Annotated in this window: 53 protein-coding genes and 2 tRNA genes (2 of these 55 cut by a window edge); 24 read left to right on the forward strand and 31 right to left on the reverse strand. The window is 46.6% G+C overall.

Annotated features, from left to right (window positions below; all coding sequences use genetic code 11):
• A protein-coding gene (lnt, locus tag RHEIN_RS17645; RefSeq protein ID WP_008900343.1) for an apolipoprotein N-acyltransferase crosses the window boundary here: on the forward strand, positions 1–1425 show its 3' portion. 99 nt of this gene lie to the left of the window's left edge; 1425 of the gene's 1524 nt are visible here — the last part of the coding sequence; its start codon lies off the left edge, out of view; the stop codon is at positions 1423–1425.
• Between the two features lie 20 nt (positions 1426–1445).
• Here the strand turns inward: lnt and RHEIN_RS17650 are convergent, their stop codons facing one another.
• Positions 1446–3146 (reverse strand): alkaline phosphatase D family protein, encoded by a 1701-nt coding sequence (locus RHEIN_RS17650; protein ID WP_008900344.1) that lies wholly within the window; start codon positions 3144–3146, stop codon positions 1446–1448.
• Between the two features lie 250 nt (positions 3147–3396).
• Between RHEIN_RS17650 and RHEIN_RS17655 the strand changes: the two genes are divergently transcribed.
• Positions 3397–4884, forward strand: coding sequence for a methyl-accepting chemotaxis protein (locus RHEIN_RS17655; protein WP_008900345.1), 1488 nt, complete (start codon positions 3397–3399; stop codon positions 4882–4884).
• Positions 4881–5414 carry a DUF6436 domain-containing protein gene (locus RHEIN_RS17660; protein ID WP_008900346.1) on the forward strand — a complete coding sequence of 178 codons (534 nt, stop codon included), beginning with the start codon at positions 4881–4883 and terminating at the stop codon, positions 5412–5414. Before RHEIN_RS17655 ends, RHEIN_RS17660 begins: the two co-directional genes overlap by 4 nt.
• On the opposite strand, the gene RHEIN_RS17665 is transcribed toward RHEIN_RS17660, so the two are convergent.
• From RHEIN_RS17665 to nagZ, 3 genes are read right to left on the reverse strand one after another with little or no spacing between them, the layout of a single operon-like run.
• On the reverse strand, positions 5411–5797 hold the full coding sequence (locus RHEIN_RS17665) for a DoxX family protein (protein WP_008900347.1): 387 nt from the start codon (positions 5795–5797) through the stop codon (positions 5411–5413). The two genes, RHEIN_RS17660 and RHEIN_RS17665, sit on opposite strands and share 4 nt — an antisense overlap.
• Before the next feature lie 13 nt (positions 5798–5810).
• Complete coding sequence (locus RHEIN_RS17670; protein ID WP_008900348.1) at positions 5811–6221, reverse strand: ACT domain-containing protein; 411 nt, start codon at positions 6219–6221, stop codon at positions 5811–5813.
• 27 nt (positions 6222–6248) lie between these two features.
• On the reverse strand, positions 6249–8063 hold the full coding sequence (gene nagZ, locus RHEIN_RS17675; RefSeq protein WP_008900349.1) for a beta-N-acetylhexosaminidase: 1815 nt from the start codon (positions 8061–8063) through the stop codon (positions 6249–6251).
• A gap of 261 nt (positions 8064–8324) precedes the next feature.
• Between nagZ and RHEIN_RS17680 the strand changes: the two genes are divergently transcribed.
• From RHEIN_RS17680 to RHEIN_RS17690, 3 genes are all read left to right on the forward strand, one after another.
• A complete protein-coding gene (locus RHEIN_RS17680; RefSeq protein WP_008900350.1) occupies positions 8325–9593 on the forward strand; it encodes a cyanophycinase in 1269 nt (422 codons plus the stop codon).
• 155 nt (positions 9594–9748) lie between these two features.
• Complete coding sequence (locus RHEIN_RS17685) at positions 9749–10225, forward strand: hypothetical protein (protein ID WP_008900351.1); 477 nt, start codon at positions 9749–9751, stop codon at positions 10223–10225.
• Between the two features lie 65 nt (positions 10226–10290).
• A complete protein-coding gene (locus RHEIN_RS17690) occupies positions 10291–11043 on the forward strand; it encodes a substrate-binding periplasmic protein (protein ID WP_008900352.1) in 753 nt (250 codons plus the stop codon).
• Here RHEIN_RS17690 and RHEIN_RS17695 read toward each other — a convergent pair.
• Positions 11015–11659: a DUF2959 domain-containing protein gene (locus RHEIN_RS17695; RefSeq protein ID WP_008900353.1), complete on the reverse strand. Its 645-nt coding sequence runs from the start codon at positions 11657–11659 to the stop codon at positions 11015–11017. The genes RHEIN_RS17690 and RHEIN_RS17695 overlap by 29 nt on opposite strands.
• 215 nt (positions 11660–11874) lie before the next feature.
• Between RHEIN_RS17695 and RHEIN_RS17700 the strand changes: the two genes are divergently transcribed.
• Both RHEIN_RS17700 and RHEIN_RS17705 read left to right on the forward strand, forming a co-directional pair.
• Positions 11875–13785 carry a methyl-accepting chemotaxis protein gene (locus RHEIN_RS17700; protein ID WP_008900354.1) on the forward strand — a complete coding sequence of 637 codons (1911 nt, stop codon included), beginning with the start codon at positions 11875–11877 and terminating at the stop codon, positions 13783–13785.
• A gap of 170 nt (positions 13786–13955) precedes the next feature.
• Positions 13956–14231: a hypothetical protein gene (locus RHEIN_RS17705; RefSeq protein ID WP_008900355.1), complete on the forward strand. Its 276-nt coding sequence runs from the start codon at positions 13956–13958 to the stop codon at positions 14229–14231.
• Positions 14232–14246: 15 nt separating this feature from the next.
• Here the strand turns inward: RHEIN_RS17705 and yjjG are convergent, their stop codons facing one another.
• The 3 genes from yjjG to RHEIN_RS17720 all read right to left on the reverse strand — a co-directional run bounded on the left by yjjG (position 14247) and on the right by RHEIN_RS17720 (position 17874).
• Positions 14247–14930 carry a pyrimidine 5'-nucleotidase gene (gene yjjG, locus RHEIN_RS17710; RefSeq protein ID WP_008900356.1) on the reverse strand — a complete coding sequence of 228 codons (684 nt, stop codon included), beginning with the start codon at positions 14928–14930 and terminating at the stop codon, positions 14247–14249.
• Positions 14931–14953: 23 nt separating this feature from the next.
• Complete coding sequence (locus RHEIN_RS17715) at positions 14954–17344, reverse strand: Lon protease family protein (protein WP_008900357.1); 2391 nt, start codon at positions 17342–17344, stop codon at positions 14954–14956.
• 74 nt (positions 17345–17418) lie between these two features.
• Positions 17419–17874, reverse strand: coding sequence for a zinc ribbon-containing protein (locus RHEIN_RS17720; protein WP_008900358.1), 456 nt, complete (start codon positions 17872–17874; stop codon positions 17419–17421).
• A gap of 149 nt (positions 17875–18023) precedes the next feature.
• Here RHEIN_RS17720 and RHEIN_RS17725 point away from each other — a divergent pair, with 149 nt between their 5' ends.
• The 15 genes from RHEIN_RS17725 (at position 18024) to RHEIN_RS17795 (ending at position 33122) form a co-directional block, all read left to right on the forward strand.
• Entirely contained in the window at positions 18024–19193 is a 1170-nt protein-coding gene (locus RHEIN_RS17725; protein ID WP_008900359.1) for a serine hydrolase domain-containing protein, read from the forward strand.
• Between the two features lie 143 nt (positions 19194–19336).
• Entirely contained in the window at positions 19337–21925 is a 2589-nt protein-coding gene (leuS, locus tag RHEIN_RS17730) for a leucine--tRNA ligase (RefSeq protein WP_008900360.1), read from the forward strand.
• A gap of 1 nt (position 21926) precedes the next feature.
• A complete protein-coding gene (locus RHEIN_RS17735; protein WP_008900361.1) occupies positions 21927–22412 on the forward strand; it encodes an LPS-assembly lipoprotein LptE in 486 nt (161 codons plus the stop codon).
• Complete coding sequence (gene holA, locus RHEIN_RS17740; RefSeq protein ID WP_008900362.1) at positions 22412–23464, forward strand: DNA polymerase III subunit delta; 1053 nt, start codon at positions 22412–22414, stop codon at positions 23462–23464. Before RHEIN_RS17735 ends, holA begins: the two co-directional genes overlap by 1 nt.
• Entirely contained in the window at positions 23445–24107 is a 663-nt protein-coding gene (gene nadD / locus RHEIN_RS17745; protein WP_008900363.1) for a nicotinate-nucleotide adenylyltransferase, read from the forward strand. Before holA ends, nadD begins: the two co-directional genes overlap by 20 nt.
• Positions 24108–24160: 53 nt before the next feature.
• Positions 24161–24481, forward strand: coding sequence for a ribosome silencing factor (rsfS, locus tag RHEIN_RS17750; protein WP_008900364.1), 321 nt, complete (start codon positions 24161–24163; stop codon positions 24479–24481).
• 4 nt (positions 24482–24485) lie between these two features.
• The gene (rlmH, locus tag RHEIN_RS17755) at positions 24486–24956 is read left to right on the forward strand and encodes a 23S rRNA (pseudouridine(1915)-N(3))-methyltransferase RlmH (protein ID WP_008900365.1); all 471 of its coding nucleotides are present in this window, start codon (positions 24486–24488) and stop codon (positions 24954–24956) included.
• Positions 24957–25091: 135 nt separating this feature from the next.
• Positions 25092–26966 (forward strand): penicillin-binding protein 2, encoded by a 1875-nt coding sequence (gene mrdA, locus RHEIN_RS17760; protein WP_008900366.1) that lies wholly within the window; start codon positions 25092–25094, stop codon positions 26964–26966.
• Complete coding sequence (gene rodA / locus RHEIN_RS17765) at positions 26963–28078, forward strand: rod shape-determining protein RodA (RefSeq protein WP_008900367.1); 1116 nt, start codon at positions 26963–26965, stop codon at positions 28076–28078. Before mrdA ends, rodA begins: the two co-directional genes overlap by 4 nt.
• Before the next feature lie 15 nt (positions 28079–28093).
• Positions 28094–29095, forward strand: a complete 1002-nt coding sequence (locus RHEIN_RS21385) for a septal ring lytic transglycosylase RlpA family protein (RefSeq protein ID WP_202797839.1) — start codon at positions 28094–28096, stop codon at positions 29093–29095.
• 57 nt (positions 29096–29152) lie between these two features.
• Complete coding sequence (locus RHEIN_RS17775) at positions 29153–30325, forward strand: D-alanyl-D-alanine carboxypeptidase family protein (protein ID WP_008900369.1); 1173 nt, start codon at positions 29153–29155, stop codon at positions 30323–30325.
• Between the two features lie 105 nt (positions 30326–30430).
• Complete coding sequence (gene ybeD, locus RHEIN_RS17780; protein ID WP_008900370.1) at positions 30431–30712, forward strand: DUF493 family protein YbeD; 282 nt, start codon at positions 30431–30433, stop codon at positions 30710–30712.
• Positions 30713–31046: 334 nt separating this feature from the next.
• Positions 31047–31700, forward strand: coding sequence for a lipoyl(octanoyl) transferase LipB (gene lipB / locus RHEIN_RS17785; protein ID WP_008900371.1), 654 nt, complete (start codon positions 31047–31049; stop codon positions 31698–31700).
• 1 nt (position 31701) lies between these two features.
• Positions 31702–32670, forward strand: a complete 969-nt coding sequence (gene lipA, locus RHEIN_RS17790) for a lipoyl synthase (protein ID WP_008900372.1) — start codon at positions 31702–31704, stop codon at positions 32668–32670.
• A 98-nt stretch (positions 32671–32768) separates the two neighbouring features.
• A complete protein-coding gene (locus tag RHEIN_RS17795) occupies positions 32769–33122 on the forward strand; it encodes a PilZ domain-containing protein (protein WP_008900373.1) in 354 nt (117 codons plus the stop codon).
• Here RHEIN_RS17795 and RHEIN_RS17800 read toward each other — a convergent pair.
• The 17 genes from RHEIN_RS17800 to rlmE form a co-directional block, all read right to left on the reverse strand.
• Entirely contained in the window at positions 33103–34320 is a 1218-nt protein-coding gene (locus RHEIN_RS17800) for a hypothetical protein (RefSeq protein ID WP_139056503.1), read from the reverse strand. The two genes, RHEIN_RS17795 and RHEIN_RS17800, sit on opposite strands and share 20 nt — an antisense overlap.
• Before the next feature lie 7 nt (positions 34321–34327).
• Complete coding sequence (gene nlpI, locus RHEIN_RS17805; protein WP_008900375.1) at positions 34328–35245, reverse strand: lipoprotein NlpI; 918 nt, start codon at positions 35243–35245, stop codon at positions 34328–34330.
• Positions 35226–37358, reverse strand: a complete 2133-nt coding sequence (pnp, locus tag RHEIN_RS17810; protein WP_008900376.1) for a polyribonucleotide nucleotidyltransferase — start codon at positions 37356–37358, stop codon at positions 35226–35228. Before pnp ends, nlpI begins: the two co-directional genes overlap by 20 nt.
• A gap of 324 nt (positions 37359–37682) precedes the next feature.
• Positions 37683–37952, reverse strand: coding sequence for a 30S ribosomal protein S15 (rpsO, locus tag RHEIN_RS17815; protein ID WP_008900377.1), 270 nt, complete (start codon positions 37950–37952; stop codon positions 37683–37685).
• 105 nt (positions 37953–38057) lie between these two features.
• A complete protein-coding gene (gene truB / locus RHEIN_RS17820) occupies positions 38058–38996 on the reverse strand; it encodes a tRNA pseudouridine(55) synthase TruB (RefSeq protein ID WP_008900378.1) in 939 nt (312 codons plus the stop codon).
• Positions 38996–39424, reverse strand: coding sequence for a 30S ribosome-binding factor RbfA (gene rbfA / locus RHEIN_RS17825; RefSeq protein ID WP_008900379.1), 429 nt, complete (start codon positions 39422–39424; stop codon positions 38996–38998). The genes truB and rbfA overlap by 1 nt, the downstream gene beginning before the upstream one ends.
• 89 nt (positions 39425–39513) lie before the next feature.
• A complete protein-coding gene (gene infB, locus RHEIN_RS17830) occupies positions 39514–42195 on the reverse strand; it encodes a translation initiation factor IF-2 (RefSeq protein ID WP_008900380.1) in 2682 nt (893 codons plus the stop codon).
• Between the two features lie 26 nt (positions 42196–42221).
• Positions 42222–43718 (reverse strand): transcription termination factor NusA, encoded by a 1497-nt coding sequence (gene nusA, locus RHEIN_RS17835; RefSeq protein WP_008900381.1) that lies wholly within the window; start codon positions 43716–43718, stop codon positions 42222–42224.
• A 28-nt stretch (positions 43719–43746) separates the two neighbouring features.
• Positions 43747–44202, reverse strand: a complete 456-nt coding sequence (gene rimP, locus RHEIN_RS17840; protein WP_008900382.1) for a ribosome maturation factor RimP — start codon at positions 44200–44202, stop codon at positions 43747–43749.
• A 258-nt stretch (positions 44203–44460) separates the two neighbouring features.
• Positions 44461–44537: transfer RNA gene (locus tag RHEIN_RS17845), tRNA-Met, on the reverse strand.
• Positions 44538–44621: 84 nt separating this feature from the next.
• A tRNA-Leu gene (locus RHEIN_RS17850) sits at positions 44622–44706 on the reverse strand.
• A gap of 19 nt (positions 44707–44725) precedes the next feature.
• The gene (gene secG, locus RHEIN_RS17855; RefSeq protein WP_008900383.1) at positions 44726–45064 is read right to left on the reverse strand and encodes a preprotein translocase subunit SecG; all 339 of its coding nucleotides are present in this window, start codon (positions 45062–45064) and stop codon (positions 44726–44728) included.
• Entirely contained in the window at positions 45064–45810 is a 747-nt protein-coding gene (gene tpiA, locus RHEIN_RS17860; protein WP_008900384.1) for a triose-phosphate isomerase, read from the reverse strand. Before tpiA ends, secG begins: the two co-directional genes overlap by 1 nt.
• Positions 45811–45893: 83 nt before the next feature.
• On the reverse strand, positions 45894–47228 hold the full coding sequence (gene glmM / locus RHEIN_RS17865; RefSeq protein WP_008900385.1) for a phosphoglucosamine mutase: 1335 nt from the start codon (positions 47226–47228) through the stop codon (positions 45894–45896).
• Positions 47221–48063 carry a dihydropteroate synthase gene (folP, locus tag RHEIN_RS17870; protein WP_008900386.1) on the reverse strand — a complete coding sequence of 281 codons (843 nt, stop codon included), beginning with the start codon at positions 48061–48063 and terminating at the stop codon, positions 47221–47223. Before folP ends, glmM begins: the two co-directional genes overlap by 8 nt.
• Positions 48064–48214: 151 nt before the next feature.
• Positions 48215–50125 carry an ATP-dependent zinc metalloprotease FtsH gene (gene ftsH, locus RHEIN_RS17875; protein ID WP_040555383.1) on the reverse strand — a complete coding sequence of 637 codons (1911 nt, stop codon included), beginning with the start codon at positions 50123–50125 and terminating at the stop codon, positions 48215–48217.
• 81 nt (positions 50126–50206) lie between these two features.
• On the reverse strand, positions 50207–50836 hold the full coding sequence (gene rlmE / locus RHEIN_RS17880; protein WP_008900388.1) for a 23S rRNA (uridine(2552)-2'-O)-methyltransferase RlmE: 630 nt from the start codon (positions 50834–50836) through the stop codon (positions 50207–50209).
• A gap of 84 nt (positions 50837–50920) precedes the next feature.
• Between rlmE and yhbY the strand changes: the two genes are divergently transcribed.
• On the forward strand, positions 50921–51217 hold the full coding sequence (gene yhbY / locus RHEIN_RS17885; protein WP_008900389.1) for a ribosome assembly RNA-binding protein YhbY: 297 nt from the start codon (positions 50921–50923) through the stop codon (positions 51215–51217).
• Here yhbY and RHEIN_RS17890 read toward each other — a convergent pair.
• The 6 genes from RHEIN_RS17890 to RHEIN_RS17915 form a co-directional block, all read right to left on the reverse strand.
• On the reverse strand, positions 51214–51624 hold the full coding sequence (locus RHEIN_RS17890; protein WP_008900390.1) for a hypothetical protein: 411 nt from the start codon (positions 51622–51624) through the stop codon (positions 51214–51216). The genes yhbY and RHEIN_RS17890 overlap by 4 nt on opposite strands.
• 65 nt (positions 51625–51689) lie before the next feature.
• On the reverse strand, positions 51690–52166 hold the full coding sequence (greA, locus tag RHEIN_RS17895) for a transcription elongation factor GreA (RefSeq protein ID WP_008900391.1): 477 nt from the start codon (positions 52164–52166) through the stop codon (positions 51690–51692).
• Positions 52163–55384: a carbamoyl-phosphate synthase large subunit gene (gene carB, locus RHEIN_RS17900; protein WP_008900392.1), complete on the reverse strand. Its 3222-nt coding sequence runs from the start codon at positions 55382–55384 to the stop codon at positions 52163–52165. Before carB ends, greA begins: the two co-directional genes overlap by 4 nt.
• Positions 55385–55409: 25 nt before the next feature.
• Positions 55410–56540: a glutamine-hydrolyzing carbamoyl-phosphate synthase small subunit gene (carA, locus tag RHEIN_RS17905; protein WP_008900393.1), complete on the reverse strand. Its 1131-nt coding sequence runs from the start codon at positions 56538–56540 to the stop codon at positions 55410–55412.
• A gap of 196 nt (positions 56541–56736) precedes the next feature.
• Positions 56737–57546 carry a 4-hydroxy-tetrahydrodipicolinate reductase gene (gene dapB, locus RHEIN_RS17910; protein ID WP_008900394.1) on the reverse strand — a complete coding sequence of 270 codons (810 nt, stop codon included), beginning with the start codon at positions 57544–57546 and terminating at the stop codon, positions 56737–56739.
• A gap of 86 nt (positions 57547–57632) precedes the next feature.
• Positions 57633–57671, reverse strand: the end of a protein-coding gene (locus RHEIN_RS17915) for an iron-containing alcohol dehydrogenase (RefSeq protein ID WP_008900395.1). The gene runs 1116 nt beyond the window's last position; the window shows 39 of its 1155 coding nt (coding positions 1117–1155); its start codon lies beyond the right edge, outside the window — the gene reads right to left on this strand; it ends in the stop codon at positions 57633–57635.

A 57671-nucleotide genomic window follows, 5' to 3' on the forward strand; every position in this document is an offset into this window, starting at 1 on the left:
CCGCTGCTGACCTTGTCTGTACTGGCGTATTGCCTGCTGCAGGCACAAAGTCCAAAACAGGCCGCCCTGTTTGGTTATGCCTATGGTATGGGCTGGTTTGGTGTGGGGGTCAGTTGGGTGCATGTCAGCATCGCCACTTTTGGCGGCATGCCGCTGATTGCCAGCCTGGCTATTATGGCGGTGCTGATAGGTTATCTGGCACTCTTCCCTGCCCTTGCTATTTGGTTTGGCTGGCGCTTTCGAGGCAACTTTTGGTTTCCACTGGTCTTAGCCTCCAGTTGGTTTATCGCTGAAAATATCCGTTCCTGGTTTTTAACAGGTTTCCCCTGGTTATCTGTGGGTTACAGTCAAACCGATGGCTGGATGGCCCCCTGGGCATCTGTACTGGGCGAAACCGGCATCAGCTTTTTAATGCTGTTGATTGCAGGCTCTGTAGCTATAGCTGTGCAATCTAAACTTTGGGTTTGGCCTGCTATTGCGGCCATAGTATTGATAGTCAGCCCTGCATTAAACAGCATCAAAGGCTGGCAAGATACTGGCGAGCAGGTGAAGGTAGCCTTAGTGCAAGGCAATATAGCGCAGGATTTACGCTGGGATCCGGATCAGGAAGCCATCACTATGCGCAAGTATATGGAGCTCAGTCGCCCGCATCTGAATGCCGACATTATGATTTGGCCTGAAGCAGCTATTCCACAACTCGAGCCTTTAGCTTTGGCCTATTTGTTTAATCTGGATATGCTGGCGGCAGAAAACGATACGGCCGTAGTCACAGGTATTCTGGATTACAAAGAAAACGGTGATGCTTATAACGGCATGATAGTTCTTGGTAAATTTTCTAAAGAAACCACTGACGGCGATTACAGATACAGCACCAGCAACCGATACCAGAAACATCATTTGTTGCCTGTTGGCGAATTTGTGCCTTTTCAGGATGTACTGAAATATGTAGCTCCACTGTTTAACCTGCCCATGAGTTCATTCAGCCGTGGTGATTGGCTGCAGCCTAATTTACAAGCCAATGGCTATTCACTGCTGGCCGCTTTATGTTTTGAAATTGCTTTTCCACGTCAAATGATTGCCAACTTTGATGACAATACCCACTTCCTGCTGACTGTCAGTAACGACGCCTGGTTTGGTGCCTCTATTGGCCCTCATCAGCATTTAGAAATAGCCAGAATGCGTGCACTGGAATTAGGCCGCCCACTACTTCGCGCCACCAATAACGGCATCACAGCTGTGGTGACTGCTGATGGCAAAGAGCTAAGCCGTTTACCTCAGTTTGAGGAAGGCGTATTAACAGCTGAAGTGCCACTGGTGCAAGGCCGTACTTTATACAGCATCTGGAGCGACTGGCCAGTGCTTGTCATCAGCTTGTTGTGTGTTGGACTGTTGAGTTTCAGACGTTACTACTGGGGTCAGAGCTGATAGCTCTGACCCTAAACAACTTAAATCTTATAGCTTTTCTGATGTCCCAAGGTGGTCTGATATTGAGCTTTGGTAATGTCATCCACAAAAAACCACTGTGCATCCATTTGTTCTTTAGTGAATGACACCAGCAAATAACCCCGTTGATGTAAATTGCAGTACTCCAGCTCGTCAATCAGCGTCGGCAACACGCCGGCTAATTGCTCCACTTGCGTGGTATTCAGTTTCAGATAAGTCTCAATACCAGGGGAGCTGACCGAAGCCGTAGCCAGCTCTATTCCGACTTTTTTACCTTGCTGATCATGTAAAGTCGAAGCCCAGGCGTTATGGGTATCCCCTGCCAGGACCACCAGCTGTTTATTCTGCTGCTGCGCCGTCTGATAAATCAGTTCGCGCTCATAGGGATAACCATCCCAGGCATCCAGGTTGTAAGCGACGACAGACTCTATACGTTGTTTATCCTGTGCAGTCAGGCTGCTATCACCTTGCTGTGCGCGCTGCTTTAATGCTGACAGTTCTGCAATCTGTTTTACCAGCTCAGGGCCTGGTTTAGAAAAAGCTGACAGCAACTCAGATGGAAACATCATTTTCGCCATCAATACCTGCTGCCCCAGCACCTGATAGTGAGCTTTAGAGCGCATCAACTGAGTTTGCAACCATTGCTGCTGCTTTTGTCCAAGCAAAGTACGGTTTGGATGGGTTAAGTCACCGACAAAACGCTGAGTATCAAAGGTTCCGGTACTTTGATTGGTGTAGTCTTTATACTCCAGTTGCACATTACGCCCTTCAATGCGGGTGTCGAGCATATGCAAATCGACCAGATCACCAAAGGCAAAGCTACGGTACAAACTTTGTTGCTGGCCGGACACAAGGGGCCGTATTGGCATCCACTCGTAATAGGCCTGTAACGCATTAAGCTTACGCTGCTGATAATCCCCTTCATTGGATTGATGGTTTTCAGCGCCGTCTGTCCAGGCATCATTGGTGATTTCGTGATCATCCCAGACACAAATAAAACTATGACTGGCATGAGCCTGCTGTAAATCTTTGTCGCTGCGGTATAAAGCATAGCGGTTGCGGTAATCCGTCAGACTTATAATTTCGCCCAGATTGTCTGCAGCTAAAGCCCGGCCTAGTTCGACAGAGCGCTCTGTGGCATAACCACCTTGCTCGTATTCGTAAATGTAATCACCTAAATGCAACACAGCATCCAGTTGTTGTTGCGCTACCTGCTGATACACATGGAAATAACCAGCCGGATAATTAGAACAGGACAACACGGCAAAACGCACTTGCGATACAGCACCCTCAGGCAAAGTTTTCGCATGACCTGTTGCAGACACAGTCCTGCTGTCGCTAAAACGATAATAATAACTGCGGCCGGGCAACAAGCCGATTAAATCAACTTTGCAGCTATAGTTGGCTTCTTTACGCGCCAGACAAAGCTGCTGATGTTGCACAACAGAAAAATCAGCGCTGTCACTGACTTCCAGCAATAACTGCACTGAATCCGGCTGTTGTTCAGGTGTCACTTTAGTCCATAAAATCAGCCGGTCTGTTAAAGGATCGCCACTGGCAACACCATGCAAAAACTGAATTGGGCTATTGTTTTTTGCTGTTTTGACTGAGCTGCTGCAACCAAACACAGCAGTACTTAACCAGGCTGCACCGGTAAAAAAAGCGCTGTTTTTTAAAAAACTTCTTCTGCTAAAATTCGACATAGTTCCTCCGAAAAAAAACTACTTTAGTCAGCTTTAATGATTTTTTGATGACGGAAAATCGGTCTGGGCTGCACTTCGTCTGGTCAGAGAGGGTATTTAACTCAGAGACTGATCTAAAGTAACTAAGCAACGTAACAATGCCCCTGACTTAAAAAATATTTCTGTTAACTTTCCAACATTTAATCAAGTGCAGGACGCAGTTGTAGTGACAGAGCCCGGTTAGCCCAGCTACCGGTCAAACGAGGTCTTTATGCACATCTATCCATTTCGTCAACAAGCGTTCCGCATTATGAACAGCATCAATCTGGTACTGATGCTGTTGGCTTTAGCTCTTGCCAGTTGGCACCAAAGCTGGGGAGCTGCCTTATTAATTGGCTTGCCGGCTTTGATTGTGCCTTTTGTGTTGTACAAAACTTTAAGAGACCACCGCTTATCACGTATCGCCTTTGGTATATCTTTTATGCTGTTTTGCGCCTTACACATTCATCAGTCCAACGGTGTAACCGAACTGCACTTTGGTATTTTTGTGCTGTTAGCGGTTTTGAGTGCATTTCGTGACTGGATGGTGATTGCTGTCGCTGCCAGCACTATAGCTGTGCATCATTTATTATTTGCTTACCTGCAAACCCGGCATGGCGAGGTCTTCTTAATGCCAGCTCAGGATGCGACCTTTAGCAACGTAGTGGTACATGCCGCTTATGTGGTCGTGGAATCTGCAGTACTTATTATCATTACCCTCAATTCATACAAAGAGGCGATGGTGGGTTTGGCCTTCTCGGAAACGACCAAAGAGTTAGTTGCAGACCCAGCCCATATTAATTTAACTGTGCGCTGCCCGGACATCCGCTCCCGTTTGGTGTTGCAATTTAACCAGGCATTGGATGGCATTCAGCACACAGTGCAAACCATCAATCAGTCTGTTGCTTTACTACATAGTGAAAGTGCAACTCTGTCTGAGGAGGGGCAACAACTGGTGTCAGGCATGAATGAACAAAATACTCAGGTCAAACGTATAGCGGCGGCCTCGGAGGAAATGGCGCAAAGTATTCAGGCGCTGGGCGAGCTGGCGGCAGCAGTGTTAAACGCAGCTCAACAAGCTGAGCAGAGTTCAGTATCGGGTAAAGAGTCTGTAGATCAGACCATAGCGGCTATTTCGACTCTGGCTGTTACTTTGCAGGATGCAGGACAAAAAGTAGATAGCATGGCGTTATCCAGTAAAGAGATCACCACTGTACTTGAGGTGATTAAAAGTATCGCCGAACAAACCAATCTGCTCGCCTTAAATGCAGCAATAGAAGCAGCACGGGCAGGTGAACAAGGCCGTGGTTTTGCGGTCGTAGCGGACGAAGTTCGCACTTTAGCTGGTCGCACTCAGCAATCCACAGAACAAATTCAGCGTATGATCCAAACGTTAACCGAAGCAAGCCAAAGTTCAGTGCGCTCAGTGCAGCATTGTTTGAGTCAGGTGGACCAGACTGTCAGTTTAGCCAAACGCAGTGATGAGTTGTTGAATACCATTACGGCAGAAGCCCAGTCAGTAGCGCGCTCTGCCGACATTATGGCAGGTTCTTTACAGCAGCAACGCCACGCTAGCGCAGAGATGGCGCAAGGTGCTCAGTACTTGAATGACAGTGCCGTTGCCCAGATGCAACGCAGTGAACAAGTGAAACACAGTACGGTTCAGATTGAACGAGTTGCTAACCAACTGGCGAGTGAAGCAAACAGGTTTACCAGTTGAAACAGAACCCAGTTACTTCTGGAAAACTGAAAGCTGCCATTCTGTTGGTGCTGCTATGGCTGGCTGGCAGTGCTGCAGCTTTTTATTGGTTTTTCGTAAGTCATTATGGTGTCTTTGATCAGCAGAGCCAGTGGCGGCAACACCCACTTGTGCCTCAGCAAGTACAACATATGTTAAATCAATATCTCGAATCTCACTCAAAGTGGCAAGCCATACTGATCACAGACTCAGACTGCAGTTGTAGTTCTTTTGCTAAAGATCACTTATCGCGTATGCAACAACGCCAGCCTGATTTAGCTATTCAACAGCTGAGCCAGACTCAAGCTGAAAAGCTGGGACTGAATATCATTGCGACCCCACTGTTACTGCTATTTCAACACAAACAGCTAATTTACGCCGGGCCTTTAGCCACAGATCTGCTCTGTAGTGATAACGCCAGTGTGTTGGATAGTATTATCAATGGCGCCACCTTATTACCCGGCTTTTGGCTGAATGGTGAAAGTACCGCCTGCCGATGCCCGACACCTTAACGTCGAGACGGCCAGTGGTTTACTGCCACGGACAACAACACCAGTATCAGCAAGGCACTGAATTCTGCACCATTCCGGCCAGGTCCTACGACAAACCAGCCTACTTTGGCATGCAAAATAGCGATACCAGTGGCGTAAATGCCCACATACCCCAGACACACCAAAGTGACATAACGGTTGAGTGCCAGAAATAAAGTGCCAATAATTTCAAAAGCAGTGATAGCGACTGCTATTAATACCCCCATGGGCCAGCCCTGATTGTCCAGCCACTGGCCAAAAGGTTCGACACCACCTGTTAAAGCCCTGTGCCAGCCGTGTGCCCCTATGATTCCGGCCAGTGCCAGTCGTAAAGTACCCCAGCCAAAAATCTGTTGTAGTGACATAAAATCTCCCCTCTTACTGCTTTGCTGATTTTTGTTGTAAATGCTGTAACACCAGCATTGCGGCCTCTGCCTGATGCACAGGCACCAGAATATGATCATGAAAAGCGCCGGCAAATACATTACAACTTAAACCGGCATCAGCTAATGCCGTGGCAAAAGCTGCAGTTAAACCCACTGCTTCTAAATCAGAATGCACCCTCAGGCTGATCCAACGCGCCCTGAACAAAATATCCAGTTGATACTCTGCCGCTTGTTGTTCGGTCAGCACTAAGGTCAGGCCTTCCTTTTCTTTAAAAGTGGCTAAAGGCAAAGGCCCGAGCCAGCTTTTATCCAAAGGCCAGATACAATACACATAGACTTCTGGCTCCAATTTGGGCTGCATAGTGCTCAGCAACTGGTCCAGAGCTTTAATAGCCACTGTCATTTATGCTCTCCACTTATCTCAACTTGGTTATTTGAGTAGCACAGGTAACTGGCCCGCAGATTTAACTTTCCCCATTAAAAATCCAATCACCGCATCATAAGCCGGCCCTGAAAATGGCCGCTCTGCGGTTTGAGGTTTTTGGTTGTAGCTATAAGTCGCCAGTCGTAAGTCAGCACTGTTGGCGAAATCAGCCAGCTCGTATGGGGTACGTAAAGACACCATCACAGTTTTTTTGTCTGAAGCTTTAGCTTGTTGTAATAGCTGCATTAACAAGGTCTTTTGCTCAGCCACTGTTAATTTCATCACAGGTAAAGCCTGCAAGTCGGCCAACACCCCCAGTTCAGCTGCGCTTTGGGCTGGCGAAATCAGCGAACCTAACACCAAATCGGCCTTGTCTATTTGCTGTATTGCCAGCTTTTGATCAAAAGAAGTTAAATCACTGCAGGTCACTGACTTAGGCTTTATCCCCCAGCCGCTTAACGCCTGCAACCAGCTTTGGCATTTGGTTTGATCAGGAGCAATCAGATGTAGTTTTAAAGCGGCCAAATTTAAGGGTAACTGTAATTTATTAGTGCCCACCAGAGTCAGGCTTGCCTCTGCCAGTTCCCGCTCCAGTTGCAGATCATTCTCTAAACGTTTGGCGTCAGGTAACAGCTTCTGAGCCGGGCTGGCTTTGAGCTGCTGCCGCAACCTGGTAATGCGCTGTGCAGACTGCGCTATTTCAGCGCTGTTAAGCTGGCCTTGTTGTACAGCCAGCACCACTTGATCAATCAGCTTTGTCAAAGCAGTTATATCAGCAGGAGTTTTCATTTCATAAGGCATCAGCGCTATATCAGCACCAGCAGCAAAAGTTTGGATCACAGCCTCAGCGGGTGTAAAAAACTGACTGATGCCAGCCATATTCAGCGCATCTGTGATGATAATGCCATGAAAGCCCATATCGTCACGTAACAAGTCGGTCAGAATGGCACGGGATAAAGTAGCTGGTTTAATCAGAGCCTCACCGGTTTTGCTGATCAGACGGCTGTTATCCAGTGCCGGATACTGAATATGAGCCGTCATCACCATGGCTGGCTGATGCTGTTTAATCAGTTGGCGAAATGGATATAAATCAACAGCTTCTACTGTGGCTTTGTCATGTTCCACTAAAGGTAAACCTGTATGGCTATCGACATGGGTGTCGCCATGACCAGGAAAATGTTTGATGGTGCCTAAAACACCTGCCTGTTGCATAGCGTCGAGCATGGCGCCACCAGCTGCTGCTACTGCTTGTGGGTTATCGCCAAAAGAGCGGGCATTAATCACAGGGTTGGCTGGGTTGTTATTCACATCCAGACTAGGGGCGAAGTTTAAATTGATGCCCACTGAGTTTAATTGCTGCGCTATGGCAGAGCCTACGCTGGCAGCATAACGGCTACCTGCGACAGGCAAAGTGGCTCCTATGGCCATATTGCCGGCAAAAGCGGGAAACTCTTGAGTCGGCAGGCGAGCCACACGGCCCCCTTCCTGGTCAATACCTATCAGCAAGGGCAGGCCATCGCTGCTGGCCCTTTGCAAATCAGCAGTTAAACGACGAATTTGCTCTTTATCTTTTAAGTTATTAGCAAATAAAATCACCCCACCTAAATGCAACTGCTGTATAGCTTCGGCAAACTCTTTGGGTAACTCCGTCAAATCGGTTTTGCACTGTGCTGATGAACCTTGAGTACAAAAATGCCGTAAATCGATCATCAGTTTTTGCCCAATCTGACGGCGTAATTCCTGCTGATCCATTGATGTTTGTGCCACACAACCTCCCGCATTTAACGTCACTACAGCCAGCAGCAGTGCATATTGTTTCATCTTGTCACCACATTCTGAGTTTATCTGAGCACTATATCAGGGCAACACAAGCTCTGTAACCGCATCTGCTGTAATGGTTTTTGTTTGTTCGTTATTTAAGCTCTTATCCATCTTCAGCGCTTTGAGAGCATGCCAGCTTTTGTTATGCTCGGGTTGTTGTCATACAAAGATCAATAAAAAATCTGGCCAAAGATGCCGGATGTGACAACAGATGAAGCAGATAGATCAAAATCAATAAAGCAAAAATGGAGTCTGAACCTGATGAAAAAAACTTACCTGCTGGCTCTTGGTCTGAGCCTTGGCAGCCCCTTTTTATACGCAAAAACTCAGCTTGCGGGCGAACTGATGATTGTTGGTGGAGCTTTAGCCAGTTCCAACAAGGCGGTGTACCAGCAGTTTATTCAGAGTGCTGGCGGAGTGGATAAAGCCAGAGTCGTGGTGATACCAGCAGCCAGCAGCCAGCCGGTAAAATATTTTCGCCAGTTCCAGCAGGATTTGGCTTTATACGGCGTACCTGAGCAGCAAGTGCAATTGTTGCCTATAGCGGTAAAAGATGACAAAAGCACAGCAGAAGATGAGTCTTTGTGGCGTAACAATGCTGCAGAACCCAAACTGGCCGCACAAGTGCAACAAGCCACAGCCGTCTGGTTTTTAGGTGGCGATCAAAATCATCTGGTGGATACCTTAAGAGCAGAAGGAAAAAACAGCCCTGTACTTGATGCGGTCTGGCAGCTCTATCAGCGCGGCGGCATTATCGGAGGCACCAGCGCAGGCGCCGCAATAATGAGTGAAGCTATGATTGCCTCAGGCTCGTCCTGGACAGCTTTAGCCAGAGCAATTGCAGAGCCTGATACACAAGTCGACGAAGCGGCGGATGAGCCCTTGCAATTACGCCGCGGTTTAGGTTTTTTCCCTGAAGGAGTGATTGATCAACACTTTGACCGCAGAGCCCGTTTTGGTCGTTTGATTGTCGCAGTGGCAGAACAAAAGTCTGGCTCTGCTATAGGTTATGGTGTAGATGAAGATTCAGCTTTGTTTTACCAGGCCAAAACCCGTCAATTTCAGGCCTTAGGTTCAGGCGGTGTCACTGTGATTGATTTACGTCAGGCTAAAAAAGTGACGAACCCGCTGGGGTTTCAAATGGAAAATATCCGCTTAAGTTATCTGCAAGGTGGCGATAAATACGATGTTCAAAGCCAGCAGCTGTTACCTCATCCGGCCAAAGTGACCACCACAGGCGCAGAGTACGGCCACAATCCACAGCCTGTGATGTCCGGCGTTTTTAGTGCCAATACCCGACTGAAAGACTTTATTACTTTTGAACTGACCGATAACAAAGCGGCCAGCAAAGCCATTAGTTACCTGCATCAGGGCAATGGTCTGGTCTTTGGTTTAACCTTCAGCAAAGATGAAAAAACCAAGGGGTACTGGCAATATCTGGATGGTTTAAAGGACAACAGCAGCGCCCATCAGGTCCGTTTAGATATAGTACCAGGCCGGATGCAAATTGATTTAAAACCACAAAGTTGATGTGTAGAGATACAAAAAGCCGGAGATCTACAGAGATCCGGCTTTTTTCTCGTTTAACCGCAGGAAAAAACCTATAAAAGGTTGCCTTGGTTGCAGCTTACCCAGTTATAATCGCCACAGTCTTTTGTTGTTAAGCCGTAGTCGGGCAGGTTGTTATGTATAAACCCACACCATTGTTAAGTTATTTTTGGGGTCTGTTTAGTGGTTTGATTGTCTCCGCTTTTTTGTTTAATTCTTTGACTCAAACTGAAGTTGCATCAGAACAAATCCCGGTCGAAGCAGAACAAAATACGCTAACGCCCGTCGCCACTTCAGTTGCCGATGCGCCAACACAAAGCCTGGCCAGCAGAGCAGAGTTATTGCTGAAGTACTACACCATTCGGGATGGTGCTGAAGAAACCAACTTAGCGCCTTTGTTACAGAAAAATGGCCATCTGGAGATTTTCCGCCAGATGCTGCAACAAAGCACAGCTGACGTCAGCGATTTAATCCAGTCCACTCAATCTTTTACTGCAGCGCAGTTTTATGCTTCGCTGGTACGCATTAAGCAAAAAGACGAAGAGCAACAAGCCAAAGCCCAGTTGGAGCTATTAAAACCTGCCCCTGTAATACCTGCTGTCAGCAATCCATAAACTCAAGGCGTCTGCTCCATTTTTGACTATAGTCAGAGCATTGGCTGAAGTCTGGAGTCAGGCAGATGAAGGTTCTGTGGTTGTGCTGTGTTTTGTTTTGCTTTGCAGTTTCTGCTGCTATGCCCTGTCCATTGTCGCTGCGTATGGCGTACAACAACGACTGGTTGCCTTATGTCCAACTGACGGATGAAACAGTCACGGGTTCAGATATTGAGTTGGTGCGAAGCCTGATTCATACACTGGGCAGCTCATTACAACTGGTTAGAATGTCAGAACAACGGGCACTGCAACAAATTCAACAAGGCGAACTGGATTTGGTGTTTGCCGCTTCCTACACAAAAGAACGTGCCGGTTACGCCTATTTTTCGCTGCCTTATCGGGAAGAAAACATTACCGCAGTGCTGAGTAACAACTTAATAGCGCAACATCCTGAACTACAGAACAGTACCGACTTTTATCAACTTGCAGCTAAACGCTGGTCCGGTGCTGTCAATACTGCTGGCTACTACGGTGACGAATTTGAACACTTTAAACAAAACGAAGGCCAAAGCCGGTTGTTTCATGTGGCAGAAGAATTCAGGCGTTTACAAATGGTGGCTCAAGGTCGGGCTCAGTATTCGATAGTAGACCGCAATGTGGCTCACTATCATATCCGTCAGCACAAAAAACTGTCACAGCTCAGATTACTGCCTTTTTTATTACATAACAGCAGCATTCATTTGATGTTAAGTAAAAAAACCGTACCTGAAACTTGTGTAGAGCAGATGAACCTTTTGCTGAAAACCAAGTTTAAGAATCAGATTGCATCTGAGCAATAAACTTATTCGAATCTGCAATTGCCTTGTTCATTGCACTGATCAAACTGCTGACATCCTGCTGTAAACTAGCAAAATCAGTCTGGATAGAGCCAATAGCTTTGGCATTTAAGTTATGTTTTAAAAACAATACATTGTCATGCAATATTTTAAGCACAGGCTGCATTTTCTTTTCAGCAGAACGCATTTTTTTCAGTAACTGACTAAATTGCTTTTCCGTACTCACCAGCTTTTGTTTGCTTTGAGCTTTTAAACTGGCGCTCTGGTATTGTTCCAGTTCACCTCGCCACTCGCTGAATAACGCATCCGCCACAGACTCCACTTTGTTGATTCGGGAACTGACCAGTTCAGCAGCTTTGACACTTTGCCTGTATTCAGCATCCAACGTTTCGTATTTCTGCTGTAAATCACCACCATGAAATTTCAGCAACTGACTGAGTTCGTCCAGCGCGTCTTTAAACTGCTGCTGCCCTTCCACCTGCGCATCACGGGCATCTTTCACCCTGTCGACCAGAATTTCACGTTTCTCTACACCAAACTTTTCCATGGTGGCGTAATAGGCTTGTTGGCAGCCTGTCAGACATAAAACAAGCAGCAGTAAACCACTTAATTGTCGCATCCTGTACTCCAGAATTCTGTGTAAAAAACCATAGTACTAGCTTAAGGCCCGGAAATCATCTGGCTCGAAACCCAAACACTATTTGAGTCTTTTTTTAACTCAGGTTAGCATTCACAAAAAATACACAAAGCACAGGCAAAATTGACAGACTGTACTCAGAAAATGTCAGCCTTTTCCGGCTTTTATTCCCCATTTCAGGTTAAATAGAGGAAGTTATGCAATTTAACCATTTGTCTATCAGACACAAGTTGTTACTCAGTTTAAGTAGTGCGGTGCTGATTGCCAGTGTGCTGATCAGTATGATCAGCCAGTCGATGACTCAGACGGTATTAACCGACAGAATGCTCAACAGCGAACTGCCAAAAAGTCTGCAACAGATTAAAACCAGTATAGAAACCGAAATTGACCATCTGAGCCGTATTGCGCAGCAATTAGCAACGTCGCCCCAGTTTCATGACTTTTTGAACAGCAACAGAGATCCGGCGCGTGAACAATTGCTGGTCGCTGAACTGGAAAATATAAAGCAACGCCATGGTTTGCAGGCAGCGTCTTTTTGCAACAGAGAACTGGGTGACTACTGGAACGAAGCTGGCTTTTTGCGCAGGTTAAATCAGCAGGAAGACAGCTGGTTTTTTGCATTTAAAGACAGTGGCAAAGCCAGTCAGGTTTCAGTGTTCAACAGTCCGGAAGTGGGTTACCAGATTTTTGTCAACTACCAACAGTTGGATGGCAGAGGTTTGTCTGGTATCGCCAAGCCGCTGACTGAAATGGTGACTATGATCAGTCAGTACAAAATCGAACAAACGGGTTTTGTTTATCTGGTAAACCCCCAGGGTCAGATCCAATTGCATCCAGAGCAAAGTATTGGTACAGCATTATCCGCTGTTTTACCTGAAGTCGATCTCAGTGCCCTGCTAAAACCACAAGGTATTCAGGTGCTTTCTGCAACAGAGAAGGGTCAGAAGCTGGTGCTGGCCTCAGTTTATGTACCAAGTATGGACTGGTATTTAGTGGCTCAGGTGCCAGAAAATGAAGTCTTCTCTGTATTGGATCAGATCAAACAAACCAGTTGGGTAACGGCATTTCTGGTGACCCTGGTTTTTGCGTTTATATCTATACTGCTGAGTAACAGTATCAGCCGCCCTATTCAGCAATTAGGTGAACTTTTTGCCCGTATGGGTCAGGGAGAAGCGAATTTATCGGTCAGAATTGAACAGCAAAAAGGTGCGGAACTTCAACAATTGACAGATGGCTTTAACCAATTCATCGGCAAAATTGCCGATTTAATCAGCGACATTCATCAGAGCAGCATCACTCTTAATACCCAGGCCAAAGCCTTATCAGAGCAGTCTTCGCTGAGTCTGGAGCAAAATCAACAACAACTGGTGTCTTATAACAATGTGCACCAGGCAATGGCTCAAATGGAAGCCACAGTGGCGGATATAGCGCAGAATTCTGCGCTGGCCGCTGATAGCACAAGCAATGTCAGTCAATTAGGTTCCAAGAGTAAATCCTGTGTTGATCAGGCCAGTGCCCATATCAGCAGTTTGTCAGCTGAAGTCACTCAAGTGGAAACCGTGATCAAGTTGCTGGCAGAAAAAGCCGATAGCATCAGCCAAATTCTTGATGTGATCCGTAATGTAGCCGAACAAACCAATTTATTAGCACTGAATGCGGCCATAGAGGCAGCCAGAGCCGGTGAACAAGGCCGTGGTTTTGCCGTGGTTGCAGATGAAGTTCGTAATCTGGCAGCACGCACCCAACGCTCCACTACAGAAATTCAGGATGTGATCAGTAGTCTGCTTTCCAGCACTTCTGCAGCGGTAACAGCAGTCACCAAGGCTGATGCAAAAGCTCAGCAAGGAGTTGAGCTCAGTCAGCAGGTTAGCCACAGTCTGAGTGCTATTGCTGGCCAAATTCAAAGCCTGGAAAGTATGAGCCTGCAAATTGCCGCTGCCACAGAGCAACAAGCTATGGTGACAGCTGACGTCAGCAGCCAGTTAACACAGATGAACAGCGTGAATAAGGCGAACGTCAACAGTGCGGAACAGATGCAACAAGCCTCACAGGGCTTATTAACAATAGCCCAGCAACTTAACCAGCTCGCCAGCCGTTTCTCTGGCTAAATCATTCAGCAGACAGAGCGGACATAAAACTCCGCTCTGGTTTTAATGACCATAACAGGCTTCGAATCTATCGGATTAAATTATTTTTCTAAAATTTGTCACAGTTTTATCTTTTATCGTGTCTTTGTTTTAACGCAGGTTACTTCACTAAAAAAACAGAGGACGCATCTATGAAATCAACAACAGTTTCCACTTCAATCAAACTTCATCTGGCGGCTACCATCACTGCTGCTGTGGCGTTTCAAGCAGCGTGCAGTTACAGCTCCGGCTGGTTTACGCCGCTGCTTTGTTATCTGCTGGCAATGGCGAGTCTCTTTACTCTGTTCCATCGTTTTGGTCCGCTGAGCAAGGCACAAAAAATCGGCTTATGGGTGGTTCAGCTAGTGGCAACACCGGCTTTTGTTGCTGCTTTATGGTTCAGCGGCAAACTGAACTTCATGTTCTGACCTGTCATATTTTCTTCAGAGAAAGGTGCTTAGTGCAGTTTCCAGTTGTTCCAGAGACTGCACTTCCAGATCAGCGGTAATACCTGCTGGTAAAGTTGCATCAAAGCGGTTTAACCAGCAGGTATAAAAGCCTGCTTGTTTACCGCCGCCAATATCAGCTATAGGGTTATCGCCCACCATCAGCACGCTTGCAGGATCAGGGTTTCCCATTAGATCTTTGGCATGAGTGAAAATTTGCGGATGAGGTTTGGCAGCCCCCACCTGCTCGGAAATCACCAGGATATCAAAGTGGTTATGTAAGCCTGTACGTTCTAAGCGAATTTGCTGCAGGTCAGTGAAGCCGTTCGTAATAATGCCTAATTTGGCCTTGCCCTGTAGTGCATTGAGTAAACTGACAGCACCAGGCAAAGGTGTGCACACTTCAGCCATCGCCTGCAAAAAACCTGTGTTGAGCACAGACGGGGCGACATTAAGTTGCTCACCCCAATAACTGAAACGCTGTTCCTGCAGCTGCTTTGCACTGATTTCTGCGCTTTGATACTGCAACCATAAAGGCTGATTCAGAGCCTGATAGACGTCATAATGCTGCGGTGTAAAGTCAACGCCATACTCTTTAAACAGCAGCTGTAAACCGGCATAAGCATCAAAATGAAACAAGGTTTCGTCGGCGTCGAATAAAATCCAGGAAAAAGCTTTCACGTAACTACTCTTTACATTTTTAGTTAACTGTCGGATGAGCCGTTGACTATCTCGGCTATTTCTTCCAGACGGCGCAACGCCAGATAGTTGATGGTGCGTTTTGGATACTGGCCTTTGCTGTTACGCTCACCTGCCGGCATATCCATTAATAGCTCCAGCGCTTCATCTACACCTTTGACCACATAAATATGGAACTGGCCCTGCTCTACCGCTTTGATCACTTCATCATTCAGCACCAGATTGAGCTGGTTACTGGCAGGAATAATACAACCTTGTTTGCCCGTTAAACCACGAGACTCACAGAGGCGGAAGAAACCTTCAATTTTTTCATTGACACCACCTATGGCCTGCACCTGACCATGCTGGTTAATAGAACCAGTCACCGCCAGACTTTGGGTAATAGGAATATCAGCTATGCCTGAAATCAGCGCACAGACCTCAGCCAGGGATGCGCTATCGCCATCTATTAAACCGTAGGATTGCTCCATCGCAATATTGGCCGACAAGGTCAACGGGAAATGCTGAGCGTATTTAGCACCTAAGTAACCAGTTAGAAGCATCACACCTTTGGAGTGAATGGATTTACCCAATTCCACTTCACGCTCAATATCAACCACACCAGTGGAACCGGCAAAAACTGTGGTACTGATACGGGCCGGTGTACCAAAAGCGGTGTCACCAATTTCCAGCACTGTTAAACCGTTAATTTTGCCCACAGCCCAGTCGTCAGTGTCTATTAAAATCTGGCCTTCCTGAATATCTTCCAAAAAGGATTCGCTGATGCGGCCTGTGCGGTATTGTTTGCCTTCCAGCGCCATTTGCACATGCTCAGCACGCAGCTCGGCAGAGTCATGCTGAGCTGCGTAAAAACAGGCTTCGCGCACCAGCTCCAGCACTTCAGCGAAACGGGCAGACAATTTACGCTGATGTTCGGCCTGACGGAAACTGAAATTCAGCAACTGCTTTAAACCACAAGCGGATAAGGTTTCCATATCCATTTGCTGAATTTGATCCTGAATTTGCAGCGACATATACCGCACTGTTTGCTCGTTAAATGGCAAATAATGCTCAAAGTCGGCTAACACCCGGAACAGCTCGTTAAACTCATCGTCCACGTCCTGCACCAGATAATACAAATCCCGTGAACCCAGCAGCACTATTTTTACACTGAGTGGAATAGCCTTAGGCGTAATAATGGTGGAGTTAGTGACAGCATGATCGCTGAGCGTATCAATCAGTATTTCACCGGTTTTTAATGCCAGTTTCAGCGCATCCCAAAGGCTTGGCTGAGACAATAAGCGATCGGCATCGAGCACCAGATAACCACCATTGGCTTTATGCAAAGCGCCGGGGCGGATCATGCGGTAATTGGTGTATAAGGAGCCTTGCATTGAGCTGTATTCCACCCGGCCAAATAAATTGCCGTAGCTTGGGTTGGGCTCAAAAATAATAGGAGCGCCGTCCATCAATTCGTGATGCATCAACACATTAGGCACAAAGTCGCCGACAAAGATGCCACGAATATCCAGTTCTTCCAGCTTATCGCTTTCGGCTTCTTCCGGTAACAGCTCCAGCATGGCTTTAACTAAAGCGGGTTTCATTTCACGCAGATAACGTAATACACCCAACTCAGCTGAATAGTCGTGTTCTAACTGCTTCAGCAAGGGTTTAATAGCTTGTTCAATGGTTTCACGACGCAGCGCGCGCAGGTTTTCCGACAGTTCTCGTTTCCACTGAGGTAATTCCAGCAATTGCTCGTTCAGAATGGTTTCAAGCTCTGAGACTAAATCGTAAAAAAACTGGCGTTTTTCTTCCGATAAATTAGCAAATTCATTGTCATCCAGCGCTTTGCCATCCACCACAGGCGAAAAGCTGACGGCGCCGTTTTCTTCATACAACACCACTTGCTGCTCTAAGGCTTTACGTTCCACCAAGGCAATGGCGGCTTCGTATTTATCATCAAATTCCTGATGAATGGCTTTTTTCTTACGCTGATAACCCGGGTTATCAAAAGCAGCGGGGAAAGTATCTAACAGCTCGTCTATTAAGGCTTCCACCTTTTTCACCAATACTTTGCCTTCGCCAGGCACTAAACGTAAGGTGCCCGGAATACGCTCGTCGTCAAAGTTATTGATATAACACCAGTCGTCCGGTGTAGCTTTTTCGCTGGCGGCTTGCTGCAGAATATCCTGGACCAAAGTGTAGCGGCCTAAAGCAGGCTCTCCCATCACATAAAGGTTGTAACCCGGCATATCCATGCCGATAGCAAAATTAAGAGCCGCCTTTGCTCTGTCCTGGCCAATAAAAGTACTGGATAAACCGCTCACATCCAAAGCTTGCTGGATCAGGTTTTTATCAAGTTGTGGGCCTAAATGTTCGGCGGTTAAAGCATACTTATGGCTGTTGTGCGTCATGCAACCTGCTCAGTGTTGAAAGATGAAAACTACAATGACGTCATCTTAACAAATCATTGAATAAAATGAATGTTTTAAAAAGGCAGACCCTCGCGACTAAAGTGCGTGCCGCCGCAATACACACAAGCGCCTAATTCGGCTGGATGATAAAAGGCCTGTTGTTGTTGACATTGCTGGCATTGATAGAGCCCCATGCCCACTTTTTCTCCTTGAATATAAGTGCCCTGATGCTCTAAATCCTGCATCAATTCCTGCCATTCAATTTGGGTTTTATCGGTGATCAAAGAAAGCTCGTACCACAAAGTTTCAGGCCAAAGCGATGGCGCTTCCTCAGCATCTGTGGCCTGACGTTTAAAGGTTTCTATAAAAAGCTGAGTTTCATAAGCTGTCAGCTCTTTGCCCGCTTTGACATAAGCTTTAACTGTGTCAGCAAATTCGACCAAGTGATCCAGTTGTTGCTGCCGCCCTTCTTTGAACATAGTGGCTAACTCATTGAGCCATTTCTGATATTTATCTTTAAATTCAGACATAAAACCTCCTTACTACTTTTCTTTAGTATAGTCGGCTGCAAACAAGCCACTGTGTTTTAAACCTGTAGCAGGGCTTTTTAGTCGCAAGGCTATTGCGGCTTTTTGCTCTGAAGCTCAGTCTGCATTCAGAACTTTAAAAGGGATTGTGAATGAAACTTTATTTTGTTTTTAGCGCTTTTACGTTGTTGTTCAGTGCAGCTAGTGCGGCGAATTACTTTCCTCCTGCAGGACAGTGGCAACAAAAACCAGCAGCAGAATTAAAAGTAGATGCAATTTTGCTGCAGCAGGCTGTCGATTATGCCATAGCAGCAGAAAACAAAGCCGACCGGGATCAGGCGATAGTGCAAGCCACCACTTTTGGCGCCAAGGAGCCCTACGATCAGATTATTGGCCCAATGAAAACACGTGCCCCAGCCAACGGTATCATTATTTACAAAGGTTCAGTCATAGCTCAGTGGGGCGATACCCAAGCTGTAGATATGACCCACAGCATAGCCAAAACCTTTTTAACTACCGTGACAGGTCTTGCCTGGCAACAAGGATTAATACAAAACCTGCAGGATAAAGTTGGCAGCTATATGCCATATGGCGTCGATTTATATCAGGGTGAACACAATAGCCAAATTCGCTGGGATCATTTGCTGCGTCAAACCAGTGACTGGCAAGGTACTTTATGGGGCAAACCTGACTGGGCTGACAGACCTGAAGGAAAAACACCGACTGACTGGCCAAAACGGCCGTTACGCACGCCTGGTAGTCATTACAAATACAATGATGTACGAATCAACCTGCTGGCGTTATCCACCTTGTATGTCTGGCGTAAACCTCTGCCCCAAGTGTTAAATGAGCAGATTATGACCCCTATTGGAGCTTCGTCGACCTGGCGCTGGTATGGTTACGACAATAGCTGGATTGAACTGGATGGTCAGAAAATGCAGTCGGTCTCTGGGGGTGGTCATTGGGGGGGAGGTATCTTTATTAATGCCTGGGATTTAGCCCGTTTTGGTTATTTGTTTTTACGCGACGGCAAATGGCAGGACAAGCAACTCATCAGTAAAGAATGGATCAAAATGGCCAGCACTGGCGGCTCAGCCAACCCTGAATACGGCTTTGCCAACTGGTTTTTAAACCCGGGCCGTAAAGCGTTGCCGAATGCTCCTGAAACTGCGGTAACCTTCCAGGGCGCTGGCCGTAATATCATCTACATCGACAAAGAAAACGATCTGCTGATGGTAGCGCGCTGGATAGGCAATGGTGATGAGCTGAATCAATTGGTGGGCAAAGTGCTGAAGTCTCTGCCATCCAACACAGGTAAATAACTGACACCCCATTTTTCTGCTGCGCAATAGTGATATTCCGCAGCCTTAGTGTTGTTGCGCCCCCCTCGCTTGCGGTATGCTAGCGGCAATTTTTTCCGCCGGTTTTATCGGTCTGGTTTTGACTTCACGTTGGAAGGTTTTTAATGCACGAACAATATAATCCGCAGTTGATTGAACAACAGCTGCAACAGGAATGGGAACAAACAAACGCCTTTAAAGTAGTGGAAGATGCTTCGAAAGAAAAATTCTACTGCCTCTCCATGTTTCCGTACCCAAGTGGCCGTTTGCATATGGGCCATGTGCGTAACTACACCATAGGTGATGTGATCAGCCGCTTCCAGCGTATGCAAGGCAAAAACGTGATGCAACCTATGGGGTGGGATGCCTTTGGTTTACCGGCAGAAAACGCTGCCATAGCCAATAAAACAGCACCAGCCAAATGGACCTACGCCAATATCGACTATATGAAAGGCCAGTTGAAACGCTTAGGTTTTGGTTACGACTGGGACCGCGAAGTGGCGACCTGTAAGCCAGAATACTACAAGTGGGAACAATGGTTTTTCACTAAGTTGTTTGAAAAAGGCTTAGTCTTCAAAAAAATGGCGACAGTGAACTGGGACCCTGTGGATCAATGCGTATTAGCGAACGAGCAAGTGATCGACGGCCGCGGTTGGCGTTCAGGCGCCTTGGTAGAACAGCGCGAACTGGCACAGTGGTTTATCAAAATCACCGATTACGCCGAAGAATTATTACAAGACTTAGACCAGTTAGACGACTGGCCTGAGCAAGTTAAAACTATGCAGAAAAACTGGATCGGCCGCTCAGAAGGCGTTGAGATCGAGTTTAAAGTGGCAGATTCTGACCAAACCATGTCGGTCTACACCACCCGCCCAGATACCTTATACGGTGTCACTTATGTTGCCGTTGCCGCCCAGCATCCATTAGCCCAACAAGCTGCTGTGAATAACCCTGAATTACAGGCTTTTATTGACGACTGCAAAGGCGGAAAAATGGCCGAAGCCGATATGGCGACCATGGAGAAAAAAGGCGCGCCAACAGGTTTATTTGCTATTCACCCCTTAACAGGTGAACAAGTACCGGTCTGGGTTGCGAACTTTGTACTGATGCATTATGGCTCAGGTGCTGTGATGGCAGTGCCTGGTCACGATCAGCGCGATTATGAATTTGCCACTAAATACGGTCTGGCGATTAAACAAGTAGTTCAGCCAGAAGCAGGCAGCACTGCAGTCTGTGATTTAACCACTGCCGCCTTTACTGAAAAAGGTGTGCTGGTTAATTCAGCCGAATTTAACGGTTTAGATTTTACCGCTGCTTTTAAAGCTATAGCCGACAAGTTAAGCGCTATGGGTATAGGTCAGGTTAAAGTGAATTACCGTTTACGTGACTGGGGTGTATCCCGTCAACGTTACTGGGGCTCACCTATTCCTATGCTGACTCTGGAAGATGGTACTCAAGTGCCAGTACCGGAAGAGATGCTGCCAGTGCGTTTGCCTGAAGATGTGGTGATGAATGGCGTGACTTCTCCTATCAAAGCAGACCCGGAGTGGGCAAAAACCACGTACAAGGGTCAGGCCGCTTTCCATGAAACCGATACCTTCGACACCTTTATGGAATCGAGCTGGTACTATGCCCGTTACTGCAGCCCGGATCATGACAAAGCCATGCTGGACCCGGCCAAAGCCAACTACTGGCTGCCAGTCGATCAGTACATTGGTGGTATTGAACACGCTATTCTGCATTTATTGTACGCCCGTTTCTTCCACAAACTGTTACGTGACGTAGGCTTAGTGCAGTGCGACGAGCCATTTAAGCGCTTATTGTGTCAGGGCATGGTATTGGCTGAAACCTTCTACCGTGAAACTGAAAACGGTGGTAAAGAGTGGTTCTCGCCTGCTGATGTGGCGACAGAACGTGACGAAAAAGGCCGTATTACAGCATCTGTTTTAAAAGCAGATGGCAAGCCAGTGTTGTCGGCGGGCATGAGCAAAATGTCCAAGTCGAAAAACAACGGTATAGACCCGCAGCTGGTGATCGATCAGTACGGTGCCGATACAGTGCGTTTATTTATGATGTTTACCGCGCCACCGGAGCAAACTCTGGAATGGCAGGACTCAGCAGTAGAAGGCGCAAACCGTTTCTTACGCCGTATCTGGACTTTAGCTTCTGAGCACAAAGACTTGTTTGGTGATGCTTCCACGGCGCTTGAATTAAATGCCGATCAAAAAGCCTTACGCCGCGACATTCATAAAACTATTGCTAAAGTATCGGATGATATTGGCCGTCGTTACACCTTTAATACCGCTATTGCGGCCATTATGGAGCTGGCAAATAAGGTGCAAAAAGCACCGGTGGATACAGACGCCGACAAACAAGTGAAACGTGAAGGTATTCAGACTTTAATTCAGTTACTGAACCCATTCACTCCTCACTTGTCTCAGCACCTGTGGCAGGAATTAGGCTTCAGTGTTGCACTGGAACAAAGCCCGTGGCCAGTGGCTGATGCTGCAGCTATGGTGGAAGATGAAAAACTGGTGGTGGTGCAAATTAACGGTAAAGTCCGAGCCAAAGTGACAGTCTCAGCTGATGCGACTGAACAACAGGTGCTGGAACTGGCCCATGCTGAAGAAAATGTGCAGCGCTTCCTTGAGGGCGTCACTATCCGTAAAGTGATTTATGTGCCAGGTAAACTGCTGAGCTTAGCCGTAGGATAAAATGAAAAAACACTTCGTATGGACAGGGCTGCTGCTTGCAAGCAGCCTGCTGTTAACCAGTTGCGGCTTCCACTTGCGTGGCAGCCTGCCGCTGGAACGTTATCCGGCTATTTTTGTCGATGCCAAAAAACATTCGGAACTGGCAAGCCTGTTATCGGAGCAATTGGAAAGTAATAAAGTGAAACTGCTGAGCGAGCTGGATCCAAAAGCTCCTGCTCTGATGTTGCAGCAAGATAGTCTGGAACGCCGTACTTTGTCCTTATTCCCCAACGGTCAGGTCGCAGAATACGAGCTGATTTACAGAGTGAAGTATCAGTTATTGTTGCCGGATCAAGAGGTTGTGGAGTATCAGTTTGAATTAACCCGTGATTATCAGGACGATCCAAACCTGGCTCTTGCCAAAGCCAAAGAACTTGATTTGCTACTGCAGGAATTACGTTCTCAGGCGGCCAGCCGTATTATTCGTCAGTTAAACCGGATCCGCTAATGCTGAAACTGTATAGCAATCAGCTTGCTGCACAGTTACAAAAAAACCTGGCACCGGTGTATCTGGTGTTTGGTGAAGAGCCGCTGCAAAAACAGGAAAGCATAGATTTAATTCGTGCTGTTGCGAAAAAACACGGCTTTGATGAAAGGCAAAGTTACAGCTGGGACAATAGTTTCAGTTGGAACGACTTTCTGATGGAACTGAATAATTTATCCTTATTTTCTCCCCGCCGCGTATTTGAGCTGGAACTACCGGCTAAATTGCCCACAGGCGCCACCGACCTGTTAAAACAACTGCCCTCTTTATTACATCCGGATCTGATCCTGGTGTTACACGCTGCCAAAAATGCCAATGACTACGCTAAATCCGCCTGGTTTAAAACTCTGGCAGAACAGGCAGTGCAGGTGCAGTTTTATCCACTGGACGATCAGCAGTTTCACCGCTGGTTACAGCAACGTGCCTCTGCATTGAAACTGCATTTAACCCCGGATGCCATCACGCTGATGCAGCATCATTGCGCTGGTAATCTGTTGGCTGCGGCGCAGGAGCTGGAAAAGCTCGGCTTAAGTCTTGTTAGCGGTACTGTGGATGCAGAGCTTTTAGAGCAGCATTTGGCCGACCAGTCGCATTTTTCTGTGTTTCAATTGGTGGATGCTCTGCTGTCAGGCCAGGGCAACGAAGCCCTGCACCGGCTTGACCGTTTATTACAACAAGACACAGAGCCTGTGATTATTGCCTGGCAATTGCAAAAAGAAGTCACCACCCTGATGCAAATGCATCTGGCCCAGCAGCAAGGCAAACCGCTGGCGGATTTTTTCAAAAAAAATGCCATCTGGCCTAAACGTCAGCCTATGTATCAAACAGCGGTGTCACGTTTACCAGCAAAATGGCTGGGTTATGTGCAGCAGGAACTGGCCGCCTTTGACCGGGCTTTTAAATCCGGCGCTTTAAATAAACCTGAACTGGCTTTAGCGCATTTAGTCAGCTTACTGGTCAGCCCCGTATCCAAAGTATTTTCATTGCAGCAGCGTTATGCCGACTTCACGCCCTGATCGCGCCTTTGCCGTGTTTGGCGGCACTTTTGACCCTATACATAAGGCTCATTTGGCTTGTGCTCAGTACGTGTTAACACATTGTGCTGTCAGTGAAGTGCAATTAATGCCCTGCCACCTGCCTGCTCATCGCGCCAGTCCTGGCGTTAGTGCAGAACACAGAGCTGCCATGGTACAACTCGCCATTCAGCATATTCCAGGTGTGCATCTTCAGCCACTGGAGCTGAATAAACACAGCCCTTCGTACACTGTGGATAGTTTGCGTTTATTGCGGGAACAACATCCAAGGGGTGGGCTTTTATTTGTAATGGGTATGGATTCATTGGCGTACTTTAAACAATGGCATCAGTGGCAAAGTATTTTGCAACTGGCGCATCTGGTGGTCTGTCAACGACCAGGCAGTACAGCAGCAGATGGCGATTGCCCTGAACTGCTCGAACAGTATGGCACCAGGGCCTTACAAGACCTGCATTTACTGGATTCAGGCAAAATAATGCTGCTGGATAATCCCCCTCTTGAGCTCAGCGCTACTGAAATTCGGACATTGCTGGAAAATAATCAGCAAAGCGCCGAACTAAATCAGCTGCTCAGCGCCGAAGTATTACAGTATATAAAAGCAGAAAGGCTGTACAGCGGCATATAAGATCGCTGCAAGAAGTGTTAACATATCGCGTTTTTAGATCCCGGAGTAAAAAGGTGCAAGCACAAGAGTTATTAGCATTCGTCCTAGACAAGCTGGACGACATGAAAGCCAAGGATATCGTCAGCCTGGATGTCAGCGAAAAATCCAATGTGACGGATTCAATGGTGATCTGCTCAGGCACCTCAAACCGCCATACCCGTTCTATTGCAGATCATCTGGCCAAAGAAGCGAAAAAAGCGGGTATCAGTGTGTTAGGCATTGAAGGTGAAGGTTCAGGTGAGTGGGTACTGATTGATTTGGGTGATGTGATTGCTCATGTCATGCAGGAAGACAGCCGCAGTTTTTATCAGTTAGAGAAACTCTGGAGCGCTTAACGGCATGAAGTTAATGTTGATTGCAGTCGGCACTAAAATGCCTGATTGGGTCACTACGGCTTATGAAGAATATGCCCGTCGTTTTCCGCGTGATTTACCATTGGATTTGATTGAAATTCCTGCTGGTAAACGCGGGAAAAATGCGGACATTAAACGTATTCTGGAAACCGAAGGCGAAAAAATGCTGGCCGCTGTTCCAAAAGGCGCCCGCATTATTACGCTGGAGGTGGAAGGTGCCAACTGGAGCAGTCCACAGCTGGCACAAAAACTGACACAATGGCAAATGGATGGCCGTGATGTCTGTTTACTGGTGGGAGGCCCAGAGGGTTTAGCACCAGCTTGTATCGCAGCCAGTGAAGGCAAATGGTCATTGTCTGCTTTGACTATGCCCCACCCTATGGTTCGAGTGGTATTGGCAGAAAGCCTGTACCGGGCATGGAGCATTAGTACAAACCACCCCTACCATCGCGAATAACCATGACAAGAAAACGCCCGTTAATTCAATACCCTAAAACCAAAAGACAAAAAGCTTTTTTTGATTTAGCCAGGCTCTTATTTGTGGAAACAGCAGTACCATTCACCTTATTTTCATCCATAGCCGCGATTACCCATGATTAAAAGACGCCCCTCCATTCAGGACCCTGCAGCTGAAAGCCAGATGTTTAATCAAAGGGCTTTGTTTGGTTTTGTGGTGGTGATGATTTGTTTTTTGGTTGTAGTGTTTAACCAATATAAGTTACAAGTGGTGATGCACGACCATTATGTGACTCGTGCCGATGGCAACAGAATCAAACTTATTCCACAGCCGCCGAACAGGGGGCTGATTTACGATCGCAACGGTATTTTATTAGCCGAAAACCGCCCTATTCATTCGGTAGAATTGATCCCCGAGCAAGTGAAAAATATCCCTGAAATGCTGGCAGAATTAGCCAAACTGATTGAGATTTCTCCTGAGCGTCAGCAAGAGTTTTTAAAAGAAGTGAAATACCACAGACGTTTTGTCAGCATAGCGGTCAAAGAGCATCTGACTGAACAGGAAGTGGCTATCATAGCGGTTAATCAGCACAGATTACCTGGTGTCACTTTAGAAGCCCGTTTAACCCGTCACTATCCTTATGGTGAACTCTTTACTCATGCCATAGGTTATATCGGCAAAATTAACGCCAAAGAGCTGGATAAACTTGAGGAAGAAGGCGTTACAGCAAACTACGCCGCCAGCCGGGATATAGGCAAAATTGGTCTTGAACGTTATTACGAAAGCCAGCTGCATGGTCAGGTGGGGTTTCAGCAGGTGGAAGTAAACAACAGAGGCCGGGTGATCCGTATTCTCGATTCCAAACCTGCGACTTCAGGTGATGATCTGATCCTGTCCATTGATATGCATCTGCAACAAAAAGCCAAAGAGCTGCTGGGCGAAAACCGTGGAGCTATAGTGGCTATGGATCCGCGTGATGGTGCCGTTATCGCTTTTTACAGTAATCCAAGCTACGACCCGAATTTATTTGTGCATGGCATCAGCGGTAAAAACTACCGTGAGTTGCTGGAGTCTCCTGACCGTCCTTTAGTAAACCGGGTTACTCAGGGCGTGTATCCACCCGCCTCAACCATCAAACCTCATATGGCGATATTAGGTTTGGAGCACGGAACTGTTACAGAACAAAGCCGTATAGCGGATCCGGGCTTTTATAAGCTGCCGAATTACAGCCGGCCTTACCGCGACCACGTCAGATGGGGCCATGGCTGGGTGGATGTGTACACTGCAATTACTAAAAGTTGTGATACCTACTTTTATGACTTAGCGGTAAAGCTTGGCATAGATCGAATTTCTGATTATATGAAAAAGTTTGGTTTTGGCTCCCGTACCGGTATAGATGTAATGGAGGAAAGTGCCGGCCTTATGCCATCCAAAGAATGGAAAAGAGCACGGCACAAGCAAAACTGGTTTCCTGGTGACACAGTGTCTTTGGGTATAGGCCAAAGCTACTGGAGTACAACCCCTATGCAGTTGGCTTTATCTACCGCTATTCTGCTGAACGATGGTTTAAAACCTACGCCGCATATGGGCCGTTATTTTCGTAACCAGCTGAAAGATACCAGCCTTATTGCTCCACTGGAACGTGTTATAGAGGTCAAAAACCCCAACAACTGGCAGATTTCCAAAGAAGCTATGCGTCAAACTCTTATGGTACAAGGCGGCACAGGTTTTAATGCGTTTAAAGGCATCAGTTACAGTGCTGGCGGTAAAACAGGCACGGCACAGGTCATTAATATGGCAGCCAACCAAAAGTATGATGCCAATGCAATTAAAGAGATTCATCGTGACAACGCTATGTTTATCGGCTACGCACCAGCAGAAAATCCAACCATTTCATTGACTGTGACTGTTGAAAACGCTGGCGGTGGTGGTTCAAATGCAGCACCAATAGCCCGTAAAATGATGGATTATTACTTCACACGTCAAAGTGCAGCAGGAGCCCAACCATGAATCGGCTGAAAGACCCAAGCCATAAAGGACTGCTGGCCAAGCTGCATTTAGATGGCCCTTTATTAGCAGGTTTGTTGCTGCTGTGCATTACAGGATTATTTGTGCTCTACAGCGCCAGTGGTCAACACTGGGATATGATGGCGGCGCACAGTACCAGATTAGTGATTGCCTTTGGCGCTATGTTGTTTTTAGCCCAGGTGAAGCCTCAAACTTTTAGCTTCTGGGCTGTCCCGTTATTTTTGGCAGGCACAGCGATGCTCGTTATGGTATTGGCTTTTGGCCATGTCGGCAAAGGAGCACAACGTTGGCTGGATTTAGGTTTTATGAAGTTTCAGCCTTCTGAAGTGATGAAACTAGCCGTGCCTATGGCTGTGGCCTGGTATGTCTCTTCACACCCTTTACCGCTGAAATTCCGGCATTTGATCATCGGTTTTATTATGTGCGCTATTCCAACTGTGCTTATTCAGCAACAACCCGATTTAGGCACCTCTATTCTGATTTTTGTAGCTGGCATTTTTGTGCTGTTTTTGGGCGGTATGAGCTGGCGCATAATCACAGCACTGGCGTTAATTATCCCTGTTGGCTGCTACAGTATGTGGCTTTTTGTGATGCACGACTACCAGAAGCGCCGGGTGTTGACCTTTATCAATCCAGAAAGTGATCCTTTAGGCTCTGGCTATCATATTATTCAGTCAAAAATAGCTATAGGCTCAGGTGGTTTTGAAGGCAAAGGCTGGATGCATGGTACTCAGTCTCAACTTGAGTTTTTACCTGAACGTCATACTGACTTTATATTTTCTGTCTTCAGCGAAGAGCTAGGCATGATAGGAGTATTATTCCTGCTGGCCTTGTATGCCTTTATCATTGCCCGTGGTTTGATTATCGCAAGTCGGGCTCAGGACAATTTCAGCAAGTTGCTGGCTGGCAGTATTACCCTGACATTTTTTGTTTATGTTTTTGTCAATATTGGTATGGTATCCGGATTATTACCTGTAGTGGGCGTTCCCCTGCCTTTGGTGAGCTACGGCGGGACATCCATGGTTACACTGATGGCAGGTTTTGGTATGCTAATGTCCATCAGCACCCATAAACGACTTTTAGCTCAGCAGTAGAAGATGCAGAAGAGAATGATAAAAAAATTAAGCGTGTTATGTTGTACTTTGGTGCTGGCTTCCTGTTCACAAACTCCGGCACCGGCACAAAAATCAGCCCAAACTAAACCAGCACCAAGCTGGGAAGAACCGAACAAAGGCCGTTATTCACAAGCCACTGACAGCCATCCGGATCGTTTACCTACTTTACTGGAGATGACGGATCCTGAACCAAAAGCAGAAGCGCTCAGCCGTGGTGGTAACAAGCCCTACAATATTTATGGTGTGGATTATTCACCCCGCACCGATCTGATGGAATACAAGGAAACCGGTATAGCGTCCTGGTACGGTCATAAATTTCATGGTCATCTGACCTCCAACGGTGAAGTTTATAACGTATTTGCTATGTCAGCTGCGCATAAAACCCTGCCTTTACCTTCTTATGTTCGGGTGACCAACCTGGATAATGGTAAGTCAGCCATAGTGCGGGTGAATGACCGTGGCCCATTTCATCAGGACAGAGTGATCGACTTGTCTTATTCGGCCGCTTATAAAATTGGCATGATGGGCAGAGGCACAGCCCGGGTTCAGGTCGAACTGTTGGCGTCTCCAGCTATGGTCAATCAGGAAAGTTATGCCATGGGATTGGGCAATAAAGGCAATCAGTTTGAAGAAACGACCATAGCCTCTAACCCTGCGGGTCCAAGGCCAGGCAGCATCGCCACCCCTGCGCCAGTTACTGCACCAATGAGAACCACTCCCACTGCAGTAATAACGGCGCCGGTAGCTGCAGGATCCAAAGTGACAGGCTGCTTTATTCAACTGGTTGCCAGCAGTAATAAAGACAAACTGCAGCAGTTAGGTATGGATTTACAACAACAATGGTCTATCTCCACACAAATTAACGATGGCAATGGAATTTTCCGTTTACTGGCGGGTCCAATGCCATCAGCGGCCGAAGCGAATAGCTGGCTGGAACGTTTTAAAAGTGCTGATTATCCATCGGCTTATATTACAGATAAAAAAAGCTGTGGTTAAAACCACGGTTGATTTCGTTTAAGAATGAACTCAGCTCAACAACATAAGAAAGGTCTCATGAATACGTACTCCAGAATTTTTATTGCTTGCTCCTTTGGTGTTGCCAGTTTTTTAGCAGCCGGACAAACAGCACCACTGACAGCGTCACAAATGACGCCACAACCTCCTGAAGTAAACGCCAGGGGTTATATCCTGATGGACTACCATACTGGCGCTGTATTGGCGGAAGGCAATGCGGATGAATTATTAGCGCCAGCCAGCCTGACTAAAATGATGACCAGTTACATTATTGGTACAGAAATTAAAAACGGTACTATCAAACCATCTGATCCTGTAACTATTACTGAAAACGCCTGGGCAAAACAGTATTCAGACTCTTCCAAAATGTTTATTGAAGTAGGCGAAACTATCAGCGTTGAAGAGCTAAACCGCGGCATTATTGTGCAATCAGGTAACGACGCTTGTGTCGCTATGGCGGAACATATAGCAGGCACTGAAGGCGCTTTTGTAGAGCTGATGAATGCCCATGCGGTGCGTTTGGGCATGGACAACAGTACCTTTACCAATAGCCATGGTTTACCTGATGTAAACCAGCGCACAACAGCCCGTGATATGGCAAAACTGTCGATTGCATTAATTCGTGACACGCCAGACGAATACAAAATCTATTCTGAAAAAGAGTATGTGTTTAACGGCATTAAACAATACAACCGTAACGGTTTATTGTGGGATAAAAGCCTGAACGTAGACGGTATCAAAACAGGTCACACCTCAGATGCCGGTTATAGCCTGGTGACCTCGGCTACTAAAGATGATATGCGGCTGATTTCTGTCGTCATGGGCACAGACAGCGCAAAAATCCGTGAAGCTGAAAACAAAAAGTTGCTGACTTATGGCTTTCGTTTTTTCGAAACCTTTTCTCCTTATAAAGCCGGTGAAAAATTTGCTGAACAAAGGGTTTGGCAAGGCACTAAAGAGATCATTACTTTAGGTGTTCTTTCTGAAACCCCTATTACCTTGCAACGTAATCAGCGTAAAGATTTAAAAGCTGACTTTAAATTGAATCAGGAACTGATTGCCCCAATATCTAAAGGCCAGGTTTTGGGCACCGTTTATCTGAAATTAGGTGACAAAGACATCGCCGAATTTCCTTTAGTTGCGCTGGAAGATATCGAACAAGCTGGCTTATTCAGCCGCTTAGTAGATATGGTGAAAATGCGCTTCCAATAAGTATGGAAACATAGCCAGAGATAAAAACAGTCCCGGCAAAGCCGGGACTTTTTGTTAAAATAGACCTATACAGTCGATCAAAATTATTTTTGCGAGCAGAACATCATGACAATTGAAGTAAAAGACACCCGCTTTGATGAATTTTTAGAGTTTCCATGCTCTGTAAACTTTAAAGTGCTGGGTGTGGCAGTACCTGAACTGGTCGATCATATAGTGGTTGTGCTGCAGGAACACGCCAAAGCGGACGACTACAATCCGCAAATTCGCCCCAGCAGCAAAGGCAGTTATCACTCAGTATCAGTATCTGTGACTGTCACCAGCAAAGAGCATATGGAACTGCTGTACACAGAACTTGGCCGTTTAGAACTGGTTCGTTATGTGATCTGATGAGTGACACTGCCCTTTTTGTTGGCAGTGCAGGTATACCCAAGTGACCTCAAGATACGAGTTTCAGAGCCGCTGGGCGCTTGCAATGCAAGGCAGCCTGGCGAAGCAATGTCGTCTACCTTGTGAGACAGGCTAACACAGCAGTGCAATCGCCCAGCGACTCCCGTAGGGCGGGACTAAAAGCGCTTTATGCCGCGTTAACTGTTGTCGCTTTAGAACCACTAAAGCTTCCAACAGCTGCCTTGCCTAAAGCGCTTTTATCTCCCGCTGAATTCTGTATCTTGAAGTCACTTGGGTATATAATGCGGCACTTTCAACTGAACCGGAGTTCGTTGTGGTTGACTCTCAAGGCTTAGTGATACGGAACTTAGGGCGCAAGCCTTATGTTCAGGTATGGCAGGCCATGCAAAAATACACAGATGAGCGGACAGAACTAAGTCCGGACGAGCTGTGGTTTGTGGAACATGACCCGGTATTTACTCAGGGTCAGGCCGGTAAAGCAGAACATTTGCTGATGCCAGGTGATATTCCTGTGGTGCAGGTAGACAGAGGCGGCCAGGTCACTTATCACGGCCCTGGTCAGTTGGTGGCTTATGTGTTGCTGGATATCAAAAGACGTAAGCTCGGCGTACGGGAACTGGTGACCTTAATTGAACAGGTGATCATTAAATCTTTAGCTCCTTATGGCATTGAAGCTTATGCCAAAGCCGATGCACCTGGTGTGTACGTGCAGGAACAAAAAGTCGCCTCGCTTGGATTGCGGGTAAGAAAAGGCTGTACCTTTCATGGTCTGGCTTTAAACGTGAATATGGATTTATCACCTTTTTCCAGGATCAATCCATGTGGTTATGCCGGCATGCAGATGATCCAAACCAAAGATATTGCAGGTCCACAATCTGTGGATGAAGCCAGACAGGCGCTGCAGTCACAATTTGTTGCCCAGTTGGCAGTTAGCCAGACTGAACACAAAACAGGGTTAAGTGAGTAATATGACCATCAAAACAGCTCGTATGGAACCAGGCGTCAAATTACGGGATGCCGACAAAATGGCTCTGATCCCAGTCAAAGTATTGCCGACTGAACGTGAAGAATTGTTACGTAAACCTGACTGGTTAAAAATCAAATTACCACGCAGCACAGACCGCATAGAACAAATCAAAGGCGCTATGCGTAAACATGGTTTGCACTCAGTGTGTGAAGAAGCCTCCTGTCCTAACCTGTCAGAATGTTTTAACCACGGCACTGCAACTTTTATGATTTTAGGTGCCATTTGCACCAGACGTTGCCCTTTCTGTGATGTAGCTCATGGCCGCCCTTTACCGCCAAGCGCAGAAGAGCCGGAAAAACTGGCTTTAACTATTAAAGACATGGCGTTGAAATACGTGGTGATCACTTCGGTAGACCGTGATGACTTACGTGATGGCGGTGCCCAACATTTTGCCGATTGTATCAGCTCTATTCGTCGTGAAAGCCCAGCCATCAAAATTGAAGTACTGGTACCAGATTTCCGTGGCCGTATGGATGCAGCTTTGGATATTCTGACGCAAACGCCACCAGACGTGTTTAACCACAACCTGGAAACAGCGCCACGTTTATACAAACTGGCACGTCCGGGCGCTGACTATAAATGGTCATTGGAACTGCTGCGCCGTTATAAAGAAGCTCATCCTGAAGTGTCGACTAAGTCAGGCCTGATGGTAGGTTTGGGCGAAACTACAGAAGAAATTATCGAAGTGATGCGGGACTTACGTCTTCACAATGTCGATATGCTGACCGTAGGCCAATACCTGCAGCCAAGCAAACACCATTTACCAGTGAAACGCTACGTATCTCCGGATGAATTTGATGAGATCAAACGTATTGGTTACGAGCTCGGCTTTAAACATGTCGCCTCAGGCCCCTTCGTGAGATCCAGTTATCACGCCGACCGCCAGGCAGCTGGTGAGGAAGTAAGCTAATAACTAAGTGACTGTACAGGCAGTTAAATTTAACTGCCTGTGCTGTCTTTTCATGCCGGAAACAACTATGCTCAACGCAAAGAACTAAAGGATTTGGTATGGACAACAGACGTTTTAGCCGGGTGTTATTTTCCGGTCCTGTACAACTGAAAAATGCTGACACTCTCTATACAGGTCAGTTGCAGGATTTGTCGCTGAAAGGTGCTTTGTTACAGCTAGATGCAGCAACAACGTTGCAATCAGGCCAAAGCTTCCAACTGCAGTTTCAGTTAAACGAATCGGGAGTGGATTTGTTTATGGATGTGACTGTCGCTCATTTGAATGGCTCTTGTGTCGGTGTGCGCTGCGATAAAATTGATATCGACTCAGCCAGCCATTTACGCCGTTTGCTTGAGCTGAACTTAGGTGATGCAGATTTATTAAGCCGCGAGCTTACGGAGCTGTCGGAATAGCCGAAGCCTCTTGTAACAAGTGCTGCGCATCGGGATAACCTTGTTTAGCAGCCTGATCCATCAATAAACGCCAATGGTACCAATCCTGTTCTTGCCTGGCTAAATAAGCATAAAAATACTGCACAGGCATAATCAATTCTGGCTGTGCCAACACCTTCTGCATCAGCTTAAAGTACAAGTCCGGCACTTGTGCTTCGTGTGAGCGCATAAAACTCATAGCTGTCACTGGTGCAAAAGCCTGTACGCCCGCATTGTCACAACTTTCCACTTTTTGTAACTGAATATCATGCCTTTGCAATTGCCAATGCTGCAGGTATAAATCCAACTGGGTTTTATCAGTCAGTAAATTAGGCCGGATTTTATCGCTGCGACACTCAGCTTGCGCCACTTCTGCACTTAAACTGTATTCATCGATAAAGCCCAGAATATGGGCAAACTCGTGTCTGAATACCTCAAAAGAGCTACTTTCAGCCAGCTGCACTATGCCATTGTTGTAATTGGCAGTGCCTTCACCTGCAACCACCAGTAACTGACTAAATCCGCCCTTGGCCACATCAGGCGTCAATACCTGATAGTGACACTGAATTCGTTGTCCGGCCTGATAACTGCACTGTAAGTCAGTACTGTTTATACGTTTTTCAGGTAAAAAACAGACAGGTAAAGAGGAAAACTGAGGGTCCTGTTGCCACTGTTGTTGTAACAGCTGCAATTGACGACTACCCGCTTTGGATTGCACTACAGGCTGTAAAGTTAAGCTACAGGAAGAATTTGAGTTTGATGCAAAGTAAGCCGGGCTCTGAGCATAATGCCAAATGCCATAATCAGCGGCTAAATCAGCCTCTGCTGCGTTTACACTCTGTTGTTGCTGTAGATGGTGCTCAAGATAGCTTGCTGTCGCTAAAAAGCCATCCTGACGCTGTTTTAATGCAAGCAAAGCAGCAAGTTCATTGGTCAGCCCGGCATCCAGCGCTTTTTGATACCAGTTCAGTGCAGCAGGAAAGTCTCCCTGCTGTTGACGTTTTTTCGCCAGTAGTACAGCAGCAGCACCATGGCCTTGCTGTGCTTTATCCATCAACTGCTGTTCAGGCAAATGCTCCAGCGCAGGTTCACAGCCGGCTAAACTATAAAGTAACCAAAGCGTCAGCACATTTTTAAAAACAAAAAAGCCAGAAAACCGGCTTTTTTTTCTTAATCGCATCTGTCTGTTATTCAACAGGAAGTGCACTGGCATCTAAACCACGCAATCTGTTCATCTCAATACGGGCATAACGGTGTTCAACAAACTCATACACATTAGTCGCCAGTACTTTTTTATAGTAATCCAGCGCCTTAGTTGGGTTTTGTTGCTGATGCCATTTGGCCAGATAGAAATAAACTTCACATAAACGTTCAGCCAGTTGCTGTTGATCCGTATTCAGAGTGGAGGCAGCGTCCAGTAACTCTTGTTCTGAGATTTTCCCCAGATAAAAAGCCACTATCTTGCTGGCCCAATGCTCCGGATCTAATTTAGCCTGATTTAAAGCTAAACGCGCCTGAGCTTCAGGAACAGATAAATTGGCGTCAGCAAAGTACAACCACAATGAACGGTATGGATCTTCAGGTTTCGCCAGATAAAACTGCTCGAAGTCACCTACAGCCAAAGCAGTTTTACTGTCATACAGCAGAGCTATACCCCGATTTAAATAAGCATAGTCATAATCAGGTGCCAGCTCTAGAGCAGCATCAAAAGACTCATAAGCTTCGGTGTAGTTGCCCACTAACGTATGGTGAATACCAATAAAGTTATAGGCATCCGCCATATCGGGTTGTAACCGTAATGCACGCAAAAAATCAAAACGGGCTAATGAACGTAGTCCGACACTGTCGTACATCACACCGCGGTCGTAAAACAATCGGGCGCGTTGTTCATCTGTGGTTTCGGCTTTGGTCAGCAGTTCAGAAATTCGCGCTATTGCGATTTCAGTGCGGTATGAAACAGCTACCGGTTCTGGTTCCAGTGGATTTTCCACCAGTACAGCCACTTCAGTTGAAGGTTTCTGGGCGCAAGCGCCCAGAGCCAGCAGTGCTGCAAGCAGCACTGCACTTTTGGTCAGGTCAGAGACCTTACTGAGCTTCAACAGCATCGGCAGACTCAACAGCTGCAGGTTTGTCCTGAGCTTCTTTAATGCTTAAACGCACACGACCCTGCTTGTCTACTTCCATTACTTTTACAGCAACTTTCTGACCAATGACTAAGTGGTCAGCTACATTGCTCACGCGCTCATCAGAGATTTGTGAAATGTGAACTAAACCGTCTTTGCCTGGCAGAACGTTAACGAAAGCACCGAAGTCAACAATACGTACTACTTCCCCCTGATACACTGCACCTACTTCGATTTCAGCTGTGATAGCTTCGATACGGTTGATAGCAATGTTGGCAGCTTGCGAGTTAGTCGCAGCAATTTTCACTGTACCGTCATCTTCGATTTCGATCGTAGTACCAGATTCTTCAGTGATCTGACGGATCACAGCACCACCTTTACCAATCACGTCACGGATTTTTTCCGGGTTGATTTTTAAAGTGTAGATACGTGGAGCATGTTCAGACAGCTCTTCACGGTGCGTGCTGATTGCCTGGTCCATCACGTTCAGAATGTGAATACGGGCAGCTTTGGCTTGTTTCAGAGCGATCTGCATGATTTCTCTGGTGATACCTTCGATTTTGATATCCATCTGCAGTGCAGTGATACCTTCAGTGGTACCAGCCACTTTAAAGTCCATGTCACCTAAGTGATCTTCATCACCTAAAATGTCAGAAAGAACAACGAAGTCGTTACCTTCTTTCACCAGACCCATAGCGATACCAGCTACTGATGCTTTGATGGGTACACCAGCATCCATCAGGGCTAATGAAGAACCACACACAGAAGCCATAGAGCTTGAACCGTTTGATTCAGTGATTTCAGAAACCATACGTACTGTATACGGGAAGTCATTGAAATCTGGCATTACAGCAGCTACACCACGTTTCGCTAAACGGCCATGACCGATTTCGCGACGTTTTGGTGAACCTACCATACCTGTCTCACCCACTGAGTACGGAGGGAAGTTGTAGTGGAACAGGAAGTTGTCAGTTTTTTCGCTCAGTAAATCATCTACTGTTTGCGCATCACGGGCAGTACCTAAAGTACAGGTTACTAAAGCCTGAGTTTCACCACGAGTGAACAAAGCTGAACCGTGTGTACGTGGTAATAAACCAGTCATTACACTTAAAGCACGGATCATTTCGTTGTCACGGCCATCAATACGTGGTTCGCCTTTGATGATGCGGCTACGGACGATTTGGCTTTCCAGGTTATGGAAAATTTCGTTCGCTTCAGTTTCGTTAAAGCCTTCGCCTTCCGCTAATTCAGCTTTGATTTGAGCGAAGACTTCAGCTTTGATTGCGCCAATAGCTTCGTAACGTTTTGCTTTTTCAGTGATACGGTAAGCTTCGCCAACAGGAGCTGTTGCCAGTTCAGCAATTTTGCTGGTCACTGTGGCGTTTTTCACCGGAGCAACCCAGTTCCATACTGGTTTAGCTGCTTCAGCAGCAAATTCATTGATAGCGTTAATCACAGTTTGCATCTGGTCGTGACCAAATACGACTGCGCCTAACATCACTTCTTCTGACAATACGCCAGCTTCAGATTCAACCATCAATACAGCGTTCGCTGTACCTGCAACCACTAAGTCCAGTTTGCTGTCTTTTAATTCAGTTTCTGACGGGTTTAACACGTACTGGCTGTTTACATAACCAACACGAGCCGCACCTAATGGACCACTGAACGGGATACCAGAGATAGCCAAAGCAGCAGAAGTTGCGATGATAGAGATAATGTCCGGCTGAATTTCAGGTTGTACTGAAACTACAGTGGCAATAACCTGAACTTCGTTCGTGAAGCCTTCAGGGAATAATGGACGAATTGGACGGTCGATTAAACGAGAAGTTAAAGTCTCGCCTTCTGACGGACGGCCTTCACGTTTGAAGAAACCACCAGGGATGCGGCCTGCCGCATAAGTTTTTTCCTGATAGTTCACAGTCAGAGGGAAAAAGTCCTGACCTGGTTTTGGTTGTTTTTTAGCGACCACTGTGACTAACACAGAGGTATCACCCATGCTTGCAAGTACAGCCGCGTCAGCTTGACGGGCGATAACGCCGGTTTCCAGAGTGATAGTGTGTTGGCCAAACTGGAATGATTTTACGATGGGGTTCACTGATTATTTCCTTTCTATTTTTCGCGTTTTTTCGCGGAGTCTTTTGGTCTGTTTTTCGCGGCACAGTATAGCCTGTTACAAGGCTGAAAAGATAGCTGGCACCAGAGTCGCAGGGTATAAAATTTAAGCATGTCCGGGCGGTAAGAACATCATGAAGGCATTAAGTTGCATTGGTATGAATTTTTTCTAAGTTTTAAAGGATAACAAAAAGGTCAGGAACCTTTTTGAACAACGCGGCAGCGTTGGCCCGACAGGGCATTTTGCAGGATAGCAAAATGTAAAAAAGCCAGTCGAGGACTGGCTTTTTCAGGCATAAGCTGCGAATTAACGACGCAGACCTAAACGCTCGATCAGAGTAGCGTAACGCTGACCGTCTTTGCCTTTTAAGTAATCTAATAATTTACGACGTTGGCTAACCATACGTAACAGGCCACGACGTGAGTGGTGGTCGTGCTTGTGGTCAGCAAAGTGCGGTTGTAACTTAGCAATAGTTGCAGTTAATAATGCAACTTGTACTTCTGGTGAACCGGTATCGCCTTGTTTAACAGCGAAATCTGCTAAGATTTGCGCTTTTTCAGCTGTAGTTAGTGACATAGAGCCTCCAATAGAGAGATATGTTGTGCCGGCCACTAATCCAGCAACAACGAAAATGAGCGCGCATTCTATGCGCTTTTTACCCAACAAACAAGTAGTAAAATATTAGATTGGGGTTTGCCAGGCACTGGTGTTCAGTAAACGTCTTACCGACAATACGCCGGTATCTAACGAAGCCACACCAATAAACTGCTGTTCTGGGCCATAGAGCTTAATAGCATCTGCAGATCCAGTGCCTAAATCAGCCAGTTCAGATTCAGTTAGCAACACAGTTTGACCATGCACCAAACGTTTTTGCTGCATTTCAGTGAGCTTGAGCTCTGGCAAACCCGTTAAGGCTAAATCCATCGGCAACAATAAAGCGTCTAAGCCAGCCCAGTCCTGCTTGTCATTAAAAGGCACCAACTGTTCCTGCGTCAGCATTTGCGCTGCATCAAAAGGACCGACATGAATACGACGTAAAGCGCTGACATAAGCACCAGAACCTAAAGCCTCACCTAAATCGTCGATTAAAGTACGGATATAAGTGCCTTTGCTGCAATGCACCAAAAAGCTGGCGTATTCGCCGTCAAACTGCTGCAACTCGAAGCGGAAGATAGTGATAGGCCGGGCTTCACGTGGCACTTCAATACCCTGACGGGCATATTTGTACAGCGGCTGCCCCTGATACTTCAAAGCCGAAAACATAGTCGGAATTTGCATCTGAGGGCCACGGAACTGCTGCATCATCTGCTCAAGCCTGGCTTGATCAAATGCCACAGGCTTACGGCTGATGATTTCACCTGCAGCGTCGCTGGTGTCAGTACGTAAACCAAAATGGGCAGTTACCAGATAAGTTTTGTCTGTGTCTAATAAGAACTGACAAAACTTAGTGGCTTCACCAAAACAGATGGGCAATAAGCCACTGGCCAGCGGGTCTAAAGCACCGGTATGGCCAGCTTTTTCAGCCTGATACAACCAACGCACCCGCTGCAAAATACCATTGCTGGAAATTTCTAACGGCTTATCAAGTAACAGAATGCCGTGGACAGCACGACGCCCCATTACTCGTCCTCGTCCTGGTCGACTTTAGGTTTACGCTCTGGTTCCTGGCCTGCATCAATACGACGCTTCTCGTCTTCACGGCGTACCTGTTCAACCAGATTCGCCATACGAATGCCCTGATCCAGAGACTGGTCAAAGTAGAAACGTATAGTTGGCACAATACGGGCCTGAATACGCTTGGCAATCAGACTGCGGACATAACCACAGGCGTCATTTAAAATATCCAGGTTTGCTTTTACTTTGTCAGCTTCTAAGCCTAAAAAAGTAACAAAAATTTTGGCGTGTGATAAGTCACGCGATACATCCACATCAGACACTGTAATCATAGTGTGTAAGCGTGGGTCTTTGATTTCACGTTGTAAAATCACTGCGATTTCCTGCTGCATTTGCTGCGACAGACGGTCTACCCGGGTAAATTCTTTAGCCATAACTCTTTCCAACACATTTGAGCAGAAAGAAACAGGGGCCTAAGCCCCTGCCGATCTCTGTATCTATAATCTAAAAGCGCAGATGGTGGTTATAAAGTACGTTCAACCTGAACTACTTCAAACACTTCAATCTGGTCGCCTTCACGCACGTCGTTGTAGTTCTTCACGCCGATACCACACTCGAAGCCGTTGCGTACTTCGGATACGTCGTCTTTCACACGACGCAAGGACTCCAGTTCACCTTCGTAAATAACTACGTTGTCACGCAGTACACGAATTGGTGCGTTACGTTTAATAACACCTTCGGTCACCATACAACCTGCGATAGCACCAAACTTCGGCGAGCGGAACACGGCACGAACCTGAGCCAGACCAATGATCTGCTGTTTAAACTCAGGCGCTAACATACCTGTCATGGCTGCACGTACTTCGTCTAACAGTTCATAAATGATGCTGTAGTAACGTAAGTCCAGATTCTCATCTTCGATGATCTTACGGGCAGTACCTTCGGCACGCACGTTGAAACCGATAACGATAGCTGAAGAAGCTGCTGCCAGCGTAGCGTCAGTTTCAGTAATACCACCCACACCACTACCGATGATTTTGATTTTCACTTCATCAGTCGACAGTCGGCTCAGTGATTCACTGATGGCTTCCACAGAACCTTGTACGTCTGCTTTCAGAACTATGTTCAGTTCTGACACATCGCCTTCGGCCAGGTTCGCAAACATGTTTTCCAGCTTAGACTTCTGCTGACGTGCCAGTTTGACGTCACGGAATTTACCCTGACGATACAAAGCAACTTCACGGGCTTTACGCTCGTCTTTCACCACAGTGACTTCATCACCAGCCTGAGGCACACCAGACAGACCTAAGATCTCAACCGGAATGGATGGGCCAGCAACTTTGATTTCTTTACCGTTTTCATCGCGCATTGCACGAACACGGCCATATTCGAAACCACAAAGTACGATTTCGCCTTGTTGCAGTGTACCTTCCTGTACAAGGATGGAAGCAACAGGACCACGGCCTTTATCAAGACGGGATTCAATCACCACACCACGGGCCAGACCTTTTCTTACTGCTTTTAATTCAAGCAGTTCAGCCTGGTTCAGAATGGCTTCCAGCAGGTCGTCGATACCCATACCGGTTTTTGCAGAGATAGGCACGAACTGAGTATCACCGCCCCACTCTTCAGAAATAACACCAAACTGAGATAATTCGTTACGAACACGATCCGGATCTGCATCCGGTTTATCCATCTTGTTGACAGCAACAACCAGAGGCACACCAGCAGCTTTAGCATGCTGAATAGCTTCTTTGGTTTGTGGCATCACGCCATCGTCTGCTGCAACCACCAGAATAACGATATCTGTCGCTTTAGCACCACGGGCACGCATTGAAGTAAAGGCTGCGTGACCAGGGGTATCAAGGAAAGTCACCATACCGCGTTCTGTTTCTACATGGTAAGCACCTATATGCTGAGTAATACCACCGGCTTCACCAGCTGCTACTTTTGCTTTACGGATGTAATCCAGTGTAGAGGTTTTACCATGGTCAACGTGACCCATAACAGTAACAACCGGAGCACGAGGCTCTAACTCGCCTTCACCCTGACGGTCAGACATGACTGCTTCTTCCAGCTCGTTTTCTTTGGTCAGAGTGAACTTGTGGCCCATCTCTTCACACACGATAGCTGCAGTTTCCTGATCAATGACCTGGTTAATGGTTGCCATAGCACCCATTTTCATCATGACCTTGATCACTTCAGAAGCTTTAACGGCCATCTTCGAAGCTAATTCAGCCACTGTGATGGTTTCGCCAATTTTGACTTCACGTTCTACCGGCTGAGCTGGCTTGTTAAAACCATGCTGCATGCTGACAGGCGTTTTCTTTTTCTTGTGACGATTAGCGCGGTTAAAGGCGTCTTTATCATCAGCATCATCTTTTTTCTTAGCTTTGCCAGCAGGAGCTTTTTTCGTTGTACGACGGCCACCACGTTCTTCACGGGCGTCCACTTCGTCTTCAGCGGCCTTAGCATAAACATTACTGGTTAAGTGATAATCAGCGTCTTCTGCTGCTGGTTTAGTCTCTTCTTTAGCCCAACGCTCAGCATTTTCTTCCGCTAAACGACGTGCAGCTTCAGCTTGTTGTAAAGCTTCGGCTTCCAGCTTACGTAACTGCTCAGCTTCCTGTTGTGCTTTGATGCGCTCAGCTTCAGCCTTAGCTTCTTCTTTCGCTGCACGACGAGCCGCTTCTTCCGGATCATCTTTCATTAACTGGGCATGTTTAGCTTCGTCACGTTTTTTCTGTTCAGCAGCTTTACGGTCAGCTTCTTCTTTCGCTTTACGATTGGCTTCTTCTTTTACTTTTTGCTCAGCAGCTAAACGCTCATGTTCACGTTTTGCAGCTTCTGCTGCTTGTTCTGCAGCAATACGCTCTTCTTCAGCCAGCTTTGCAGCTTCTTCGCCTGAAGGACGTTTAACAAAAGTTTTTTGCTTGCGCACTTCAACCTGAATTTCACGGTTGCGACCAGCGCCACCGGCCACACTCAGGGTGGTTTTTTCTTTACGTACTAACGTCAGTTTGGACGGTTCAGCTGGCTGACCGCCGTGGGCACGGCTTAAGTGATCCAAAAGAGTTTTTTTCTCTTCTTCATTGACCATTTGGCCGACTTGTTTTGTTATGCCTGCATCCGCAAACTGTTGGATTATACGATCAACAGTCGTATTGACGTCACTGGCCAGTTTTTCTATGGTTACATCTGCCATGTCAGTTTTTACCTCCGTTGACCCACTTATTTGTCTTCACTGAACCAAACAATATTACGGGCAGCCATAATCAGCTCTGCCGCTTTTTCTTCAGTCATTTTTTCGATTTCAATCAAATCATCTACCCCAAGCTCTGCCAGATCATCAAGAGTGATGACCCCTTTGCTGGCCAACACATAAGCTGTGTGGGTACCAACACCTGGCAGATTAACTAATGCTTCACTAGGCGCTGAGCCTTCCAGTGATTCTTCGCTGGCCAGAGCGCGTGTGGTTAATACGGCTTTAGCACGTTTACGTAACTCTTCTACTGTATCTTCGTCTAAACCATCAACAGACAACAGTTCGCTGACTGGTACATAGGCGATTTCTTCTAAGGTTGAGAAACCTTCGTCTACTAATACACCGGCAAAATCTTCATCGATTTCCAATGCAGTCATAAACAGTTCCAACACCTTGGCATTTTCTTCCTGGTGTTTGGTTTTCATTGCAGAAACTGTCATCACGTTTAATTCCCAACCAGTTAACTGGCTGGCTAAACGTACGTTCTGACCAGCACGACCAATGGCCATGGCCAGGTTGCTGTCTTCTACTGCGATGTCCATGGAGTGTTTGTCTTCATCAACGATGATGGAAGCCACTTCTGCAGGAGACATAGCGTTAATCACAAACTGAGCCGGGTTGTCATCGTATAAAACGATATCAACACGCTCACCTGTTAATTCACTGGATACGGCCTGTACACGTGAACCACGCATACCGACACAAGCACCCACTGGGTCAATACGACGATCGTTGGTTTTCACTGCAATTTTAGCGCGTGAACCCGGATCGCGTGCAGCACCACGGATTTCAATCATCTCTTCGCCGATTTCAGGCACTTCAATGCGGAACAATTCAATCAGCATTTCAGGGCGGGTGCGGCTTAAAAACAGCTGAGCACCACGGGCTTCTGGTTTTACTTCAAACAACAAAGTACGGATACGATCGCCCGGACGGAAAGTCTCACGTGGCAACATCTCTTCTTTGGCTAACATAGCTTCTGCATTGTTACCTAAATCAACAATGATGCTGTCGCGGTTTACTTTTTTCACCACGCCAGTGACTAACTCACCGACCTGGTCCACATAAGCTTCAACCACTTGTGAACGTTCTGCTTCACGTACTTTTTGTACTATGACCTGTTTCGCCATTTGGGTAGTGATACGGTCAAAGGTGATAGAGTCGATTTGCTCTTCAACATAATCGCCCACTTGTAAGTGAGGTTCGTCGTATTGAGCTGCAGACAAAGTGATTTCACGGTACGGATGTTCTTGTACCTGATCGTCCGGAATAACCATCCAGCGACGGAAAGTTTCATAAGAACCGGTTTTACGATCAATAGTCACGCGGACTTCGATGTCGCCTTCGTTTTTCTTTTTAGTGGCGGCCGCTAACGCGTACTCTAACGCCTGGAAAATTTTCTCGCGCGGAACTGATTTTTCGTTCGAGACCGCGTCTACTACTAATAAAATTTCTTTAGCCATATTATTTTGCCTCGCTTCGACCCGTGTATCAGAACACAGGCACTACGTTCGCTTTATCTACGTTATCCATCAGCAAACGGTAGAGTTTGCCATCCACTTCCACTACTAACATATCGTCTTCGATTTGTGTCAGCAGGCCTTTAAATTTGCGGCGTCCATCCTGAGGAATAGCCAATTTTACTTCAATGATCTGGCCAACAACTTTGGCAAAATGAGCAGGAGTAAAAAGTGGGCGGTCTAAACCAGGAGAGGACACTTCAAGGAAATATTCATTCGGGATAGGGTCTTCAACATCAAGTAACGCACTCACTTCACGGCTTACAGTGGCGCAGTGGTCCACAGTAATGCCATCCTGATGGTCAATATAAACCCGCAGAATAGAGTGACGTCCAGCACGAACGAACTCTATGCCGACCAGCTCAAAGCCTGCGGCTTCTACTGTTGGCGTTAACAGCTCAGTTAACTGCTGTTCTTGTTTAGTCAAAGAGACCTCCAGAAATAAAAAAAGGGCATAGAGCCCAGAATAGTAGTACAACCTTGTCGCCAGATATAAAAACGCCCCGAAATCTCGGGGCGACTTTAGAGCTGACTGGACTTTGATATCGCCAATCAAAATCCTGAATTCTGTAGGCTTCACAGCGAACTGTTTGACCTGGGCAACACATTTGCTTATTCAAGCAATTTACGGTGAACTCACTCACTTATCTATAAAATATCTAAAAACTTTAGTAAGTAAGGAAGTTGGTTGCGGGAGCCGGATTTGAACCGACGACCTTCGGGTTATGAGCCCGACGAGCTACCAGGCTGCTCCATCCCGCGTCCGTAAGCGACGCACATTATATAGTCCTGGTCTGACTATCGCAAGCTTAGTTTCTTCTACTTAGCATGCTGTGCTTGTTAAATTGGTGCCGAGAGCGGGACTTGAACCCGCACGCCCGAAGGCACTACCACCTCAAGGTAGCGTGTATACCAATTTCACCATCTCGGCTAAAAAATCAGAGGTGCGATCAGTTTCCTACGGGAATATCTGACGCAGGCGTTTTCTCTTCTACTGCGTCAGCTGCTTTAGTTTCGACTGGTATAGATAAATCCTGCCATTCGTCTACAGCTTTCACACGGTCTGCGCTTAAGTTACCTAACAACAGACTCAAAGCGAAAAATAAAGTCGCCAGTACAGTGGTAGTACGAGTTAAAAAGTTACCTGTACCTGAAGAGCCAAAAATAGTGGCTGAACCGCCCGCGCCAAATGAAGCGCCCATGTCTGCGCCTTTACCGTGCTGGATCAATACCAGAACAATCAGGGCCAGTGCCACCAACAGATACAATACAATAAACAATTCGTACATTATGAATCCTTTGCCATTGTGCAAATCGCAGAAAAATCTGCCACTTTCAAACTGGCGCCACCAATAAGGGCACCGTCTATGTCCGCCTCTGCAAACAGGGCTTCACAATTGGTTGCAGTAACACTGCCACCATAAATAATTCTTAATACATCTGCTGCTTGAGCATCATATTGCGCCAGATGTTGGCGGATAAACTGATGCACTTGCTGAGCTTGCTCTGGTGTCGCTGTCCGACCTGTGCCTATGGCCCAAACCGGTTCGTAACTTACCACAGAATGTGCCAGTAAATAAGGCTGCGCAGCATACACCGCATCTAATTGCCGTGCAAGAACCTCTAAAGTTTTTTCTTCTTCTCTTTGCTGCAGAGTTTCGCCAACACAAACTATTGGGGTTAAACCAGCATCAACTGCTACTTTCACTTTTTGACTGATCACAGTATCAAGCTCGCCATACAAAGCGCGGCGTTCAGAATGACCAATAATGACATGGGAAGCACCAGCGGCCAGTAGCATATCCGCTGAAATTTCGCCGGTAAAGGCCCCACTTTGCTGTTCGCTCACATTCTGAGCACCCAACTTGTAATTTTGATGTTTTGGAAAGTCAGTTAGAAGAATTACCGGTGGGCAGATCAAAATCTCAGGTAGGGGCTGTTTTAACACAGACAAGGCTTCTGACATCTGTTGAACCAGATCTGAGTTACCATTCATTTTCCAGTTAGCGACCACTAACGGCTTACGTTGTCTCATGTTATTGCCTCTGTAGTAAAACGGGCGAGATAGTAACTAACCTCACCCGCCCAAACAAGACTTGATGGCTAAATTAGCAATTTTTAGCTGGCGATCTTCACTGCATCGGCTATTTTTTGTGCAAATTGTTGTACTTCGTCTTGTATCCTTCCTTCCACCATTACACGAATCAGGGGTTCAGTACCTGATTTTCGGATCAAAACACGGCCCTGGCCGTTCAAATCCTGTTCAACTTGCTGTATCACTTTCTTGACATGTAAATTATCTAAAGGTGCTGTGCCCTTCTCAAATTTAACGTTCACCAGCACTTGAGGCATTTTGGTCATACCCTGTGCAAGGTCAGCTAAGGATAACTTCGCTTCCAGCATGGCAGTTAAAACCTGGATGGATGCGATAATACCGTCGCCAGTGCCTGCATGATCCAGGTTCAGTACGTGACCAGAGTTTTCACCACCAATACGCCAGTTTTTCTGCGCCAGCATTTCAACCACATAACGGTCACCGACGTTAGAACGGGCAAATGGAATATTTAGTTCAGCTAAAGCCAGCTCTAATCCCATATTGCTCATCAGAGTGCCCACTACACCGCCTTGCAGCTTATTTAGCTTTTGTGCATTGCGGGCAATGATATACACAATTTCATCGCCATCAATGACACGGCCTGTGTGATCCACCATCATCACGCGGTCGCCATCACCATCATAGGCGATACCTAAGTCAGCTCCTGTTTCTACCACAGTTTTCTGTAACAGGTCGGTATGGGTGGCACCACAATGATCATTTATGTTTAAGCCGTTTGGATGAATACCAATGGCCTCAACATCAGCACCTAATTCACGAAATACGTTAGGTGCTATGTGATAAGTGGCACCATGGGCGCAATCCAATACTATTTTTAAACCATTTAGTGATAAATGATTTGGTATATGACTTTTACAGAATTCGATATAACGACCAGCGGCATCATCGATACGCATCGCCTTACCTAAACGCTCTGACGATTCACACACCATAGGCTGTTCCATCGCTTCTTCTATCGCCAACTCGACATCATCAGGTAACTTAGTGCCGTCGGCAGAGAAAAACTTAATACCGTTATCATAATAAGGATTGTGTGAAGCGCTGATCACAATGCCTGCTTCAGCACGGAAAGTACGGGTCAGGTAAGACACTGCAGGTGTTGGCATTGGGCCCAATAAGCGCACATCCACACCAGCAGCCACTAAACCAGCTTCTAATGCAGTTTCTAACAAATACCCTGAAATACGGGTGTCTTTACCGATCAATACTTTTTTGGTGCCACGCTGAGATAACACCCTGCCAGCAGCCCAGCCTAACTTCATTGCAAATTCAGGCGTAATTGGAAATTCGCCCACTTTGCCACGTACACCATCAGTGCCAAAATACTTCCTAGACATGCTCTACTCCAAATAAGGTGGCACAAGCAACAGCCACGGCTTGTACAGTTTCTTTAACATCATGCACGCGGATAATGCGGGCACCTTTTATGACAGCTATTGTGGCACAGGCCAAACTACCTGCCAAACGTTGATCTGCCTGAATGTTTAATAACTGACCAATCATCGATTTACGCGACATTCCCACCAATAGAGGGTAATTTAATGCCATCACTTCTGAAAGCTGACTTAACAGCTGGTAGTTATGCTGCAAATTTTTACCAAAACCAAAACCAGGATCGAGAATAATCTGACTTTTAGGGATACCGGCGGCGATACAGACCTCTGCCCTTTGCTTTAAAAAATCACAGACCTCTTTGACCACGTCCTGATAAAGAGGGGAATGCTGCATAGTTCTGGGTTGCCCCTGCATATGCATCAAACACACAGGTACTCTGGCTGCAGCAGCCACTTCAACAGCACCTGGGTCCAGCAAGGCTTTAATATCATTGATGATATCAGCACCGGCAGAAACAGCAGCTTTCATTACTTGCGCTTTGCAGGTATCGATAGAAATCACACAATCCAGTTCAGAGCGGATGGCTTCAATCACAGGCAAGACTCTATCGAGTTCTTGCTGTAAAGGTACTTCTTGTGCACCAGGGCGGGTCGACTCACCGCCAATATCCAAAATAGCAGCGCCAGCAGCAAGCATGGCGCGTGCTTCAGCGATAGCTGCTGCTTTACCAATAAAACGGCCGCCATCCGAAAATGAATCTGGGGTGATATTTAAAATCCCCATCACCTTGGGACGGCATAAATCCAACTGACGATTGCGGGGTAATTGCAACACCATAAAAATACTCCTTCACCCTTATCAATAGCCGCAACAAGAGTCCAGACTACACCTGAGGCGCGATGTCGACGACTGTTGCGACATACCTTACGTCCTGCACATAGCACAAACCCCGGGAATTCCCGGGGTTTGATTGATCAGAACTAAAGTTTTACAGAGGATTTTCTGTGGATGGTTCTGACGGACTCACAGCATCAACAGGCTTGGTGTCATCGCTATCAGAGCCTTTGTTTTTGTCCTTTGGTTCCCAGTTTTCTGGCTGACGCACAGTACGACGATTCATCAGATCATCAATTTGTCTGGAATCAATAGTTTCATACAACATCAGCGCTTCTTTCATCGCATGCAAAATATCCATGTTTTCTTCAATCAGAGTTTTTGCTCTGTTGTAGTTACGATCGATAATAGCTTTGATTTCAGAATCGATAATGCTCGCCGTTTCATCAGACATGTTTTTCGCTTTGCCCATACTGCGGCCCAGGAAAACTTCGCCTTCTTCTTCGGCATACAACAGAGGACCTAACTTGTCCGAGAAGCCCCACTGAGTCACCATGTTACGCGCGATAGAGGTCGCGTATTTGATGTCCTGCGAAGCGCCTGTTGATACTGAATCAATACCGTAAATCAACTCTTCAGCCAAACGGCCACCGTAAGCCACTGAAATCTTACTTTCAAGTTTACGACGGCTGATGCTGATGGCATCAGCTTCTGGTAAAAAGAAGGTTACACCTAAAGCACGGCCACGTGGAATGATGGTGACTTTGTGCACAGGGTCGTGCTCTGGCACCAGACAACCTACAATAGCGTGTCCTGCTTCGTGATAAGCAGTCATCTCTTTTTCTGCTTCAGACATCACCATAGAACGGCGCTCTGCACCCATCATGATTTTATCTTTGGCTTTTTCAAACTCTTCCATGCCAACAACACGGTTATTACCACGGGCAGCAAATAATGCAGCTTCGTTCACCAGGTTAGCTAAATCAGCACCAGAGAATCCCGGAGTACCACGAGCAATAACACTGGCTTTGACATCGTCACCTAAAGGAACTTTGCGCATATGCACTTTAAGAATTTGTTCACGGCCACGCACATCAGGTAAACCTACAACCACCTGACGGTCGAAACGACCAGGTCTTAATAAAGCAGCATCTAATACGTCTGGTCTGTTGGTTGCGGCGATAATAATGATACCTTCGTTACCATCAAAACCATCCATTTCAACCAGCATCTGGTTTAAAGTTTGCTCACGTTCATCGTGACCACCACCTAAACCTGCACCACGCTGACGGCCAACGGCGTCAATTTCATCGATAAAGATAATACAAGGCGCTGCCTTTTTAGCTTGTTCGAACATATCACGCACACGGCTGGCACCAACACCGACAAACATTTCAACAAAGTCAGAACCTGATATAGCGAAAAATGGCACTTTAGCTTCACCGGCAATAGCCTTGGCTAACAGGGTTTTACCTGTACCTGGTGGGCCGACCATTAAAATACCTTTTGGAATTTTACCGCCAAGCTTCTGGAAACGTGATGGGTCTTTTAAATAATCCACCAGCTCTGTCACTTCTTCTTTCGCTTCGTCACAACCTGCAACGTCAGCAAAAGTAGTTTTGATTTGATCTTCACCCATTAAACGGGCACGGCTCTTACCAAAGGACATAGCGCCTTTGCCACCGCCGCCTTGCATCTGGCGCATAAAGAAAATCCAGACACCTATTAACAACAACATTGGGAACCAGGAAATAAAAATCTGTCCCAGCATGCTTGGGCTTTCCGGTGCAGTGCCAGAAAAAGTGATGTCATTTTTGTACATGTCATCAATCAGTTTTGGATCATAGCCAGTTGGGATCACCGTCTCGAAACGCTCGCCTGAACGTTTTATACCCGTGATAACGCCTTTCTGTTCCTTCACCTCGCGGATCTGGCCCTGACTGGCTTCTTTCAGAAACTGGGTATAACTCATTTGCTTTTCTGCTTTATCAGCAGGACCAAAACTATTAAATACCGACATCAATACAACGGCGATAACCAGCCATACGATGAGATTTTTTGCCATGTCACTCAAGGTGAGAACCTCTCAGTTACGAAAACAGTTACGAAAAAACAGTTACATTAAAATGAAACTATCGCTACTTTACTAGACTTTAAAGCCTGTCGCTACGATATATGTCTCACTGGATCGTGCCCGGGACGAATCAGGTTTACGAATTCGTACCGTAGTAAATACACTGCGAACCTGCTGCACAAAGGGCTCGAAGCCTTCTCCGTGAAATACTTTGACCACAAAACTGCCATTTTTCTTCAATACGTTGTTACACATTTCCAGCGCCAGTTCAACCAGATACATACTTCTGGACTGATCCACAGTGCTGTTACCACTCATATTCGGCGCCATATCGGACAATACGACATCCACATTGCGGCCACCAATACGCTCTAACAACGCATTTAACACAGCCTCTTCACGGAAGTCGCCCTGTAAAAAAGCAACGCCTGCTAAAGGGTCCATTGGCAGAATATCACAAGCCACTACACACCCAGCCTGCCCGACCAATTCTGCAGCACGGGCCGACCAACTACCAGGTGCTGACCCCAGATCTACGACCGTCATGCCCGTTTTGATCAGTTTATCTTTGTCCTGAATTTCATCCAGCTTAAAAGCAGCGCGGGATCGCAACCCTAATTTTTGCGCTTTTTGCACAAAAGGGTCGCTTACGTGTTCCTGTAACCAGCGAGACGAGCTGCCGGAACGTTTTTTCTTTGTCATCTGAGTACTCTTAAATAGTCTTCATAGCAAGATGGCGGTACAATAGTGTAATTTCAAGCTTTCCAACACGGAAAATCTACACATATGAACCTTAGTAATAAACAAAAACAGTTTTTAAAAGCCAAAGCACATGAGTTAAAGCCAACCATTTTACTGGGTGGCAACGGATTAACTGAAGGTGTGATGGCCGAAATCGATTTAGCGTTAGAGCACCATGAATTGATCAAAGTAAAAGTTCCAAGCATTGATCGCGAAGAAAAAGTTGCCATCATGGACGCCATAGTGCGTGAAGCCAAAGCACAAAAAGTGCAGGTGATTGGCCATATTCTGGTGATCTACCGCGCTGCCAAAGAGAAAAAGTTACATATTCCAAAAGGTTAATCAGCGCCTTTTAAGTAACCTGCGGCCTGCAACGACAAGCGGGCCGTCTCTTCATTTTCTGCAATATGCCGTGTCAGATACACAGGTTTTTCCACTTCAGTTGCTTTTAAATACTGCCAGGTGAGCATCTCATCCGCAGGTAACAGCAGTTCGACATGATGCAAATTATGTGCAAAAGCCCAGACCGAATTTTGTTTCATCAACTCCAGGGCTTGAGCAGGGCTGGCTTGCCATTGTCTTACATCCAGCGCTATAGCCCAGGGTTCAGCCACTAAAGGCAAGACTAAAGCGCGAAAATCTCTGATGTATTCTTCAGTACTTAAGACTGAAGATACGCCAAAAACCTGCACCCAAAGTACCCGATCTATCAATTGAAGTTGATAAGCTTTTGTCTGGCCTCTTTGCATAGATAGTCTGGTTCCCAAAGATAAATAAGGCGGCCTTAGCCGCCTTACTTTTTAACAAGCCCAGTTTATAAATACTGCACCTGCGTGATCTCAAACTCCACCATACCAGCTGGCGTATTGATGGTCACAACATCTTCTTCTGCTTTACCAATTAAACCCCGGGCTATAGGTGAATTCACCGATATTCTGAAGTTTTTAATATCAGCCTCATCATCACCCACAATACGGTAGGTTACTTCCTCTTCCGTATCCAGGTTCAGAATAGTCACAGTAGAACCAAAAATCACTTTGCCGTTATTAGGCAACTTAGTGATATCAATGATCTGTGCGTTAGATAACTTAGCTTCAATATCCTGAATGCGGCCTTCACAAAACCCCTGCTGTTCGCGGGCTGCGTGGTATTCCGCATTCTCTTTTAAATCACCATGAGCACGCGCTTCAGCAATAGCTAAAACGATAGCCGGACGTTTCACCGTTTTCAGCTCTTGCAGTTCGTCCCGCAAGCGTTGAGCACCCTGAACCGTCATAGGGATCTGACTCATCCGTATACTCTCTTATGTAGTTCCTGCACTGATGCAACTGTAGCAAAGGCATTGGCTGCGTTGGCTTTACAGGTTGCAAAAGCTGCATTTAAAGTTGTGGTGTAGTTGGCTTTATGTTGCAGCGCGCCGCGTCGTAACACTTTAGAGTCTTCAATGGCCTGACGACCTTCAGTGGTGTTGACAATATAGCTGTATTCGCCGTTTTTGATCCGGTCCAGAATATGCGGACGACCTTCAAATACTTTACTGACAGTACGGCATTCAATGCCTGCTGCAGTTAAAGCTTTGGCTGTGCCGCCAGTGGCATCCAGCTCGAAACCCAGCTCAACCATAGTTCTGGCTAATTCAACAACGCGCACTTTATCGCTGTCACGCACTGAAAGTAAAGCACGACCGCCAGTTGGGATCACAGTGCCTGCGCCTAACTCTGCTTTAGCAAAAGCTTCAGCGAAGGTATCACCCACGCCCATCACTTCGCCTGTTGAACGCATTTCAGGACCGAGAATTGGATCTACACCAGGGAATTTGTTAAAGGGGATCACCACTTCTTTCACAGAGAAATAAGGTGGAATGATTTCTTTGGTAATACCCTGCGATGCTAACGACTGACCTGCCATACAGCGGGCGCCGACTTTAGCCACTGCCATACCTGTAGCTTTTGACACAAAAGGCACAGTACGGGCAGCACGAGGGTTCACTTCAATCAGATAAATTTCGTTATCTTTGACAGCAAACTGCGTGTTCATTAACCCGACTACACCCAGCTCCAGCGCCAGCTTTTTCACCTGCTCACGCATTCTGTCCTGAACATCCACAGATAAGCTGTGTGGAGGTAAAGAACAGGCTGAGTCGCCTGAGTGCACACCAGCTTGCTCAATGTGTTCCATGATACCGCCGATGATGACTTCTTTGCCGTCACAAATGGCGTCGATATCGACTTCAATCGCATCATCAAGGAAACGGTCCAGCAGGACAGGAGAATCGTTCGACACACTGACCGCTTCTGTCATATAACGACGTAAGTCGATATCGTCATAAACGATTTCCATAGCCCGGCCACCTAAAACATAAGATGGACGTACAACCATTGGGTAACCAATGCCTGGCGCTTTGGCGATGGCTTCTTCCAGACTGGTGACAGTAGCGTTTTGTGGTTGCTTTAAACCTAAACGCTCCACCGCGTGCTGGAAACGCTCACGGTCTTCAGCACGGTCAATTGCATCTGGTGAAGTACCAATAATTGGCACTCCGTTCGCTTCTAAAGCACGGGCTAATTTTAATGGAGTCTGACCGCCGTACTGAACAATAACGCCTTTTGGCTGTTCTTTGATCACGATTTCCAGTACGTCTTCCAAAGTAATAGATTCGAAGTACAGACGATCTGAGGTGTCGTAGTCTGTTGATACGGTCTCAGGGTTACAGTTGACCATAATAGTCTCGTAGCCGTCTTCACGTAATGCCAGAGCAGCGTGTACACAGCAGTAGTCAAACTCAATGCCCTGACCGATACGGTTTGGACCACCCCCAATAATCATGATTTTGTCACGATTGGTTGGTGCAGCTTCACATTCTTCATCGTAGGTGCTGTACATGTAAGCCGTGTCTGATGAAAATTCAGCAGCACAGGTATCTACACGTTTGTACACAGGGTGCAGGCCAAAGCTGTGACGTTTTTTACGCACTTCGCCTTCAGCGACGCCTAATAAATCAGCCAGACGTTGGTCAGCAAAACCTTTACGTTTTAATACTTTTAAGCGTTTTTCATCTAAACCTGCAAAACCAGCAGCTTGCACTGCAGTTTCTTCTTTCAGTAAATCTTCAATCTGAACCAGGAACCAGTGATCGATTTTGGTCAGCTCATAGATTTCATCCATGCTCATGCCCAAACGGAAGGCGTCCGCTATGTACCAAATGCGGTGCGAACCAGGTTCACGCAGTTCACGAATGATTTTTTCTTTGGCTTCAGGAGCACGGATATCAATGATTGGGTCTAAACCGCAGACACCAATTTCCAGACCACGTAAGGCTTTTTGCAGCGATTCTTGTTGGTTACGCCCAATAGCCATCACTTCGCCTACAGATTTCATCTGTGTAGTTAAGCGGTCATTGGCACCAGCAAATTTTTCGAAGTTAAAACGTGGCACTTTAGTGACAACGTAATCGATGCTTGGCTCAAACGAAGCTGGTGTTTTACCACCGGTAATATCGTTGGCCAGCTCGTCCAGCGTATAACCACAAGCCAGCTTGGCTGCTACTTTAGCGATAGGGAAACCCGTTGCTTTAGATGCCAGGGCTGAAGACCGTGAAACACGTGGGTTCATCTCAATGATGACCATACGGCCATCTTCAGGATTAATACCAAACTGTACGTTTGAACCACCGGTTTCCACACCGATTTCACGCAGCACAGCCAAAGAGGCGTTACGCATGATTTGGTATTCTTTATCCGTTAAGGTCTGAGCAGGCGCTACAGTGATCGAATCACCTGTATGCACGCCCATAGGATCGAAGTTTTCGATAGAACAAACGATGATGCAGTTGTCGTTTTTATCACGAACCACTTCCATCTCGTATTCTTTCCAGCCAATCAAAGATTCATCAATCAGCAATTCTTTGGTTGGCGATAAATCCAGACCACGGGTACAGATTTCTTCAAATTCTTCGCGGTTGTAAGCAATACCACCACCTGAACCACCCATAGTGAAAGATGGGCGTATGATGCAAGGGAAACCAATAGTTTCCAGCACGCCGTAGGCTTCTTCCATAGAGTGAGCAAAACCTGCGCGTGGGCAAGACAGACCGATAGAGCGCATGGCTTTATCAAAACGACCACGGTCTTCTGCTTTGTCGATGGCATCCGCTGTAGCGCCAATCATTTCGACATTGTATTTTGCCAGCACACCATGACGCTCTAAATCCAGCGCACAGTTTAATGCCGTCTGACCGCCCATAGTAGGTAACACTGCACATGGACGTTCTTTTTCTATGATTTTCTCTACCACTTGCCAGTGGATTGGTTCGATGTAGGTCGCATCGGCCATTTCCGGATCGGTCATGATAGTGGCAGGGTTAGAGTTCACCAGAATGACGCGGTAACCCTCTTCCTTTAATGCTTTACAGGCTTGAGCACCTGAATAATCGAACTCACAAGCCTGACCAATCACAATAGGACCGGCGCCGAGGATAAGAATACTTTTAAGATCGGTACGTTTTGGCATAGCTATTCTCTGTCTCTCATCTCAATTAAGCCTGACGCTGTTGCATCAATTCGATAAAGTGGTCAAACAATTCACTGGCTTCGTGTGGACCAGGGCTGGCTTCAGGGTGTCCCTGGAAGCTGAAGGCTGGTTTGTCGGTGCGGTGAATGCCCTGCAAAGTACCATCAAACAACGACTTGTGAGTCGCACGTAAATTGGCAGGTAAGGTAGCCTCTTCTACAGCAAAACCGTGGTTTTGTGCTGTGATTAACACCTTGTTTGTATCCAGGTTTTTCACCGGATGGTTACCACCATGGTGACCTACAGTCATTTTAATCGTCTTAGCACCGCTGGCCAAAGCCAGTAGCTGGTGACCTAAACAGATACCAAACACAGGGATGTTGGTGGTCAGGAAGGTTTCAATGGCTTTAATAGCGTAATCACAAGGAGCCGGATCACCAGGACCATTGGATAAGAAAATACCGTCAGGGTTCAGTGCTAATACTTGTTCAGCAGATGTTTGTGCAGGAACTACAGTTAAACGACAACCGCGGTCAGCCAACATACGTAAAATATTACGTTTCACACCAAAATCGTAGGCAACCACATGAAAGGCTGAATTATCTGGTTTGGAAAAACCCTGGCCTAAAGTCCAGCTGCCTTCTGTCCATTGATAAGGTTCTTTCACCGAAACTTCTTTGGCTAAGTCCATACCAGACAAACCAGGGAAAGCACGAGCCAGTTCTAAGGCTTTACTTTCATCTAAGTTGTCTCCCGCCATTAAGCAGCCGTTTTGTGCGCCTTTTTCGCGCAAAATACGGGTTAGCTTACGGGTATCGATATCGGCGATGCCTAAAATATTACGGGAACTAAGATAGTGACTAAGAGAGGCTTGATTACGGAAATTGCTGGCTAACAAAGGAAGGTCACGGATAATCAGGCCCTTGGCCCAGATTTTATCAGATTCCTCATCTTCATCGTTCGTGCCGGTATTTCCAATATGAGGATATGTCAGAGTGACGATTTGTTCAGCATAGGAAGGATCCGTGAGGATTTCCTGATACCCGGTCATCGAGGTATTAAAAACCACCTCTCCAACAGAAATACCTTCAGCGCCAATGGCTGTACCGCGAAATACGGTGCCGTCTTCCAGTACGAGCAGGGCGGACTTAGTCAAAATAACCTCCAAACAGCAGAAAACGGGGGAAAAACATTGTTGTTCACCACCCGTTTTGACCCAGAATTTTTGAACCCAAATTTGCTTAGGCAAACCTGACTATTCTAGGCGATTTGAGCTATTTGGTCTAACTCTTTTTTGATATTTTATGAAAATGACGCTTTGATCGCATTTTTATAACATATCGCTCAAAAAGTTAAGCTAAGTCAGCCAAACCCAGCACTTGTTGCATAGAATAAAGTCCAGGCTGTTTATTTTGCAACCAAAGCGCTGCACGCCACGCTCCCTGAGCAAAAGTGCTGCGGCTGGATGCTTTATGAGTAATTTCCAGACGTTCACCGAGATCTGCAAAGAGTGCTGTGTGATCGCCAATAATGTCACCACCCCGCACAGTCGCAAAACCAATGGTCTTTTGATCACGCTCACCCGTAATACCTTCACGGCCATAGACAGCCACATCAGAGAGATTACGATCCAAAGCTTTGGCAATTTGATGGCCTATCGCCATAGCAGTGCCTGAAGGCGAATCTTTTTTGAATCTGTGGTGTGCTTCGATAATTTCAATATCTGCTGTCTGCCCCATCACCTTAGCTGCGGTTTGTACCAGATGCAGTAATAAATTCACGCCAACACTCATATTGGGAGCCCAAACGATAGGAATATGTTTGGATGCCTGCTGCACTGCGGCATATTGCACATCAGTTAAACCCGTTACACCAATCACCAGCGCTTTTTTTGCCTGCACCGCCAGTTCCAGATGCACAAGCATAGCCTCTGGCATAGTGAAATCAATCCAGATATCAGCCAAAGCTAAAGCAGCAACAGAAGTCTCAGTAAAAGCCAGATTCAGTTTGCCACAACCCGCCAATTCACCTGCATCCATACCTGTTAACGCAGAACCGGCACGCACAGTAGCAGCTGTAATGGGCAATTGGTGTTCTTTAGCTACGCTGACTAAAGCTCTGCCCATACGGCCGTTAGCACCTAAAATACCTACTGTACTCATCTGTTTATCCTGTGTGGCTATTGTAATACGGCCGCTATTAAACGGCAGTCCGGATGGATATGCAACCCTAATTGCCTGGCTATAGATCAGATTGCGGCAGTAAAAATGGCCCGGCTGACGTTATA

It is taken from the genome of Rheinheimera sp. A13L, assembly GCF_000217935.1.
In the GTDB taxonomy this organism is placed as follows: Bacteria; Pseudomonadota; Gammaproteobacteria; order Enterobacterales; family Alteromonadaceae; genus Pararheinheimera.

Coding starts and splice junctions, on each gene's coding strand:
- RHEIN_RS17685 (WP_008900351.1), top strand. CDS start 9,749: ATGTATAAACCCACACCATTGTTAAGTTATTTTTGGGGTCTGTTTAGT.
- dapB (WP_008900394.1), bottom strand. CDS start 57,546: ATGAGTACAGTAGGTATTTTAGGTGCTAACGGCCGTATGGGCAGAGCT.
- rpsO (WP_008900377.1), bottom strand. CDS start 37,952: ATGTCACTAACTACAGCTGAAAAAGCGCAAATCTTAGCAGATTTCGCT.
- folP (WP_008900386.1), bottom strand. CDS start 48,063: ATGGTGTTGCAATTACCCCGCAATCGTCAGTTGGATTTATGCCGTCCC.
- mrdA (WP_008900366.1), top strand. CDS start 25,092: ATGATTAAAAGACGCCCCTCCATTCAGGACCCTGCAGCTGAAAGCCAG.
- RHEIN_RS17725 (WP_008900359.1), top strand. CDS start 18,024: ATGAAACTTTATTTTGTTTTTAGCGCTTTTACGTTGTTGTTCAGTGCA.
- RHEIN_RS17695 (WP_008900353.1), bottom strand. CDS start 11,659: ATGCGACAATTAAGTGGTTTACTGCTGCTTGTTTTATGTCTGACAGGC.
- RHEIN_RS17680 (WP_008900350.1), top strand. CDS start 8,325: ATGAAAAAAACTTACCTGCTGGCTCTTGGTCTGAGCCTTGGCAGCCCC.
- RHEIN_RS17715 (WP_008900357.1), bottom strand. CDS start 17,344: ATGACGCACAACAGCCATAAGTATGCTTTAACCGCCGAACATTTAGGC.
- RHEIN_RS17690 (WP_008900352.1), top strand. CDS start 10,291: ATGAAGGTTCTGTGGTTGTGCTGTGTTTTGTTTTGCTTTGCAGTTTCT.
- carB (WP_008900392.1), bottom strand. CDS start 55,384: ATGCCAAAACGTACCGATCTTAAAAGTATTCTTATCCTCGGCGCCGGT.
- rlmE (WP_008900388.1), bottom strand. CDS start 50,836: ATGACAAAGAAAAAACGTTCCGGCAGCTCGTCTCGCTGGTTACAGGAA.
- greA (WP_008900391.1), bottom strand. CDS start 52,166: ATGAGTCAGATCCCTATGACGGTTCAGGGTGCTCAACGCTTGCGGGAC.
- ybeD (WP_008900370.1), top strand. CDS start 30,431: ATGACAATTGAAGTAAAAGACACCCGCTTTGATGAATTTTTAGAGTTT.
- leuS (WP_008900360.1), top strand. CDS start 19,337: ATGCACGAACAATATAATCCGCAGTTGATTGAACAACAGCTGCAACAG.
- tpiA (WP_008900384.1), bottom strand. CDS start 45,810: ATGAGACAACGTAAGCCGTTAGTGGTCGCTAACTGGAAAATGAATGGT.
- nusA (WP_008900381.1), bottom strand. CDS start 43,718: ATGGCTAAAGAAATTTTATTAGTAGTAGACGCGGTCTCGAACGAAAAA.
- RHEIN_RS17700 (WP_008900354.1), top strand. CDS start 11,875: ATGCAATTTAACCATTTGTCTATCAGACACAAGTTGTTACTCAGTTTA.
- rbfA (WP_008900379.1), bottom strand. CDS start 39,424: ATGGCTAAAGAATTTACCCGGGTAGACCGTCTGTCGCAGCAAATGCAG.
- nlpI (WP_008900375.1), bottom strand. CDS start 35,245: ATGCTGTTGAAGCTCAGTAAGGTCTCTGACCTGACCAAAAGTGCAGTG.
- ftsH (WP_040555383.1), bottom strand. CDS start 50,125: ATGGCAAAAAATCTCATCGTATGGCTGGTTATCGCCGTTGTATTGATG.
- RHEIN_RS17775 (WP_008900369.1), top strand. CDS start 29,153: ATGAATACGTACTCCAGAATTTTTATTGCTTGCTCCTTTGGTGTTGCC.
- RHEIN_RS17735 (WP_008900361.1), top strand. CDS start 21,927: ATGAAAAAACACTTCGTATGGACAGGGCTGCTGCTTGCAAGCAGCCTG.
- rodA (WP_008900367.1), top strand. CDS start 26,963: ATGAATCGGCTGAAAGACCCAAGCCATAAAGGACTGCTGGCCAAGCTG.
- yhbY (WP_008900389.1), top strand. CDS start 50,921: ATGAACCTTAGTAATAAACAAAAACAGTTTTTAAAAGCCAAAGCACAT.
- RHEIN_RS17705 (WP_008900355.1), top strand. CDS start 13,956: ATGAAATCAACAACAGTTTCCACTTCAATCAAACTTCATCTGGCGGCT.
- holA (WP_008900362.1), top strand. CDS start 22,412: ATGCTGAAACTGTATAGCAATCAGCTTGCTGCACAGTTACAAAAAAAC.
- secG (WP_008900383.1), bottom strand. CDS start 45,064: ATGTACGAATTGTTTATTGTATTGTATCTGTTGGTGGCACTGGCCCTG.
- rlmH (WP_008900365.1), top strand. CDS start 24,486: ATGAAGTTAATGTTGATTGCAGTCGGCACTAAAATGCCTGATTGGGTC.
- RHEIN_RS17720 (WP_008900358.1), bottom strand. CDS start 17,874: ATGTCTGAATTTAAAGATAAATATCAGAAATGGCTCAATGAGTTAGCC.
- nagZ (WP_008900349.1), bottom strand. CDS start 8,063: ATGAAACAATATGCACTGCTGCTGGCTGTAGTGACGTTAAATGCGGGA.
- RHEIN_RS17890 (WP_008900390.1), bottom strand. CDS start 51,624: ATGCAAAGAGGCCAGACAAAAGCTTATCAACTTCAATTGATAGATCGG.
- RHEIN_RS17650 (WP_008900344.1), bottom strand. CDS start 3,146: ATGTCGAATTTTAGCAGAAGAAGTTTTTTAAAAAACAGCGCTTTTTTT.
- glmM (WP_008900385.1), bottom strand. CDS start 47,228: ATGTCTAGGAAGTATTTTGGCACTGATGGTGTACGTGGCAAAGTGGGC.
- nadD (WP_008900363.1), top strand. CDS start 23,445: ATGCCGACTTCACGCCCTGATCGCGCCTTTGCCGTGTTTGGCGGCACT.
- truB (WP_008900378.1), bottom strand. CDS start 38,996: ATGGGGCGTCGTGCTGTCCACGGCATTCTGTTACTTGATAAGCCGTTA.
- RHEIN_RS17800 (WP_139056503.1), bottom strand. CDS start 34,320: ATGCGATTAAGAAAAAAAAGCCGGTTTTCTGGCTTTTTTGTTTTTAAA.
- lipA (WP_008900372.1), top strand. CDS start 31,702: ATGACCATCAAAACAGCTCGTATGGAACCAGGCGTCAAATTACGGGAT.
- RHEIN_RS17665 (WP_008900347.1), bottom strand. CDS start 5,797: ATGTCACTACAACAGATTTTTGGCTGGGGTACTTTACGACTGGCACTG.
- RHEIN_RS17795 (WP_008900373.1), top strand. CDS start 32,769: ATGGACAACAGACGTTTTAGCCGGGTGTTATTTTCCGGTCCTGTACAA.
- infB (WP_008900380.1), bottom strand. CDS start 42,195: ATGGCAGATGTAACCATAGAAAAACTGGCCAGTGACGTCAATACGACT.
- RHEIN_RS17655 (WP_008900345.1), top strand. CDS start 3,397: ATGCACATCTATCCATTTCGTCAACAAGCGTTCCGCATTATGAACAGC.
- RHEIN_RS21385 (WP_202797839.1), top strand. CDS start 28,094: ATGATAAAAAAATTAAGCGTGTTATGTTGTACTTTGGTGCTGGCTTCC.
- RHEIN_RS17670 (WP_008900348.1), bottom strand. CDS start 6,221: ATGACAGTGGCTATTAAAGCTCTGGACCAGTTGCTGAGCACTATGCAG.